At 44.4% G+C, this 57,671-nt stretch carries 40 protein-coding genes (2 of these 40 cut by a window edge); 17 read left to right on the top strand and 23 right to left on the bottom strand.

The genetic code is table 11. The features are described from left to right. From AND4_RS03475 to AND4_RS03465, 3 genes are all read left to right on the top strand, one after another. Positions 1–270, top strand: partial view of an amino acid ABC transporter ATP-binding protein gene (locus AND4_RS03475; RefSeq protein WP_009841522.1) — the final stretch only. The gene continues 480 nt to the left of window position 1, outside the view; 270 of the gene's 750 nt are visible here — the last part of the coding sequence; the start codon falls outside the window, past its left edge; its stop codon occupies positions 268–270. Between the two features lie 362 nt (positions 271–632). After that, the gene (locus tag AND4_RS03470; RefSeq protein WP_009841521.1) at positions 633–1,301 is read left to right on the top strand and encodes a Bax inhibitor-1/YccA family protein; all 669 of its coding nucleotides are present in this window, start codon (positions 633–635) and stop codon (positions 1,299–1,301) included. Positions 1,302–1,630: 329 nt separating this feature from the next. Beyond that, the gene (locus AND4_RS03465; protein WP_009841520.1) at positions 1,631–1,960 is read left to right on the top strand and encodes a TusE/DsrC/DsvC family sulfur relay protein; all 330 of its coding nucleotides are present in this window, start codon (positions 1,631–1,633) and stop codon (positions 1,958–1,960) included. Positions 1,961–2,007: 47 nt separating this feature from the next. On the opposite strand, the gene yccX is transcribed toward AND4_RS03465, so the two are convergent. Next, a complete protein-coding gene (gene yccX, locus AND4_RS03460; protein ID WP_009841519.1) occupies positions 2,008–2,280 on the bottom strand; it encodes an acylphosphatase in 273 nt (90 codons plus the stop codon). 272 nt (positions 2,281–2,552) lie between these two features. On the opposite strand from yccX, the gene AND4_RS03455 reads away from it, so the two are divergent. The 7 genes from AND4_RS03455 (at position 2,553) to AND4_RS03425 (ending at position 10,909) form a co-directional block, all read left to right on the top strand. Further along, complete coding sequence (locus AND4_RS03455) at positions 2,553–3,746, top strand: class I SAM-dependent methyltransferase (RefSeq protein WP_009841518.1); 1,194 nt, start codon at positions 2,553–2,555, stop codon at positions 3,744–3,746. 498 nt (positions 3,747–4,244) lie between these two features. Further along, positions 4,245–5,561: a TolC family outer membrane protein gene (locus tag AND4_RS03450; RefSeq protein ID WP_009841517.1), complete on the top strand. Its 1,317-nt coding sequence runs from the start codon at positions 4,245–4,247 to the stop codon at positions 5,559–5,561. A 1-nt stretch (position 5,562) separates the two neighbouring features. Continuing rightward, positions 5,563–6,201 (top strand): OmpA family protein, encoded by a 639-nt coding sequence (locus tag AND4_RS03445; RefSeq protein WP_009841516.1) that lies wholly within the window; start codon positions 5,563–5,565, stop codon positions 6,199–6,201. A 153-nt stretch (positions 6,202–6,354) separates the two neighbouring features. Beyond that, positions 6,355–7,665 (top strand): TolC family outer membrane protein, encoded by a 1,311-nt coding sequence (locus AND4_RS03440; RefSeq protein ID WP_009841515.1) that lies wholly within the window; start codon positions 6,355–6,357, stop codon positions 7,663–7,665. Positions 7,666–7,668: 3 nt separating this feature from the next. Beyond that, on the top strand, positions 7,669–8,283 hold the full coding sequence (locus AND4_RS03435) for an OmpA family protein (RefSeq protein ID WP_009841514.1): 615 nt from the start codon (positions 7,669–7,671) through the stop codon (positions 8,281–8,283). Positions 8,284–8,395: 112 nt separating this feature from the next. Next, a complete protein-coding gene (locus tag AND4_RS03430) occupies positions 8,396–8,752 on the top strand; it encodes a DUF2750 domain-containing protein (RefSeq protein WP_009841513.1) in 357 nt (118 codons plus the stop codon). Between the two features lie 189 nt (positions 8,753–8,941). Then, the gene (locus tag AND4_RS03425; RefSeq protein WP_009841512.1) at positions 8,942–10,909 is read left to right on the top strand and encodes a diguanylate cyclase; all 1,968 of its coding nucleotides are present in this window, start codon (positions 8,942–8,944) and stop codon (positions 10,907–10,909) included. On the opposite strand, the gene queC is transcribed toward AND4_RS03425, so the two are convergent. Together queC and queE are read right to left on the bottom strand one after the other, a co-directional pair. Continuing rightward, positions 10,866–11,564, bottom strand: coding sequence for a 7-cyano-7-deazaguanine synthase QueC (gene queC / locus AND4_RS03420; RefSeq protein WP_009841511.1), 699 nt, complete (start codon positions 11,562–11,564; stop codon positions 10,866–10,868). The genes AND4_RS03425 and queC overlap by 44 nt on opposite strands. Positions 11,565–11,578: 14 nt before the next feature. Further along, positions 11,579–12,229, bottom strand: coding sequence for a 7-carboxy-7-deazaguanine synthase QueE (queE, locus tag AND4_RS03415; protein WP_009841510.1), 651 nt, complete (start codon positions 12,227–12,229; stop codon positions 11,579–11,581). 163 nt (positions 12,230–12,392) lie between these two features. On the opposite strand from queE, the gene AND4_RS03410 reads away from it, so the two are divergent. Beyond that, positions 12,393–13,205, top strand: coding sequence for a Cof-type HAD-IIB family hydrolase (locus tag AND4_RS03410; RefSeq protein WP_009841509.1), 813 nt, complete (start codon positions 12,393–12,395; stop codon positions 13,203–13,205). Between the two features lie 44 nt (positions 13,206–13,249). Here the strand turns inward: AND4_RS03410 and AND4_RS03405 are convergent, their stop codons facing one another. From AND4_RS03405 to zwf, 17 genes are all read right to left on the bottom strand, one after another. Then, on the bottom strand, positions 13,250–13,765 hold the full coding sequence (locus AND4_RS03405) for a hypothetical protein (RefSeq protein WP_009841508.1): 516 nt from the start codon (positions 13,763–13,765) through the stop codon (positions 13,250–13,252). 12 nt (positions 13,766–13,777) lie between these two features. After that, positions 13,778–15,829: an LruC domain-containing protein gene (locus tag AND4_RS03400; RefSeq protein WP_241210243.1), complete on the bottom strand. Its 2,052-nt coding sequence runs from the start codon at positions 15,827–15,829 to the stop codon at positions 13,778–13,780. 425 nt (positions 15,830–16,254) lie between these two features. Beyond that, complete coding sequence (locus AND4_RS03395) at positions 16,255–17,700, bottom strand: bifunctional NUDIX hydrolase/phosphatase PAP2 family protein (RefSeq protein ID WP_043991438.1); 1,446 nt, start codon at positions 17,698–17,700, stop codon at positions 16,255–16,257. A 362-nt stretch (positions 17,701–18,062) separates the two neighbouring features. After that, a complete protein-coding gene (locus tag AND4_RS03390; RefSeq protein ID WP_009841503.1) occupies positions 18,063–18,545 on the bottom strand; it encodes a GNAT family N-acetyltransferase in 483 nt (160 codons plus the stop codon). Between the two features lie 155 nt (positions 18,546–18,700). Next, on the bottom strand, positions 18,701–19,888 hold the full coding sequence (gene prpF / locus AND4_RS03385) for a 2-methylaconitate cis-trans isomerase PrpF (protein WP_009841502.1): 1,188 nt from the start codon (positions 19,886–19,888) through the stop codon (positions 18,701–18,703). A gap of 43 nt (positions 19,889–19,931) precedes the next feature. Continuing rightward, positions 19,932–22,541 (bottom strand): Fe/S-dependent 2-methylisocitrate dehydratase AcnD, encoded by a 2,610-nt coding sequence (acnD, locus tag AND4_RS03380; RefSeq protein WP_009841501.1) that lies wholly within the window; start codon positions 22,539–22,541, stop codon positions 19,932–19,934. Positions 22,542–22,673: 132 nt separating this feature from the next. Then, entirely contained in the window at positions 22,674–23,816 is a 1,143-nt protein-coding gene (gene prpC / locus AND4_RS03375; RefSeq protein ID WP_009841500.1) for a 2-methylcitrate synthase, read from the bottom strand. 130 nt (positions 23,817–23,946) lie between these two features. After that, positions 23,947–24,843, bottom strand: coding sequence for a methylisocitrate lyase (prpB, locus tag AND4_RS03370; RefSeq protein WP_009841499.1), 897 nt, complete (start codon positions 24,841–24,843; stop codon positions 23,947–23,949). Positions 24,844–24,855: 12 nt separating this feature from the next. Then, positions 24,856–25,575 carry a GntR family transcriptional regulator gene (locus tag AND4_RS03365; RefSeq protein ID WP_009841498.1) on the bottom strand — a complete coding sequence of 240 codons (720 nt, stop codon included), beginning with the start codon at positions 25,573–25,575 and terminating at the stop codon, positions 24,856–24,858. Between the two features lie 102 nt (positions 25,576–25,677). Continuing rightward, positions 25,678–28,851 carry an HD domain-containing phosphohydrolase gene (locus AND4_RS03360; protein ID WP_086026779.1) on the bottom strand — a complete coding sequence of 1,058 codons (3,174 nt, stop codon included), beginning with the start codon at positions 28,849–28,851 and terminating at the stop codon, positions 25,678–25,680. 287 nt (positions 28,852–29,138) lie between these two features. After that, on the bottom strand, positions 29,139–32,312 hold the full coding sequence (locus tag AND4_RS03355) for an HD domain-containing phosphohydrolase (RefSeq protein ID WP_009841496.1): 3,174 nt from the start codon (positions 32,310–32,312) through the stop codon (positions 29,139–29,141). Positions 32,313–32,592: 280 nt separating this feature from the next. Further along, a complete protein-coding gene (locus AND4_RS03350) occupies positions 32,593–35,739 on the bottom strand; it encodes an HD domain-containing phosphohydrolase (RefSeq protein ID WP_009841495.1) in 3,147 nt (1,048 codons plus the stop codon). Positions 35,740–36,022: 283 nt separating this feature from the next. Next, positions 36,023–36,994 carry a TAXI family TRAP transporter solute-binding subunit gene (locus AND4_RS03345; RefSeq protein WP_009841494.1) on the bottom strand — a complete coding sequence of 324 codons (972 nt, stop codon included), beginning with the start codon at positions 36,992–36,994 and terminating at the stop codon, positions 36,023–36,025. Between the two features lie 329 nt (positions 36,995–37,323). Next, a complete protein-coding gene (locus AND4_RS03340; protein ID WP_009841493.1) occupies positions 37,324–38,844 on the bottom strand; it encodes a DUF1254 domain-containing protein in 1,521 nt (506 codons plus the stop codon). A 358-nt stretch (positions 38,845–39,202) separates the two neighbouring features. Beyond that, complete coding sequence (gene gnd, locus AND4_RS03335; RefSeq protein WP_009841492.1) at positions 39,203–40,651, bottom strand: decarboxylating NADP(+)-dependent phosphogluconate dehydrogenase; 1,449 nt, start codon at positions 40,649–40,651, stop codon at positions 39,203–39,205. A 41-nt stretch (positions 40,652–40,692) separates the two neighbouring features. Beyond that, positions 40,693–41,409: a 6-phosphogluconolactonase gene (gene pgl, locus AND4_RS03330; protein WP_009841491.1), complete on the bottom strand. Its 717-nt coding sequence runs from the start codon at positions 41,407–41,409 to the stop codon at positions 40,693–40,695. Next, positions 41,406–42,908, bottom strand: a complete 1,503-nt coding sequence (gene zwf / locus AND4_RS03325) for a glucose-6-phosphate dehydrogenase (RefSeq protein ID WP_009841490.1) — start codon at positions 42,906–42,908, stop codon at positions 41,406–41,408. The genes pgl and zwf overlap by 4 nt, the downstream gene beginning before the upstream one ends. A gap of 928 nt (positions 42,909–43,836) precedes the next feature. On the opposite strand from zwf, the gene AND4_RS03320 reads away from it, so the two are divergent. From AND4_RS03320 to AND4_RS03305, 4 genes are read left to right on the top strand one after another with little or no spacing between them, the layout of a single operon-like run. Beyond that, positions 43,837–45,252: a TolC family protein gene (locus AND4_RS03320; RefSeq protein ID WP_009841488.1), complete on the top strand. Its 1,416-nt coding sequence runs from the start codon at positions 43,837–43,839 to the stop codon at positions 45,250–45,252. Between the two features lie 3 nt (positions 45,253–45,255). Next, on the top strand, positions 45,256–46,236 hold the full coding sequence (locus tag AND4_RS03315) for a biotin/lipoyl-binding protein (RefSeq protein ID WP_009841487.1): 981 nt from the start codon (positions 45,256–45,258) through the stop codon (positions 46,234–46,236). 16 nt (positions 46,237–46,252) lie between these two features. Then, positions 46,253–47,455: an ABC transporter permease gene (locus AND4_RS03310; RefSeq protein ID WP_009841486.1), complete on the top strand. Its 1,203-nt coding sequence runs from the start codon at positions 46,253–46,255 to the stop codon at positions 47,453–47,455. Then, a complete protein-coding gene (locus tag AND4_RS03305) occupies positions 47,452–48,603 on the top strand; it encodes an ABC transporter permease (RefSeq protein WP_009841485.1) in 1,152 nt (383 codons plus the stop codon). Before AND4_RS03310 ends, AND4_RS03305 begins: the two co-directional genes overlap by 4 nt. Positions 48,604–49,132: 529 nt before the next feature. On the opposite strand, the gene AND4_RS03295 is transcribed toward AND4_RS03305, so the two are convergent. The 3 genes from AND4_RS03295 to AND4_RS03285 form a co-directional block, all read right to left on the bottom strand. Continuing rightward, the gene (locus tag AND4_RS03295) at positions 49,133–50,050 is read right to left on the bottom strand and encodes a hypothetical protein (RefSeq protein ID WP_241210238.1); all 918 of its coding nucleotides are present in this window, start codon (positions 50,048–50,050) and stop codon (positions 49,133–49,135) included. A gap of 92 nt (positions 50,051–50,142) precedes the next feature. Next, a complete protein-coding gene (locus tag AND4_RS03290; protein WP_009841482.1) occupies positions 50,143–54,531 on the bottom strand; it encodes a PAAR-like domain-containing protein in 4,389 nt (1,462 codons plus the stop codon). 18 nt (positions 54,532–54,549) lie between these two features. After that, the gene (locus tag AND4_RS03285) at positions 54,550–55,005 is read right to left on the bottom strand and encodes a hypothetical protein (RefSeq protein ID WP_009841481.1); all 456 of its coding nucleotides are present in this window, start codon (positions 55,003–55,005) and stop codon (positions 54,550–54,552) included. Positions 55,006–55,321: 316 nt separating this feature from the next. On the opposite strand from AND4_RS03285, the gene AND4_RS03280 reads away from it, so the two are divergent. Together AND4_RS03280 and AND4_RS03275 are read left to right on the top strand one after the other, a co-directional pair. Next, entirely contained in the window at positions 55,322–56,038 is a 717-nt protein-coding gene (locus tag AND4_RS03280) for a sugar isomerase domain-containing protein (protein ID WP_009841480.1), read from the top strand. A 165-nt stretch (positions 56,039–56,203) separates the two neighbouring features. Then, positions 56,204–57,671: the 5' portion of a hypothetical protein gene (locus tag AND4_RS03275; protein WP_009841479.1), read on the top strand. It continues 59 nt past the right edge of the window; 1,468 of the gene's 1,527 nt are visible here — the first part of the coding sequence; it begins with the start codon at positions 56,204–56,206; its stop codon lies beyond the right edge, outside the window.

Raw genomic sequence — 57,671 nt, 5'->3', positions numbered from 1 at the left:
AATCCGAAGGTGATGTTGTTTGATGAGCCAACATCAGCACTCGATCCAGAAATGGTACGTGAGGTTCTTGATGTCATGGTAGAACTAGCTGAAGAAGGCATGACCATGCTATGCGTAACGCACGAGATGGGTTTTGCAAAGGAAGTCGCTGATCGCGTTATCTTTATGGATGCAGGTGAGATCATAGAAGAAAACAACCCAGTCGACTTCTTTGAGAACCCGCAATCGGATCGAACTCAGAATTTCTTGGCTCAAATTCTTCATCATTAGTGACGGCTAAAAAACAGGCGTATACTCAAACAAACACTCGTATCCAGTTTAAAGCACTGACCTCCAATCAGTGCTTTTTATTTTCGCCAACATGAGCGAGTCTTTCTCAGAACAAGAATCTCATTGATTCAATGGGTTGTGAATTTGCACACAATTTGCGAAGCAATCATCATGGCTTTGAATATTAAGGTTTTGTTCGCTTTGCAAGCTGGTAACATTGTGTTACAAGTTGCAAGATACATAACGCACTATTTCTATTATTATTTTGTCCTAGATATACTTGTGACGGCCTTGATTTTTTGAACTATCAGGCCCATATATGTCTATATAATTAAGTAAGACAGCCCTTATTAAGGAAAATTATGAACAGTCCAATGTTTTCTCGCTCTACAAGTGCCCCTAGCACACTTGAAACAAACAAAGTATTGAAAAACACTTATTTCTTGCTTTCAATGACGCTGGTTACAAGTGCAATCGCAGCTATGGCAACAATGGCAATGCAGATTTCATCAATCGTGGCTATCGTTATGCAGTTAGCAGCTATCGGTATTTTGTTTTTCGTTATGCCTAAAGCGATTAATTCATCGACAGGCATTGTATGGACGTTTGTGTTTACAACGCTTATGGGTGGTGCGCTTGGTCCTATGCTTAACCACTATGTGGCAATCCCTAATGGACCGAGCATCATTGCGCAAGCTCTCGGCTTGACAGGTATGGTATTTCTGGGTCTATCTGCATACACTATTTCAAGTAAGAAAGACTTTTCTTTCATGCGCAATTTCCTGATGGCTGGCCTGATCATCGTTATCGTGGCGGCGCTCATCAACATTTTTGTTGGTTCAACACTTGCTCATCTTGTGATCAGTAGTGTGTCTGCACTTGTGTTTTCTGGTTTCATTCTTTACGACACAAGCCGCATTGTTCGTGGTGAAGAAACAAACTACGTGAGCGCAACCATCTCGATGTACCTAAACATCCTGAACCTATTCACTAGCCTTCTTAGCATTCTAGGTATTATGAACGACGATTAATCCGTTATTATCATAAATTCAAAGGCCTGAAGTTTACCTTCAGGCCTTTTTCTTTTCTGCTTTCTTCAAACGAAGTTTCTAGGGCAGAGATTGAATGCTCATGCAAAAACAGAAATGCCCACCCCGCAAAACCTCTCACTCAACGCATAAATAAACAATTTAATGAATAAAAACTGTTTTATACAAACCGTCTTCCTCGTTTTATTAATTGCCCATTTCATTGCTCATATTTACATCGCTCAGATAACTCAAAAGATTCTTTTGTTGAGAACACGTCAGCCTCTACGCTACCCTGTATATATCAAAAGTTACTTAGCGGAAATAAAGCTATGTTTGTTTACAACGGCAAAGAAATTGAAACTGATGCTCAAGGTTACCTACTTGACCACACTCAGTGGGAACAAGGCATGATTGAGCTTTTAGCAAAAGAAGAAGACATTGAGTTGACTGAAGCACATCTAGAAGTCGTTCACTTCGTTCGCGACTTTTATGAAGAATTCAACACGTCACCAGCAGTAAGAATGCTGGTAAAAGCAATGGAAAAAGCACATGGCCCGGAAAAAGGTAACAGTAAGTACCTATTCAAACTGTTTAAAAAAGGCCCTGCCAAGCAAGCAACCAAACTGGCTGGCTTGCCAAAGCCTGCAAAATGTTTGTAGGTCTTTTGTTTTCGGAATAATTACTTGAAATATTATTGATGGTAATTCTATAAAATCTTGAACCCGCGGAAAGGCTTATAAGACACTGTCTCCTGCGTAACACTGTCTACCCTCGCCGACCGCGGTCCTTCCTCTAGCCAAGCGGAAAACACAGCAATTTGTTCCTCTGTGCCACAGGCAATCACTTCAACACTCCCGCTATTTAGATTTTTGGCGTACCCCGTTAGACCCAACTTCAATCCATGATGTGAGGTGTGGTAACGAAATCCTACCCCCTGCACATGACCCACTATAAGAAACTTCTCACACTTTAGAATCATCCGTATACCGCTCCCTAAACTTGGGTGATATATTTATTTGCGTCTATTTACCCCACTAAGGATAGTGGGTTTTTATATGGTTATAATAATTATGAAAGAAATTTCTTTCCACCTCTGAACGAGCAAACTTACTTGCGCAAGATGGTGCAATAGAAGCCGCTCGTGCTGGCGAACAGAGTCGAGTCTTTTGCTGTCATAGCCGATGGATATTGCTTTTGCAGGTAACTTCCCTGACAATACGCCCCTTTAAAAACTCAACAAGAGCTAAAGAAATGATAGCTGCTATTTACTTGGTTAAAGGTCGTGAGAAATCGGTTAAGCGCAAGCACCCTTGGATCTTCTCTCGAGGCATCAGTAAAGTTGAGGGCGAACCAGCTCTTGGCGAAACCGTTGATGTGTTCACTCACGACGGAAAATGGCTAGCTAAGGCTGCATATTCTCCAGTTTCTCAAATTCGTGCTCGTATTTGGAGCTTTGAAAAGGAAGCGATCAACAAAGCCTTCTTTGTTAAACGCTTCAAAGATGCTCAGTTTCTTCGTGAAGATATTATCGAACGTGATGGCCTCACGGGTTACCGCCTTGTCGCGGCGGAGTCTGATGGTATGCCTGGCGTAACGATCGACCGTTACAAGAATTTCTTTGTATGCCAACTTTTAAGTGCGGGCGCAGAATACAACAAACAAGCGATTGTAGAAGCTCTGGTTGAATGCTTTCCCGATTGTAACGTTTACGAACGCTCTGATGTTTCGGTACGCAAAAAAGAAGGCCTAGAAGAAACCACAGGCGTATTGCATGGTGAAGAGCCACCAAAGTCAGTCGTCATCGAAGAAAACGGCGTGAAAATCAGCGTGGACATTGTTAGTGGTCATAAAACAGGTTTCTACCTAGACCAGCGTGATAGCCGCCAGCAAGCGATGAAATACGTAAAAGACAAAACAGTTTTGAACTGTTTCTCTTATACCGGTGGCTTTGGTCTTTATGCACTAAAAGGTGGTGCGAAGCGTGTTATCAACGCTGACGTATCGCAACCTGCTCTGGATACAGCCAAATTTAACGCGGAACTGAACGAATTCGATATTTCAAAGAAGCGTGCAGTATTCCTAAATGCAGATGTGTTTAAACTTTTACGCGAGTACCGTGACCAAGGCACCAAGTTCGACGTGGTGATCATGGATCCACCGAAATTTGCGGAAAGCAAAGCGCAGTTAAACGGCGCATGTCGTGGCTACAAAGACATCAACATGCTGGCGATGCAAATTCTAACCCCTGGTGGGACGCTACTAACTTACTCTTGCTCAGGCTTAATGGATCAAGTTCTGTTCCAAAAAATCATCGCCGATGCAGCAGTCGATGCAAACCGCCAAGTTAAATTTATAGAGCGTTTTGAGCAAGCAGCCGATCACCCGACTGATACCGCATACCCTGAAGGTTTCTACCTTAAAGGTTTTGCTTGTAAAGTTCTTTAATTACAGATTAAAGTCAATGCGTGGAAGCGGTTTTTTGCTCCGTTTCCATGCTTTCTTTGTTCTAATTTGTTAGTCGGATTGTTGGCAATATCCTCCGCTGAAGCACTTCAAAGTGTTTACAAAGTTAAGGCATTACCAATTTAAATCTGTAATCGGCATCCATCGTACTACATCTCACCCAACTACATATCACCCTCCTCCCCGGTATGCTGGAACTCAGAAGCCAAACTTCATTTTAGTCAAATGTGAAAATACACCAATGGGTTCTATACTTTTAGAGCATGTTCTTTTCTTTTGAAATGAAGCTCCCACCACATATGCAATTGCACGCAAATGTACTAAAGTTTAATAAGGCAGTCCTCACTGAGTTTTTATCCATAAAAGACAGAGTGTGCAACAGCTTGGCGCTTCAATCGACAAACCGATGCTGTTTGTTTTGCTTCATCTAGCGAACAAGGCAACGATAAATAACATTATTAATTTTCTAGGAGAGCCACCGTGAAATGGAATCGACTAAAAGTCGCTTGTTGCTGTAGTGTGATGTTATCTCCGTCCGTTTTCGGTCAAACTTTAGAGCAAGCGGTCGCACTCACCTTAAAAAATAACCCTGACATAAAAAGTGCATTCAACGAATTCAACAGCCGAAAATATATGAACAGAGCGGCCTCTGGTGCATACCTGCCTTCGCTCGATCTCGATGCTGGAATTGGCTACGAAGGACTTAACCCATCAGACGAAGGCGGCAGAGAAGATACGGATTACACCAGAAAAGAAGCGTCAGTTACCTTGAGCCAATTAATTTGGGATGGTAGTGCTACGCTAAACGATATAGATAGAACAGCGGCGGACGCAGAATCTGTGAGGTTTCAACTCTTGGCAGATGCATCAGATACTGCACTTGAGGTATCAAACGTCTACTTAGACGCTATCAAGGCATATGAGGTTCTGACCCTCTCAGAAAACAATCTAGCCGTTCATGAGAAGATTTATGCGGACATTAAAAAACGAGTGAATTCAGGAATAGGCTCAACCGCAGACCTAACGCAAGTAGAAGCTCGTCTAGCAAAAGCACAAAGTAACCTAGCGGCTGCACAAAATAATCTATCCGATACTCACACCATGTTCACGCGGCTGGTTGGACAAACACCACAGGGATTGATATTCCCGAGAGCAGATGAGAACTTTCTTCCATACACAATTGACGACGCTATTAATCTAGCCTTCGAGGTGCACCCTGTCATTCAGGTTGCGCTTGCGGATGTAGACTCTGCAAAGTTCCAATATAAACAATCAAAAGGGGTAAACTACCCGACACTCTCAATCGAAGCTTCACAAACCTGGCGCGACGATGCCGATGGTTTGAAGGGCCGAAGCGACGAAACACTCGCCATGCTCAGACTCCGTTACAATTTATACAACGGTGGCAGTGATGCAGCCAACTCTCAAAACTTCGCCTATCAGCTTAATAAAGCGAAAGATCTGCGTGAAGGGGCTTATCAAAATGTAGAGGAAGGCTTGAGGCTGTCTTGGAGTGCGTTGGACTTAACTTTACGACAAAAAGAATTCTTATCAAAACATGTTGATTCCGCATCAAAAACGGTTATTGCTTACGAAAAGCAATACCGTATCGGTAAGCGAACATTATTAGATTTACTCAATACAGAAAACGAACTATTTGAAGCTCGTAAAGATTATTTAGATACGAAGTATGCTGAACAGTATGGCAAATACCGCGTGTTGAACGCAACTGGCCAGCTTCTTAATGCATTGCGCATCGACACCCCGCAAGAATGGTTAGAAAAGGTGGAGTATTAATATGAAGATAATACCTATTTTGTTCATGGGTGGCTTGATTTCAGCATGCAGCGTTTCTCATTCGAACAGAGCAACGGGCGATGAATATGAATACATGGAAACACCAAATGCAAATCAAATTGCTGATTTGATCGATGATGACAACGATGGTGTCATCAATGCGCGAGATCTCTGTCCAGAAACGCCTGTGGGTTCAGAGATCGATAATGATGGTTGCGGTAAATACTCTGAGTCTTCACAGCAGATGCAAATTCGAATCTTATTTGCTAACGACTCCTCAAGGATTGATCCAGTTTTTGCCGGCCAGATCAGTGAACTTTCCGATTTCCTAAAAGAGTACCCAACGACATCAATTGAGTTAAAAGGTTATACAAGTATCACTGGCACAAATGAATATAATCTCGCCCTTTCAAAGCGACGAGCGGAAAGTGTGAGGCAGGAATTGGTCAATAACGGTATTGCTCCAGAGCGCCTAGAAATTGTTGGATTCGGGGAGAATAACCCTGCGTCTCAAGGAACAGACGAAACCAGCCAAGCTCTTAACCGCCGTGTTACCGCTTCTGTAATCGGCTACAAGGGAGAAATAGAGAAGGAATGGACGATTTTCACTACGTTACCTAATACCAGTAATAGTAGATAAAAAATCATATCCATTTCACATCGATCATTTCGAAACGGGATGTGTTATTGATTCTTCATGTCAATGTGCGTTAAATTATTGACGCCTAAAGAGGATTTTCAATTCATAAGAATAATCTCTCCTCTCTGACATTATTGAATTAGGAGAATCACAGTGAAGTGGACTCGTGCCAACGCCTTTTACTTAAGTGTAATCGCGACTAGCCCTGTTTTTGGACAAACTTTGGAGCAAGCCGTTGAGAATGCACTTAAGACAAACCCCGACATTAAAAGTGCGTTTAATGAATTCGTAAGTAAGCAGTATGTGAACGAAGCCTCGAGCGGCGCTTATCTCCCCTCGGTCGATCTTGATGCCAGTATTGGATACGAAGCTATTGACCCAGCAGAATCCGGAAGAGAGCCAACGGAGCTCACTCGAAAAGAAGCAACCATCACACTCACACAGCTGATTTGGGATGGTTCTGCAACGCTCAATGACATCGATAGAACAGCAGCGGACGCTGAATCCTTACGATTTCAGTTACTTGCAGACGCTCAAAACACCGCACTTGAAGTTTCTAAAGTATACTTAGATGCGGTAAAAGCATACGAAATCCTAACGCTATCGGAGAGCAATCTGGAAGTACATGAAAAGATTTATCAAGATATCAAAAAGCGCGTTGATTCGGGTATTGGATCGACCGCTGACCTTACACAAGTCGAGGCTCGCCTAGCGAAAGCAAATGGCAACCTAGCTGCCGCACAGAACAACTTGTTCGATAGCCACACTATGTTCACCCGCATCGTTGGTCAAACGCCTCAAGACTTGATATTTCCTCATGCCGATCAAAACTTCATCCCTTACTCAATAGATGATGCGATTAGCTTGGCATTTCTTACTCACCCAGTCATTCAAATTTCAATGGCTGACGTAGACTCTGCAAAGTTCCAATATAAGCAATCGAAAGGTACATACTTTCCGACACTTTCTGTTGAGGCAGCGCAAACATGGCGCGATGATGCTGGAGGCATTGAAGGTAGAGGTGATGAAACCACCGCCATGCTTCGTATGCGCTACAACCTATTCAATGGGGGGAGTGACGTTGCCAACACAGAGAGCTTTGCCTATCAGTTAAATAAAGCAAAAGATCTGCGCGAGCGTGCTTACCGCAATGTTGAAGAAGGTTTAAAACTCTCTTGGAGTGCTTTGGAACTGACTCAAAAACAGAAGCAATTTTTATCCGCTCACGTCGATTCTGCATCTAAAACGGTCATCGCCTACGAAAAGCAATATCGCATCGGCAAACGTACCCTACTCGATTTGTTAAACACCGAAAACGAACTGTTCGAAGCTCGTAAAGATTATTTAGATACAAAATACGCCGAACAATACGCTAAGTATCGAGTCATGAATGCGACAGGACAACTACTCAACGCTTTGCGTGTTGATGTTCCAAACGAGTGGAACCAGAAGGTGGAGTACTAGACTATGAAAGCAACGAAAATACTGTTCGTATTAGGCACTATTTTGACGACTCAGCATGCATTAGCTGAAGATGAATACGATTACGCAGAAACACCTAAAGCCGAGCAAGTGGCAGACCTTCAAGATGATGATAATGACGGGGTAATCAACGCCCGAGATCTGTGTCCCGCCACACCTGAGTTCTCTGAGATCAATAACGATGGCTGTGAAGAGTACATAAAATCTTCTGAACGAATGGAAGTACGCATACTTTTCTCGAATGATTCGGACGACGTTGATACTGTGTATCGTCGCCAAATTGGCGAGCTGTCTGAATTTTTAAATGAATATCCCAGCACATCCATCGAATTAAGAGGCTATGCAAGCAAAGTAGGTGGTTCAGAGCACAACTTAGACTTATCAAAGCGCAGAGCAAGCAACGTCCGTACCGCTCTACTTGGGTATGGTATCGATCCTGCAAGAGTCCGTATTGTCGGCCTTGGTGATACGCACCTTGAGCAACAAGGTACAGACGAAGTAAGCCATGCTCTCAACCGACGAGTTACCGCTTCAGTGATTGGTTACAAGGGTGAAATAAAAAAAGAATGGACGATATTCACTACCCTACCTCAAAGTTAATTTAAGGGGCTTCGGCTCCTTTTCTTTTTTCACTCTCTATAGTCCGTATTATGCTTTAGGAATCGGCGCTTTAGTGTTAACCTAGCCACGTCATAACAATGAGAGTTTTGAAATGAGCAAACTTACAACAGATATCCAAGCAAACCTTGACCTTTTCGTCGCTGAAACGAAAGAGAACCAACTGGTTTGGGGTCTACGCAATAAAGAAGATGGTTGGCTATCTTGCGACTCAACTGAGTTCGAAAGTAGCGAAGTCATGCCTTTCTGGTCAGCAAAAGAAGACGCACAAGCGCATAACGTTGAAGAATGGGCAGATTTCGAAGTACTAGAAATCCCTCTCGATATCTTTGTTGAAGATTGGCTTTTAACTCTTGCAGAAGATGGCGTTCTTATTGGTACAAACTGGAACGCGCAGTTGGAAGGCAAAGAGCTTGAACCTCAAGACCTAGCTAAACTGTATTTAGATTAATTTTCTGTGGCCTCAGCAACGCGCTGAGGTCTTTATTTGTTACTTATCGTTTCTATGTGAAGCTCGACTGAGCGCATACTTTTCTTCATTCCAATCTCTGTATCCTTCGGTTTTTGTCACAATGCCCTCCTCTCATTTGGTATATCATTCTGGGAAAAGAATATAAAAATAACATAAGGTTACATCTCTATGCGTACGCTGCTTTCCTTGCTTGCGTCCCTATCTCTAGGCAGCCAAGTAAACGCGAGTGACACACAAAACATCACGCAGTGGCATGCCGTCTACCAAGCGACGATGAAAAAAAATTCAACATCCGCACTTAATATGCTCCAGGATCGATACCATACCGCAGATTCTGAGAGTGAAAAACTGTACGTTAGCGGCTTGATCTATGACTATATGTCAAACATAGACCAACCCTATTACGGCAGCAGTCAAAACTTAGAGGATCATTTTGCCAAGCTAGAATCCAAATACCTTCTTGCTCTAACTGAAAGAAGGCAAGGGAACTACGACGCCTCAGAAAATATCTTTACTTCCCTTTTAAAAAGCGCAAAAGAACGTTCGGACGAAGAGACGAAGGCACTGATGAATTATCAACTGTGCTACACGCTGAACCAGCAAGGGAGGTACCACAAGGCCAACTTTTTTTGCTCTTCATTAAACCAACACCTTACTCATCACCATAAAGAGAGCATTCCAACTGACCTCGCATTACGGATAATCGCAAATAATTTTGATTTTCGCGGCGACTATGAGACCGCGTTGAATTTGTACCGCCGTTTACTCACTGAAATCCCCCCTCAAAGCGACCCTACAGCGGTATACAATGACGTAGGAAATTTACTCAGCGAATTAGGACAATACGAACAGTCAGAGCAATACTTGATTCAAGCTCTTCTCGCTCGGCAAATAGATTCATCGCCCATAGAAGTGGCACAGGTAGAACACAGCTTAGCGTCCATGTACAATCGGTCTAAAGACTATGAAAAAGCAGTCAACCATTACAAAAATACACTAACTTTACTTGCTAAGATGGATTACCCATACGGAAAAGGACTTACCTATCTTGGCTTAGGGTCTGCTTATGTTAATTCTGGTGATTTGGAACGTGCTATTCCACACATTCAGAAGGCGCTTGAGTATGGTAAAAAAAGTAATAACGACAGGTTACAAACCGAAAGTCACCTTGCCGCAGGCTTTGCTTACTTAAAACACCATGTTTTAGATAAAGCACTTCAACATGGTGAAATTGCGTTAGAACTTGCAAACAAAAATACCACGATAGCGCTTCAGGCAGAAGCTCAGTTACTGTTATCTCAGGTACATCAAAAGCAAGGTGACGACTCCGTTGCCCTTTCCCACTATCAAGAGTATGCAAGATTAGAATTGGCGAGCCGCGACACTAATAACGTCAAAGCTATTGAAGCTTTGGATTTGACCAAAAACGAGTATGAATATGAACTGCAACTTATGAAGCTCGATAATGAGAGGAATCTAAAATTACTCGAAATTGAGAAGCTTGGTGAACAGAAGCGTGTGTACAGTTTTATTATTTTTTGCTTACTGACTGCATTACTCGTCGTGTTATTTGTGCTGCGTAAAATAAAAATCAAATCTCGATTGGACCGATTAACAGGTTCATTAAACCGCAGTGCTATTATCGATAAAATTAGCTCTCAAACTATCAGTGCCCCTGAAAACATGCGCTATGTGTTAGTGCTGATAGACATGGATCGCTTTAAATCAATTAATGATAAATACGGCCATCCAACTGGAGACCTGGTTCTGAAACACGTATGCCAGGCCGTCCAAGCAAAACTGAATAAAGGCGAGTACATAGGGCGATTAGGGGGAGAAGAGTTTATCTTACTGCTTAAGAATGTTGATGAGATTGATGTTCCATTCCGAATTCAAAGTTTACAAAAATCCATCTTGGAAAAGCAGTTTGTGAGTAAACAAAACGAATCTCTTTATGTGACTGCAAGCTTGGCCTACCTTTCCACATCAAAACCTTTGAGTAGCTTTGATAGACTGTATTCGATATTAGACCAAGCTTTGTCCCAATCGAAAAAGAATGGGCATAACGCCTTGGTTGATGCTTACAACGAACCTATTGTTCTTCCGCTTTCTGCTTTCGAATCAACGACTGCATAACCGCGTCTTTGTTACTCAAGTAATCATCTAAGCCCGCTTTGCGCAGATCGCAAGATGGGCAGTCTCCACAGCCATCCCCGATGATACCGTTGTAACAGGTTAGCGTATTTTCACGTACAAGTTGCAACGCATCGTATTGATCAGCTAATGCCCACGTTTCCGCTTTGTTCAACCACATCAGTGGAGTCTTGATTTCGAACTGACGATCCATGCCTTTAACCAACGCGCTGTTCATCGCTTTAACGAAATCATCACGGCAATCTGGGTAACCACTAAAGTCTGTTTCACAAACGCCTGTTATTACTGTTTCCGCACCAATTTGGTACGCATAGATACCAGCAAGGGTGAGGAACAAGATGTTGCGGCCGGGAACGAAGGAGTTCGGTAAACCGTTTTCCTGAAGATCATGTGACACAGGAATATCATCACGAGTTAAAGAGCTGATGGCGAGCTCATTCAGTAGACCGACATCCATGACTTTGTGCGCAGTAACACCAAGATCTTGCGCTACTTTCTCCGCGACTTCAATCTCAAGCTTATGACGCTGACCGTAGTCAAATGTAATCGCATGTACTTCATCGAACTCTTTTAACGCTTGAACAAGGCATGTTGTAGAGTCTTGTCCACCACTAAAAACAACCACAGCTTTTTTCATCTTTCTCTCCGAGCTTAAGCAATACTTAAGTATTTGTGAGTTTGGACCGACAAACGCCAGTTGCGAGCGATACAGGTATCAATACAAAGTTGGGTAGCACGCGGCTTTTGACTTATCGGTTGAAGCGCGATGACCGTGCTCTCCCCAACCTCCGCTGACGCCAATAGTACATCAAGTTGATCAATGTCTTTTTGGGTACCAACAGGATGCTTAATCTCGTTTGCCCGACCTAGTGCACTCTTCAGTATTGGTAACTTGCCTTTCATTGCCACCTTTGGTGACACTGTCACCCATGTGCTTTCTGAAGCCACCACTTCTGAAGTACCACTGGTTTCGATTTGGCATTGGCAATCCATTTCTTCAAATGCAGCCGTCAACTCACGCAAATCATAAATGCATGGTTCACCACCAGTGATCACAATGTGCTTTGCGTTAAAGCCCTGCTTTTTGTATTCCACTACGATGTCTTGTGCAGATGCGAAGCACCACGTTGGAGAGTCCTCGGTTTTCACCAAGATATCGCCGATCTGGCGCTGGTCTTCTTCTTTAGCATACCAAGTCTGTTTAGTATCGCACCAAGAACATCCAACCGGACACTCTTGCAAACGCACGAAAACCGCTGGCACGCCAGTGAAAACCCCTTCCCCTTGGATGGTCTCAAACATCTCATTTAGCTTATACAACGTAGAACTCACTCACTCATTATACTTCGAGGCGAAGACCTTAAAGGAGAGGCGCACTCAGGTCAATTCAAACCCAAAATAATTTGTTAAAATAGGGCGATTTATAGTTTCATAAGCAGGTTCCCAATTTTTAAGGTAAGTAAAGATGTACAAACTGATCGCCCTAGACATGGACGGTACACTGTTAAACAGTGACAAAGTAATCTCTGAAGAAAACAAACAAGCGATTGCTAAAGCAAGAGAGGCTGGCGTGACTGTCGTGCTCGCCTCAGGCCGCCCTCTTGAAGGAATGCAAAATAAACTAGATGATTTGAACATCGATTCAGACAAAGACTTTGTTCTTTACTACAACGGCTCTATGGTCAAAAACATTGGCACTGGCGACATCATCCATGAACAAATTATCGATGGAAAGGCAGCAAAAAAAATAGCACGTAAGGCACGAGAACTCGGCGCGTATGTCCACGCCTTCAGCAAAGTGCATGGCCTAATCACGGAAGAAAACAACCCTTACACAGACATCGAAGCAAAAATCAATGGTCTTGAAGTTACCGTAATGAACTTCGACGCTCTAGAAGATGACCACGGGATCATTAAAGCGATGATGGTTGCAGAGCCAAGTAAACTGACTGAAGTTATCGCGGCGTTACCTGCGGAATTAAAAGCAGAGTTTACGGTAGTGCAAAGCGCACCTTTCTTCTTAGAGTTTTTAAACCCGTCAAGCAACAAGGGCATTGGTGTTTCGGCGATCGCTGAATATTTGGGCATCAAAGCTGAGGAAGTGATTTGTATGGGCGATGCAGAAAACGATCACCACATGCTTGAGTACGCAGGCCTTGGTATTGCCATGGCAAATGCGATGGAAGAAACCAAACGGATCGCAGATTACATTACCGAAAGCAACGATGATCATGGTGTGGCAAAAGCCATTGAGAAGTTTATTTTTAACGCCAAATAAAAAAGGGCCGAGCATAAATCGCTCGGCCTCTCTTTACATTGATATCACAGCTGAGCACTAGCTACACCATCAATAACATCAACTTGTTGCTTTATTACTGCGCCAATGTCTTCTGGATACCAAACTTCAACCCAGATAGCCTGTTTATGGTTAGGTAACATCAACACCCCCTCATAGGGCTTACCGCTGGTTACCGGGGCTCTGATTACTTGAGAGTTGTAATCTACTTCACCATCGACGATATCAGTATAAACCGATAAAAACCCCCGTGTGTACTGACTATTAGCGACAGACAACTCAACTTTCACCTCTCTTTCGGATTTGAAGTCAAAGTCTTCAGGCACCACCAAGTTTGCAGTTATCCCGGTTGGAGCGACATCCTCATCCTGTGCTTGGTCTTCATCCCCGGTTTGCTGCTCACCGTTTTCAGCTTGCTCCTCATCATCTTGAGTGACGCTCACAGGCGGTGTAGACGAGTCAGAACCTGAGTCATCCCCTCCTCCACACCCAAAGACGAAGAGAATTGCCAGGACGCTTACTATCCAGTTACGTATTTTCATAAATCCTCCTCATTAATCCGTTGTTGTCCAAGTTTGGCTGGCATCGGGGTTGTTGTACCAAGTCGGTTTCGATGAACCACCTGATACCGCCCACTCCGCAAAGTCTGGATAAGCAACACTGACATCAATGAACTCCGAAGGATGGTTCCAACTTGAAGGAATGATGATCCCCCACGGAAGGTTACCACTGGTACGGTAGTATTTGCTGGTTGCTGCATCCGAATCATCATCTGCAGAACCGTAAAATCCACTAACCGAAGTACCCCTTGATGTAGGTGCGAAGTCCGCTGTATGAATCTCGATATCTTTACCCGGAGGTGTGGTGAAACTATCACCATGGTATCCACCACCTGCGAAGATAAACGGGTCGAAGCCACTTAATGTAGGGAAAGAGGATAGCGATGGCTCAGAGCCTGCTTTGAAAGGTAGAGAAATACTGAACGTCATCTCTGTTGATTCAAGACTAATACTACAGCTCGGGTTGGTTCTGTGGAAACCACACTCGGGGTTGATCGGAATATCACCTTTCAAGTTAGCAGATGCAACCACAACAAGGTCTCCTCCCGGTGATGCAATTGATTTGTCTTGGCCGGTAAAGGGAGAGATATTGCTTCGTGTTACGCCATTCTTGGTCACTCTCGCAGTCTGAGCGTTAACGTCACTCTCAGAGAAACCAGACAATTTCCACGCTAGACCATTCCTGTAGTAAGCTCCATAGGCGGTTACTGTCCCGTCTATGTCAAATCGCAAAACGTTGCCATCTTTGATAATCAGCTTAGATCGGTAGTAAGTCACCACGTCGTTGAGGTCAAAATCGCCCATTTCTGGCCAGTTGTCTTCAAACGCGGCGGTATAATAGTCTGATGTTTGTACCGTTGTTCCAGGATCGGTTACATCGAAAACGTGGTCCTCTACTTCCCCATCACCAGCGTAACCGTCGCTTGGAAGATTCAACAAACTAGAAACTCTGAAGCGCGTCTGAACATTACCAATCAATGCATCATCATTTACCCGAACTGGGACGGCATTTATACCGGTCGTCACTGCGTGGTTCTTGATTATCTGCTCATCAGCATCAAAACTGCCATTCATATCCCAATCAGCCCAAGCTTGAAGATAACCAGTGCCGACGACGGTTACGTTAACCACAGAATCAAGGCCTTTCTCAAAGTTAGTGAGAAGATTAACACCATCTTCATCATCACCAAGCGCATCAAAGTCATCGCCTGTTGAAGCCACGTTTGGTTGGCCATCACTCTCAGCATCAATACTGCTACCCATAAACAGCGTCGTTGTCACAGCGTGCTGTGCCCCATTGTTTGCGAGTAACGTGCCATAGCTATCCGGAGCATCACCAAAGTCAAACTCATCGTTTGTTGGCGTTGGATTCGTAAAACCTGATAATTCCCAATTCCCGTCAAAAGCAGAGAAAATTTGGTTTGGAAAGCTAGAATTAGCGGCGGTTACTGTCTCAAACTGGAGTGTGACTGTTGAAGAGTTTTTATAAACCAGTTTGACAGCACCTGAGGTATTTGCTTCGTCATAATTTGTGCCAGGTCCGGTAAAGAGCACCGACCCATCAGCCTCTTCTACCGCAGTCAAACTTGCTGCTGAATTACCCGTTTGATAACTGAAGAAACCTTCACTTTTGAACACACGGAGCTGCTCTGATTGGCTTGGCTCACCATCAATGTCGTATCCGATGAACTCAAACTCTGGAATAGTGTAAGGGACAGAGAACGTACCACTCAGCGCGTCCGTCCCGTCGTAGAACTCGAATTTATAGACGAGGCCGGCAGCACCCGCAGATTCGGTTTGATAGACAAAGCCAATATCACCATTTGGCTCAGATGTCGTTGTCTGCTTATAGTTGGGAGTGTGGAACAAAAAAGTGGCATCGCCAAATGTGTTGCTGGTCACTTTGGCATCAATTGTTTTGCCGTCATGCGTGCCAACATTGATAAAGTGCATGTCTGCGCCGCTGTAACTTGGCCCCAATTGTGAATCAGTACCATCAGTCGTCTCTTGATGATTAGAAAAGTCTAGGTCGACAATTTCACTCATTACGTTAGGACTGACGATGCCAAGTAGACAAGCGAGCGTAATATTAAATTTCGCTATCATAATTTGTCTCTCTTATGTGATGTAGATAGTTTTCAGCTGATCTAAATAGCGTGAAAAGGCATTAAATCCGTTTTATGACCTCTAACCACAAGCCCATATGTTCACTGCCCGAATTAATCACGAGCGCAACAGATTTACTAACAGGCGAAGCAAATATGAAGCCACTTTCAATTGAAATTTATAATCGAATATAATCAGATACTTGGAGAAAACCATAGTATAAGACCGCCATTCATATTTATCTTTGAGGCAAAACTTGAATTGAATTTTCAAAATGAGACTTTATTTAGGAATAGCCTTAAGTCATTAAACAAAAAAGCCTCGCAAGGTGCGAGGCGTTGGGGTGACAAACAGTCATCTATTATCTAAGTCGAGTGGTTAGCTCTTGTTATCTTATCGCTGGTAAGCTTTCTCGAGAGAGCGACAAAAATCGACATGAGCAGTGGATAATGGAAAGTGATGAATACCAGTGACCAGGACCCGCTGAATGAAACCATTGCTCCAAAATACAAATAAAGCTGGTTAACGAGCAAGAGGGCTAGAATCACAAAAAACATTTGCCGATGTCCAAATCGAATCTTCGTTCCTTTCGACGTCATCACCAAAAAAGAAGCAGTGATTAAAATTGCCAACCAACTGGCAAATACTGGCAATGGCCAAACGACCAAAACCACTACTGTTATCGCTGTCATCGTGAGCCAAGTGCTCTTCGAACTCAGTAATTTATCGACATCCACGTCAGGTGTGCTTTCCAAACGCAGTACGTGCCACGCAACTAACACGCCTAACACCGCCCCTGTGGACATATCCAAAATAAAAGCGGTTCCGAGAAAGAACTTACATCCCACCAAGATCATCGTGACTAAGGCGGCAAACAAAGTAGTTCGATTTAGGCCTATGCTAGCCGTTCTTTGAAACATAAACGTCATAACACAAAACCAAACTGCGATGGGTAAACTTGGGAAGCTAAAACCAAAACTGGTGGTCAACTCAGTCATCGGCACATAAACATGGGGACGAGGTAATGAGAACCCTTGCTGGACAACCAATGTAATTAATGAAGTAGCCGCTACCGCAAAAAATAGGCGATACGCGAGACGACTATCAAATTTCATCATTACAAATGGGAATAAAAACAGCAAAAAAGTTGGATTACTTAACCCCGTAATCATATCGGCAATCTCACAGGCTACCCCAAGGCTGGAAGCTGAAAATGATCCTATCCAAGTTTGAAGAGCCACCATCCAAGACAACTCAACTTGGCGATAGCTTGGGGCCGCCTCAATTAATTGTTTCACATAACCCACAGATTGATCTGTCGCGCGTGAATAAAAGCTCGTAACACTGACCCATTGAGACGGGTAACGATATGAGGATGCAACGATATTGTTCGGTTCCATTAACATAGCAGATGCAACCTCAACACCGTAATGCGGCGCAAACCAGATAGGTAGTTCGTTTCCGTCTAACAAGTTGGTCGTTGAAAATGCAATTACCTCGGAATCCGAGATACAGTCAAAAAACACGGCTGTGTCAGATCGACCCAACTCATTACCGACAGAGACGACTAATCCTGTCTCTTCCCAGGTTTCTCGCTGAGCGGCCATTTTCGGTGATTCTCCCGCGATAATCGTACCGCCGGGAAGCGAGATTTTGTTTGTAAATATCTCATGAATAAGTAACAGCTTGTTATCAGCTCGGATAACGCACAGCGCCCCTTTGGGATCTTGAGGAAAAGAATTCGCGTGAGATATGGGAGAAATAAGCAACAAAATGAAATGCAGGGTGAGAAATAAAAACGGTCTCAGCACAAAATACAACCTTAAAGAAAGAGAAGAACCACAAGCTTGTGATGATAGAAAAACCAGTAAAACCCCGATGGAAATTGAGAACCTGTCATACACTTAGCGCAAATATCAAAAAGAATCAGTAAGACTTTACCGTATAGCTCTGACAAAAATCAGACACTAACTAAGATTTTGGTCGCAATTGTGCCAGTTATATCAAGTTAATGTCAGAATACTTTACACGGATTTTACTCGATCTCATGATTGAAACAACAAGAGAGAGCATATAACTTAAGCTCAATAAACTCTCTTTATCTACTTTTGTGCAAGATGACAGCTTGAGCTATTCGTCGTTCAAATTCTGCCCGCGTAAAGAATGACACAAATTAATGTGTGGACAACGACTTTCTTAACCAGTGAATATGATGACCAAATCCTTGATTCTCATAGAGAGAAACTGCGCTTTGATTGAAGCCCCATACCTCAACAAACATCTGCTTTACCCCGTAGTCAACGAATGTGGCCTCGATTTTTTCAATCAGAGCTTTTGCCACACCTTGTTTTCGATACTCAGGTAAGACATATAGTTCATCAATACTTCCCATCATTACAGGCTTACTAACCGTTGAAATGAGCTCACAAAAATGTCCCGATACAAAGCCGATGATCTCATCGTCTAGTCTTGCTACATAAACCAAGCATTCGGGATTATCGAAATACCGAGCGATACTTTTCTCTTGCTCGATTTCTTCTGCCGTTTTAAAAAACTCTGGGGACTGGATGTGGTGCTCATCATGCAACTCAAACATCAGGTTGTTGAGCTGTTCTAGGTCTTCAAAAAGGGCTGGTTTTATTATAAAAGTACACATAAACGCATAGTCAAAATTAGGAACGGATACAGTGTGTGTTTAAACGCCCATTTAGGCAAGTAGGAATGCGATAACCTTTAACAGAGGAATAAAACAGCTTCAAATACCAGCCTATGCTTATGTAAACTTAAAACTTAATGTACTTGGTCGCTATACTATTCCAATACATTGAAGGGAACACGCACAAAGCCCTCCATCAGTATTCTCGCACTGCGACTCATGGTGACTCTTTTTACTCCCCAGCCTTGTTCTGTTCGTTTGGCTTCTGCTCCCACCTTAAGCGTTCCTGATGGGTGTCCAAAAATCACAGATTCTCTCTCGCCGCTGCCAGCGGCCAAATTAACCACAGTACCAGGAACGCATGCCGCGGAAGCAATGGCGACCGCTGCGGTTCCCATCATGGCATGGTGAAGTTTGCCCATAGATAAAGCCCGGACGAGAATATCGAGCTCACCTGCTTCTACGGTTTTACCACTCGACGATAAGTAGGATTTAGGTTGGGAAACAAACGCAATCTTAGGCGTGTGTTGACGTGTTTGAGCCTCTTCGAGAGAATCAATCAACCCCATTTTTAACGCGCCATGAGCACGAATGGACTCAAACCTCATAAGGGCAGATTCATCGTTATTGATGTCATCTTGAAGCTCAGTGCCTTGGTAGCCAAGTGCTTCTGCATTAATGAAGACTGTCGGTATGCCTGCGTTAATGAAAGTGGCGTTAAACGTCCCAACATCTGGCACGACCAAATCGTCTACTAGATTGCCGGTTGGAAACATGCTGCCTTCGCCATCAGCAGGGTCGACAAAATCAACTTGGATTTCAGCAGCAGGGAACGTCACACCATCAAGCTCAAACTCTCCTGTTTCTTGAACGAAACCATTTATGATTGGCACATGAATCAATATGGTTTTTCCAATATTTACCTGCCATACGCGAACAGTAACGATGCCGTTTTCGGGAATACGTTCTTCGTCGATCAACCCTGCATGAATGGCAAAAGGTCCGACAGCGGCAGAAAGATTGCCACAGTTACCACTCCAATCGACAAACGGCTTATCTATCGATACTTGACCAAAAAGGTAATCAACGTCGTGACCGGACCGCTCGCTGCGCGACACAATCACAGTTTTACTGGTGCTGGAAGTCGCGCCGCCCATGCCATCAATGTGTTTGGCGTACGGGTCAGGGCTACCAATCACACGAAGTAGCAGCTTGTCTCTTGCCTCGCCTGCGACTTGAGCTGGCTGTGGCAACTCTTCAAGGTTGAAGAACACGCCTTTGCTCGTACCGCCGCGCATATAAGTCGCCGGGACTTTGATTTGGCTTTGCATCTTGCTATCCATATATTGAGCTCCATTATTGCGCTATCTATTGTTATTGTGCTGTCTATTGCGAGAGGAAGTCTTGAGCAAAACGCTGTAACACACCACCTGCTTTGTACACGTGAACTTCGTCTTCGGTATCGAGTCGACAATTCACACGCACATCAACCTTCTCGCCATTTGCGCGGGTAATCAACAACGCCAAATCAGCACCAGGAGTGATATCGCCGATAACGTCATAAAGCTCAGTACCATCTAGTTCGAGCGTATTGCGGTTTACGCCATCTTTAAATTGCAGAGGGAGCACACCCATGCCAACTAGGTTGGTACGGTGAATGCGCTCAAACCCTTCCGCGACAATGGCTTCTACCCCCGCCAAGCGAACGCCTTTCGCCGCCCAATCTCGCGACGAGCCTTGACCATAATCCGCACCTGCGACCACGATAAGCGGCTGCTTGCGATTCATGTAAGTCTCTATCGCTTCCCACATGCGCGTCACTTTGCCTTCAGGTTCGACTCTCGCCAGCGATCCTTGCACGACTTCGCCATTTTCCGTGACCATTTCGTTGAACAATTTCGGGTTAGCGAAAGTGGCACGCTGTGCGGTTAAGTGGTCACCTCGGTGCGTCGCGTATGAGTTAAAGTCTTCTTCTGGCACACCCATCTTTGCGAGGTACTCACCTGCGGCGCTGCTTGCCAAAATCGCATTCGATGGCGATAAATGATCGGTCGTAATGTTATCGCCTAAAACGGCAAGAGGACGCATTGAAGACAGAGTTCGCTCACCAGCCAATGCTCCATCCCCCTCTTTTTTCCAGTAAGGGGGTCTTCTGATATACGTACTCATCGGGCGCCAATCGTAGAGCGGATTTGGGTTACGAGCCTCATCATTCAGTTTGAACATTTGAATGTAGACTTGATTAAATTGCTCAGGCTTAACGTACTCACCCACCACAGCATCAATTTCTTCATCCGTTGGCCACAAGTCATTGAGGTAAACCGGCTTGCCCTCTTTGTCTGTGCCTAAAAAATCACGTTCGATATCAAAACGAATCGTACCAGCTAACGCGTATGCAACGACCAAAGGTGGCGATGCTAAGAATGCTTGTTTTGCATAAGGATGAATTCGACCATCAAAGTTGCGATTCCCAGAAAGTACCGCCGTTGAATATAGATCTCGGTCGATGATTTCTTGTTGGATTTTCGGGTCAAGTGCGCCGCTCATACCGTTACAGGTTGTACACGCATAAGCGACGATACCAAAGCCAAGCTTCTCCAATTCAGGGAGTAAGCCAGATTCTTCAAGGTAGAGTCGAGCAACTTTAGACCCCGGAGCAAATGAAGACTTCACCCAAGGTTTGCGCACCAAGCCAAGCTCATTCGCTTTCTTAGCAACCAGACCCGCTGCCACAACGTTTCTTGGGTTACTTGTGTTGGTACAGGAGGTAATCGCTGCGATGATCACCGCGCCGTCTGGAAGCTCGCCTTCTTTCTCTTGCCACTGACCAGAAACGCCTCGCTCAGCAAGCTCTGACGTAGGCAAACGTCGATGAGGATTAGATGGACCTGCCAAGTTGCGCCCAACTTGAGACAAATCAAACTCAAGTACGCGTTCGTAAACGGCAGTATCTAAGTCATCTGCCCATAGACCGGTTTGCTTGGCGTACCTCTCGACCAAGTCGACCTGTTGATCATCACGTCCTGTCAGTTTGAGGTAATTAATGGTCTGCTCATCAATGTAGAACATCCCAGCGGTTGCGCCGTATTCTGGCGTCATGTTGGAGATGGTCGCGCGGTCACCAATGGTTAGGTCTCGCGCCCCTTCGCCAAAGAATTCGAGATAGGATGAAACCACGCGTTCATTTCGCAGAAACTCGGTAATCGCTAGTACGATATCGGTGGCGGTAATACCCGGTTGACGCTTACCAGTAAGCTTCACACCAACAATGTCTGGCAAACGCATCATCGAAGGGCGACCAAGCATAACCGTCTCCGCCTCCAAACCGCCAACACCAATCGCAATAACACCGAGTGAATCAACGTGAGGTGTGTGACTGTCTGTGCCGACACAGGTATCTGGGTAAGCAATGCCTTGCTTGGCTTGCACAACTGGAGACATCTTCTCCAAGTTGATTTGGTGCATGATGCCATTGCCCGCAGGAATAACACTGACGTTCTCAAACGCCGTCTTACACCACTCGATAAAGTGGAATCGGTCTTCGTTTCTGCGCTCTTCTATCGCGCGGTTTTTCTCAAACGCCTCTGGGTCAAAGCCAGCGTGTTCAACCGCCAGTGAATGGTCAACAATCAACTGCGTTTCAACCACAGGGTTTACTTTCGCTGGGTCACCGCCTTGTTCGGCAATCGCATCACGCAGACCAGCGAGATCGACTAGTGCGGTTTGTCCAAGGATGTCATGACAAACCACGCGCGCCGGATACCAAGGAAAATCAAGGTCACGCTTGCGTTCGATCAACTGTTTTAAGCTATCAGTGAGCGTATTTGGGTCGCAGCGACGAACCAACTGCTCAGCTAAAACACGCGAGGTGTATGGGAGCTTTTCATAGGCTCCAGGAGAAATATCGTTAACTGCTTCTCGGGTATCAAAATAATCGAGCTGGGTTCCCGGGAGCGGCTTACGATATTGAGTATTTATATTTGTGGTGATGCTCATCGGCTTGCTTCCACTTTAGTGTACATCTTGTGCCTGAACGCACCGCGATACTGTTTTTGAAATGGATTCGCGGTGAAAGAGACGCCCCTTGTGATTGCCATCAAGACAAAACTCACAAAGAGGCGTCACGCGCTAGCGTTGTTCGATTGGCACCCAGTCTTGATGATCCGGTCCGGTATAATCCGCACTTGGGCGAATGATTCGATTGTTCGCGCGTTGTTCATACACGTGCGCCGCCCAACCTGTCAGTCGACTCATCACAAAGATTGGCGTAAACAATTTGGTCGGAATATCCATGAAGTGGTAAGCCGAAGCATGGAAGAAATCGGCATTACAGAACAGACCTTTCTCACGCTTCATGACGGATTCCACACGCTCAGAAACCGCGTAAAGATGCGTGTCACCCACCTCTTTTGATAACGCTTCTGACCAACGCTTGATCAGTGCATTACGAGGGTCACTTTCGCGGTAAATCGCATGACCAAAGCCCATGATTTTGTCTTTGTTCTCTAGCATTTGCAGAATATTGGCTTCTGCTTCATCTGGCGTTTGCCAATCTTGAATCATCTCCATCGCCGCTTCGTTCGCACCGCCATGAAGTGGACCACGTAACGTACCGATAGCAGCCGTAATACAAGAATGAAGATCAGAAAGCGTAGAAGCACACACGCGCGCTGCAAATGTTGAGGCATTAAACTCATGCTCTGCATAAAGAATCAAAGAACAGTGCATCACCTTTTTGTGCGTTTCGCTTGGTGCTTTATCGGTAAGCAGTTTTAGGAAGTAGCCGCCAATGCAGTCTTCACTGTTATCGTGCGTTTTGATTCGCACACCATCGTGGCTGAATCGATACCAGTAACAGATGATGGCAGGGAAAAGCGCCAGCATTCGCTCAGTAGCATGGAGCTGTTGCTCAAAGTCCATTTCTTGCTCTAAATTACCCAGCATAGAGCAACCTGTGCGCATAACATCCATCGGGTGAGCATCAGCAGGAATCAGCTCTAACGCTTGCTTAAGCTCCGCTGGTAAGCCGCGCAAGCTCAATAGATGTGTCTTGTAGGCGTCTAGCTCTTGTTGATTAGGTAAGTGACCGCGTAACAGCAAATGCGCCACCTCTTCAAATTGAGCATGATTTGCCAAGTCCGTAATATCGTAACCACGATACGTTAGACCTGTCCCCGTTTTACCGACAGTGCATAAAGCTGTGCTTCCCGCGCTTTGACCGCGTAGACCTGCGCCGTCTATCTCAGCTTTTTTTTCTACAGAATGAGGCATTGTTGAACTCCTTTTCTGTCTGAATTGGCTCTCTTAATGGGCTCTTTTTAATCAGACAAGTTTCACGTTATTGGATCAGAGATTCTTAAATAGTATTTGTCTTGGGCTTCCGTTTGTTTCTTTATTGACCTTATTTACCCTCGGAGAACAGCTTGTCTAACTTATTCTCGTAGTCGTGGTAATTAAGGTGCTCATACAGCTCTTTTCGTGTCTGCATTGAATCAAGCAGCGCTTCTTGGTTGCCAACTTCTAGCAAGTGTTTATATACCATCTCAGCAGCTTTGTTCATCGCACGGAATGCGCTCAATGGGTACAAAACCATGTCGACGTTGGATTGGGCTAACTCTTCACAACCGTATAACGGCGTTTGTCCAAACTCAGTAATGTTGGCAAGAATCGGCACGTGCTTCCCTGTTGCGTCTTCGACCGCTGTCGAGAACTGTTGATATTGGTCTAGCTGATTCATTGCCTCTGGGAAGATCATGTCTGCGCCCGCTTCCACACATGCAATCGCTCGTTCAATCGCGCTATCCATGCCTTCCACCGCTAGCGCATCAGTGCGAGCCATAATGACAAAGCTCTCGTCATTACGTGCATCCACCGCCGCTTTCACTCGATCAACCATTTCTTGTTGGCTAACAATCGCTTTGTTTGGACGATGACCACAGCGCTTCTGCGCCACTTGGTCTTCCATATGCACAGCCGCCGCGCCCGCTTTTTCCATCGCCTTGATAGTGCGTGCGATGTTAAATGCGCCACCAAAACCGGTATCGATATCAACCAATAACGGCAAATCACACGCGTTTGTGATACGGTCGACATCCACCAAAACATCGTTCAGTGTCGTAATACCAAGATCTGGCAAACCGTATGATGCGTTAGCGATGCCGCCACCCGACAAATAGATAGCTTGGTGACCCAAGTTTTTCGCCATCATGGCGCAGTATGGGTTGATGGTGCCGACGATCTGCAGCGGATTGTTTTGCTCAATGGCGAGTCTGAACTTCGCCCCCGGAGATAAGCTCATGACAATTTCCTTCTAGTCTTGTTCTCTATCTTTACTTTCAGAATGTAGAAACTGTAATTCGATAAGTTTTCGGCTACCTGAGATGTGCCTTCTCATCAGCATTTCTGCCAGCTCTTCATCACGGTTGCGAATCGCTTGCAGAATGAATTTGTGTTCGTTGAGTGCTTCATTAGGACGAGATTGCGCGCGTGGTGATTGGTAACGATACATGCGCAACAAATGATACAGCTCGTCGCAAAGCAAAGAGATAAGCTTGCTGTTTCGGCTTGCTTGAATAATTCGATAATGGAAGTCGAAATCACCATGCTGGTGGAAGTAAGAAGCGCCTTCGACTTCGTCGATGTGTTTGGAATGTGTCAACAATAGCATTTCCAAGCTCACTAACTCTTCTTGAGTGATATAGCGAGCGGCAAGTCTTGCCGCCATGCCCTCTAATGCTTCACGGACTGAATACAATTCGATGAGTTTTTCTGGCGAGAAAGTGATAACACGAGCACCGACATGAGGAATACGTTCAATTAAGCCAAGTCCTTCAAGGCGCATCAAGGCTTCACGCAAAGGACCTCGACTTACATGATGTTTTTTGGCTAATTCAGGCTCTGATATTTTACTGCCCGGTTCAATGTCACCACTGACGATCGCCTCTACTAGAGATTCAGCCAGTGATGAAGACTTGGTATGTTCTCTGTCAGAAACACGTGCTTTATAAGGAAATTTCCAATTGGCATTCATATTCGAGGCAATCTCGGTGAGATGTTAAAGTGTCAACAACTTGTTTACCTGAATACAAAATAGACTATATATGTGTTGACAATCAAGAAAATTGTCGACAATTTAACCTACAAAATCGTGACATCGAGATTTAGATACATCTGGTGATTTCGCTTTTAAGTATTTTTCAATATCCACCTCATCAACCTGTTCCGCTGGCATGAACTTATTCACATATTTACGGTAAACCCCACTTTCTAAGAACAACAAAAACAAGTCCATATCCAGATGCTCGTCCACTGCCATCTTGTACATGATATCGATAGCAACACTGACTGGCTTCGCTTTCTTATATGGTCGGTCACCTGCGGTTAACGCCTCAAAAATATCAGCAATAACCAAAATACGTTCAGGGATCGACAAATCTTCGGCACTTAATCGACGTGGGTAGCCTGTGCCTTTCAGCGTCTCATGGTGAGTTGAAGCATAACGTGGCACATTGCTTAACTCCGGAGGAAATGGCAGTGCACCAAGCATTTTGATGCCGCTGATCATATGCTCGTTTATCTTAAAGCGGTCTTCCGGCGTTAACGTACCACGTGAAATGGTCAGGTTGTACACTTCACCCAAGTTGTATTGGTGTTCCGGTACTTGTACCTGGATCCCATGCTCTGGCGCGAATTCCATCGGGCGAACGCGCTCTATAATATGGTCAGGCTTATCCGCCAAAAGGTTTTCGACCACTGGCAACGTCATGTCTGATTTTGACTTAATCATTTCTTCAAACGGAGAAAGGCCAAGGTGATCATCATAATGACGTAGCCACGTTTGCTGGGCGATCTGTTTGATTCGTTCGATCTTATCGTCACTCATGAACTCACCACCCACATTGGCGTTTGCTACAAATCGGAAGTCCTCATCCAACTGCTTAACTCGCTGTTCGAAATTAGCCTGTGCCTCTTCTTTGGACAGCTCACCTGTTGATATCGCTTTCCACATGATGACTTCGGCATCGCGTCTTAGCACTTCGAAACGAGTGCGAATTTCATTGATACGATTGTAGTTGGCTTCTAACTTAGTGCCCTTGTCCACTATGTGCTCTGGCGTGGTGATTTTGCCACAATCGTGCAGCCAGGCAGCAATGCGAAATTCACGTCGTTCATCGTCATTATTAAATTTGAAGTCTTTGAACCTACCGGAGTCGCACCTTTCTGCTGCCTCAGCCAGCATCAAACCTATCTCTGGCACACGATTACAATGTCCTGCGGTATAAGGTGACTTGTCATCGATCGCTTGAGCAATAAGGCGTATAAAGGCTTCCACAAACTCTTCTTGTTGCCGTTCATGGTGCTGAATCTCTTGTATCATCGCGGTTACTGAGTCGGATAAATCGGATACCTCCTTGATACGTGTTTCTACCGGAACGAGCTTATCAAACTGGCGGTCTTTGATTTTGACGGTTTCTTTCTGCAACGCCAAAATTGGACGAACAATGTGCGAACCCACTTTCCATGCGAATGGAAATAAACACACCATCACGATAGAAGTAAACGCAATAGCCTCGGATAATCGACTGATGACAGCATCAGTTACTACCTGATCGGGAACGAGCACCGCAAAGTAATCAATTGTTCGACGGGTAGATTGCAACTCTGTGATGTAAAGAAAACGATGCTCACCTTCAATATCTACTTTAATCATCGTGTCGTGCTTGTCTCTTTGGCGTGCTTGCTCATAGACCTCTGGATAAGGAACGAAACTCCCTGTCCATAGGTTAGGCCTCAGCCACTTCTTCTCTAGCGCCACTTTTTGATCGGGTGAAATGCCCGCGATGGCTTGGTTAACCAACGCAACCACATCTTTGTCTTTCTCTTTCATAAACAGTGAGAATTCAAGAGGTGGCGCGTCGAGTACAGCGACATAAATATTGGTTAGCTTCACCAAACGTTTCATCTCAACCATAGTTAAATAACTGTCTACCAGATACTGAATATCCCCTTCGTGTAGCGCTCGCTTAGCTAGATCGAGATTAGGCTGTTCGACAATATTCAGTGTTGGATAGCGTTCAAGAAGCCATTCTTTCATGCCAAAACCAGACACAACGCCAACACTTTCATCACCCAATTCATTGAGTGACGACGGCAATGGGTTCGTTGTCTTAGCCGCAATCGCAAGTTGCCCGATAAACAGTGGATCACTCTTAATACCTAAACCCAAAGGTGAGCCCAGTACAGGCTGGAGGATATCAATCTCCCCTTCGCGATATTTCTTTTCTAACTCTCTCGAACTAAAGCCATTAACAAACCCAAATCTCATAGTCGTTTTCTGCGAAATCAGGTTGAGAACATCAACAGCATAACCACCGGGCTTACCGCTCTGAGTGTAATCATAGGGCCCCCAGTCGTTTTGGTTAGAAACCACAAACTCTCGGTCGCCTAATAAAGCCTTTTGTTGTTCACTCAGTTCCAATCGCGATGAATGAGGGATCTCCACGTCGTGTAAAGCATTAATACTGGATGCGATAACCTCACCACGAGAATTAAAAATAAACGCTTCGACACTGTCGTCTTTCTTCATCCCAAGCTCAGTAGCACCGATCTTTTCACTCAATGACGACAACACAGTATCTACACCAACAACCGCAACTTTACTGCTCACAGAATAAGACTGTCCTGTGATTTTTTGGTGCTGGAAGAGGTAAGGATCGGTTTTGTGAACGCTGTCCGATGATGCGTTGACAAACCAAGGTTGACGAGATGGATAAAAATTACTTTTCTGTTCTGTTTCGCGGACTAACTCTAGCGAATTCGAATAATACGTCGTTTGTCGCATTCGAGCTTTGCCTTCACCTTTGATGTTGATGATGACCCAACGCTCATTAACTTTAGCGCCTAGCTTCTCTCGAACTTCAGGGGACGATTCCAAGTTGATAACTTGGAAAAAGTGTTCTTTCTTATTGGCAAAATAGATACTGTAAAAAACAGGATTATCGAGCAGAGTTTGGATAAACACCCGCTTGATTTCGGATTCATTCAGATCAGAATCACTAAAATCAACAACGCTCCGTAAGACTTCAACGCTGCTGGTAGCACTTGCATCAATTTGGCGGATATGGGTACTGACGTCTTTAGCCTTCATGGTTAATCGAGTCAGGATATGTTCCTCCGACATCTGTTTAGCGAAGTAATACTGCATCCCAAGTCCGAGCAGTGCCGCCACTGCCGTAGTAATAACAAATAAACTTCCGATTGTGGATTTAATCGAAAATTTACGGGGGGTACCAGATTTAATCATCACGTAAAAGTGCCCTATGATAGCTGCAACAACACACAACTGCGCTGAGATATCTATCTAGCCTACAACATTTTTTAAATGTCTAAACTTCTTTTTCTCAGAGACTTGCGTCGAATATGAGAAAGGTGCACTTTACGCAACTAAAAGAGCAGTTCCTGTCTTGCTGACCATCGCTTAATTTGAATGTTAGTTACAGCACTTATGCACTTTCTAGTCTTGCGTGTACATCTCAATAGGCATTCGCGACACTCCCTCCTGACAGAAAGAACGAAGTATCCAAACTTTCTTCATCATGGTGTCTGATGTGTGTTTCGACCTTTAGAAGCATCTGACGATTTTTCTTTTAGGTATTTTTCAATATCCACCTCATCAACCTGTTCCGCTGGCATAAAAATGCTCGCATATTCACGGTAAACCCCGCTTTCTAAGAACAACAAAAACAAGTCCATATCCAGATGCTCGTCCACTGCCATCTTGTACATGATATCGATAGCAACACTGACTGGCTTCGCTTTCTTGTATGGTCGGTCACCTGCGGTTAACGCCTCAAAAATATCAGCAATAACCAAAATACGTTCAGGGATCGACAAATCTTCGGCACTTAATCGACGTGGGTAGCCTGTGCCTTTCAGCGTCTCATGGTGAGTTGAAGCATAACGTGGCACATTGCTTAACTCCGGAGGAAATGGCAGTGCACCAAGCATTTTGATGCCGCTGATCATATGCTCGTTTATCTTAAAGCGGTCTTCCGGCGTTAACGTACCACGTGAAATGGTCAGGTTGTACACTTCACCCAAGTTGTATTGGTGTTCCGGTACTTGCACCTGTATTCCATGCTCTGGCGCGAATTCCATCGGGCGAACGCGCTCTATAATATGGTCAGGCTTATCCGCCAAAAGGTTTTCGACCACTGGCAACGTCATGTCTGATTTTGGCTTAATCATTTCTTCAAACGGAGAAAGGCCAAGGCGATCATCATAATGACGTAGCCACGTTTGCTGGGCGATCTGTTTGATTCGTTCGATCTTATCGTCACTCATGAACTCACCACCCACATTGGCGTTTGCTACAAATCGGAAGTCCTCATCCAACTGCTTAACTCGCTGTTCGAAATTAGCCTGTGCCTCTTCTTTGGACAGCTCACCTGTTGATATCGCTTTCCACATGATGACTTCGGCATCGCGTCTTAGCACTTCGAAACGAGTGCGAATTTCATTGATACGATTGTAGTTGGCTTCTAACTTAGTGCCCTTGTCCACTATGTGCTCTGGCGTGGTGATTTTGCCACAATCGTGCAGCCAGGCAGCAATGCGAAATTCACGTCGTTCATCGTCATTGTTAAATTTGAAGTCTTTAAACCTACCAGTGTCACACCTCTCTGCTGCCTCAGCCAGCATCAAACCTATTTCCGGTACACGATTACAATGCCCTGCGGTATAAGGTGACTTATCATCGATCGCTTGAGCAATAAGGCGTATAAAAGCTTCCACAAACTCTTGTTGTTGCCTTTCATGATGCTGAATCTCATGTACCATTGCGGTTACTGAGTCGGATAAACCGGACACCTCCTTGATACGTGTTTCTACCGGAACGAGCTTATCAAACTGGCGGTCTTTGATTTTGATGGTTTCTTTTCGCAGGGCCACAATTGGGCGAACAATAGGTGCCCCCACTTTCCATGCGAATGGAAATAAACACACCATTACGATAGAGGTAAATGCAATAGCCTTGGATAATCGAGTGATAACGGCATCTGTAACTACTTGGTTTGGAATAAGCACCGCGAGGTAATCACTTGCTCCGCGATTAGACGGCAACTTGGTGATGTAAAGAAATCGATGCTCACCTTCAATATTTACCTCACTCATCGTGCCATGCTTGTCTTTTTGGCGTACTTGCGTATACACCTCTGGATAAGGAACAAAATTACCTCTCCATTGGTTCGGCTGCAGCCATTTTTCTCTTAATGCCGATTTTTGCTCGGGTGATATACCCGCAATAGCTTGGTTAATAAGCTCAACCACATCTTTGTCTTTCTCTTTCATAAACAGTGAGAATTCAAGAGGTGGCGCATCGAGCTCACCCACATAAATATCAGTTATCTTAACTAATCGCTTCACATCAACCATGGTTAAATAACTGTCTACTAGGTACTGAATGGCTCCCAAATAAAGTGCTCGCTTAGCAACATCAAGGTTTGGCTGTTCGACAATATTCAGCGTTGGATAACGTTCAAGTAGCCACTCCTTCATGCCAAAACCACCCACAACGCCAATACTTTCTTCACTCAACTCATTGAGTGATAACGGCAGAGGGTTCTTTGTCTTAGCCGCAATGGCAAGCTGCCCGATAAACAGTGGATCACTCTTAATACCTAATTCTGGGGGTGAGCCCAATACAGGCTGGAGGATATCAATATCACCTTTACGATATTTCTTTTCTAACTCTGTAGAGTTAAAACCATTTACGAACTCCAATACCATGCCCGTTTTCTGTGAAATCAGGTTGAGCACATCAACAACATAACCACCGGGTTTGCCGCTCTGATTATAATCATAGGGCCCCCAGTCGTTTTGATTCGAAACCACAAGCGATCGGTCGCCCAGTAAAGACCTTTGTTGTTCGCTCAGTTCCAATAGCGATGAATGAGGGATATCTACTTCGTTGAAAGCTTCTTTGCTGGATGCGATAACTTCACCATTGGACTTAAAAATAAAGGCTTCAACACTGTCGTCTTTCTTCATTCCAAGCTCAGTAGCGCTGATCTTTTCACTCAATGACGACAGCACGGTATCTACACCAATAACAGCAAGGTTACTTCGCACAGAATAGGTCTGCCCTGCGATTTTTAGATACTGGAAGAGATAAGGATCGGTTTTGTAAACATGCTCCGATGAAGCACCGACAAACCAAGGTCGCCGGGACGGGTAATAGTGACTTCTGTGTTCGGTTTGACGGATTAACTCTAGCGATTGCGAATAATACATCGTTTGTCTTATTCGCGCTTTGCCGTCACCTTTGATCCTGATGATGGCCCAACGCTCGTCTGCTCTTGCGACTATCTTCCCTCGTACCTCAGGAGACGATTCTAAATTGATAACTTGGAAGAAATATTCGTTTTCAGTGGCAAAATAGATACTGTAAAACATGGGATTATCGAGTAGAGTTTGGATAAACACTCGCCTGATTTCGGATTCATTCAGCTCAGAATCACTAAAATCAGCAACGCTTTTTAAAATACCCGCACTGCTGGTAGCTCTGGCGTCAATTTGGTAGATATAGTTACTGACGTCTTTAGCCTTCATGGTTAATCGAGTTAGAATATGTTCCTCTGACATTTGTTTACCGAAGTAATATTGCATCCCGAGCCCAAGCACTGCAACCACTGCCGTAGCAATAACAAATAAACTTCCTATAGTAAATTTAATCGAAAATTTACGAGGGGTACAAGATTCAACCTTCATGTAATAAAGCCCTCCGGTGGCTTTTATAGCAAACGCAGCGGCGCCATCTATCAAGATAGTCTATTAAACGAATTTTTTTAAATCTGTGTTAATTTTTTCAGAGACCTCCGTCGTATATCGAGCAAAAGGACACTTTCAAGCAATAAAATAGTCATGACGAAGTTGCGATCAATTCGTTACGTTCGCTTTCAAGCTTTGCTAAAGCAATTTGAAGAAACACTCCTTATGTCGAAAAAAATAAAAATATTTATTGAACCTTACCAAATTATAAAAACAAGCATCAGACCAATTCGTAACCTTTGAAATATTTTCGGATATCAACCTTATCGTTCTGGTTGTCTGGTAGAAAAATATTGGCATATTCCAAATACACCCCACTTTCTAAAAACAGCAAGAAAAGGTCTATGTCAATATTCTGGTCCAACGCCATCTTATACATAATATCGAGTGCAACACTGACAGGCTTCGCTCTCTTGTAAGGCCGATCTGCAGCGGTCAAAGCTTCGAATATATCGGCAATAGCGAGTATTCTATCGAGTATCGAAAGGTCTTCAGCTTTTAAACCACGAGGATAACCAGTCCCTCTTAAAGTCTCATGGTGTGTCGATGCGTAACTTGGAACTTTGCTTAACTCAGGAGGAAACGGTAAGGCTTCAAGCATCTTAATGCTACTTATCACATGCTCATTTATCTTATAACGTTCCTCTTCTGTCAGTGTACCTCGTGAAATAGACAGGTTGTAAATTTCACCGTGATTGTATTCATATTCCGGCACTGTCATCTTAATACCTAGATTTGGGTCAAACTCTATAGGCCTAAATCTACGAGTAATATGCTCTGGTTTATCTGCCAGTAAATGTTCCACAGCAGGCAAAGACACCTTCTCTTTTGACCTTTTGGTCTCTTCAAATGGTGAAAGACCTAAGCTGTCATCAAAATACCTTAGCCACTTTTGCTGCGCTATCTGTTTGATACGCTCTAACTGCTCCTTACTCATAGACTCACCACCGATATTCACATTGGCAATAAATTCAAAATCCTGAGTTAAGCTGAGTTTTCGTGCATTAAGTTGGCCTAACAACTCTTCTGGGTTCTTTTTTCCATCAATAATACTTTGGTAATAGTGAATCTCAGCATCTCTCCAGAGAACCTCGAAACGTGTCCTTATCTCATTGATTCGATTATAGTTTGCTCCTAGCTTAGTCCCCTTGTCGACAATATGCTCTGGCGTCGTAATCTTACCGCAATCGTGTAACCAAGCAGCGATCTTAAATTCACGTTTCTCGTCTTCATTCTTGAAGGCAAAGTTGCGAAAGGCTAATTTTTGGCTTTTTTCCGCGGCATCAGCAAGCATCATTGCAATTTCGGGAACACGGTTACAATGTCCTGCTGTATAAGGTGACTTATCATCGACAGCTTGAGCAATAAGCTGAACTATCGCATCTAAAAATTCTTCTTGCCGCTTCTCATGCAACCCTATTGCCTTCCCCATTTCGCATATTGACTGCGACAACTCAGACACCTCTGCGATACGGCTAGGGACAATCCTAACATCACTAAAATTACGAGCTTTAATCTTTGCAGTTTCTCTCTCTAGATCTTTTATTCTCCTGACAACTGGCGCGCCAAAATTCCAAACGAAAGGACACAGAGTCGCCATCAAGAACATCGTCGCTGTTATCGATTTAAACATATGATCGACCACTGCACTTGAAACAATATCTTCTGGTATAAGGACTGCAAAATAGTCGCTAGAGCTAAAGTGAGATTTTAGCTGTGAAATATATAAGTACTTTGATTCACCATTTATCTCTATTTTTACCATAGTATTATGTTTATCTCGCCGAGCAGCAAACTGATGCACTTCTTTGTAGGGTAAGACGCCTTCTTGCTGCCATTTAGCATCCAACCATTTCCTAGACAAAGCCTCTCTTTGTTTGGGGGTAATCTCACCAATAGCCTGATTGATAATTGCTAGCAAGTCAGCATTGTTCTCTCTCATGAACAGGTGAAATGAAACAGGTTCACGCTCGTTAAATGTAGAGATCTTGAGAGGTGTGTTATTGCCTAAAAAATCCGTATCGGATAACGTAAGTTCAGTATCGAGGATATATTGAATCTTACCGCTATCGAGTGCCTTTCTTGCCTCGTCTAAACCGGGAAACTCAATAGTACTGAGTGTTGGATAATATTCTGATAACCACTGTTTCATTCCAAAGCCAGCGACTATACCAATGTTCTCTGTGTCTATATCTTGTAAAACTCTCTGACTAGATTTAGTGTCCCTCTCTGCAACAGCAAGATAACTCTTGAAAATCGGTAGGCTCCGTTCCCCAAATGTTTTAGGATCACCCACAACGGAATGAATAATATCCAAGTGGCCTTTTTGATATTTGCCTGATAGCGTTTTAGAGTCAAAGCCATTAATATATTTCAACTCTATACCCGTCTGTTGTGCAATGAGCGCAAGAACGTCGATAGCATACCCCATTGGTTCACCTGATTGTGAATAGTCATAAGGCCCCCAACTATTTTGGTTCGATACAATCAATGAAGGTGACGATTGAATAATCGCTTTTTGTTCCTCTGTCAGTTTTAGTGGAACTGACTCGGGAATTAAGATGTTATCCTGAAGTTTTGTATTAGAGGCTATCACTCCTCCCCTCTGGTTAAATATAAATGTCTCCGCGCCGCTATTTGGCAACAAACCGAGCTCCAATGGAACAATCTTATTTTCAACGGAAGATAAGACAATATCGATACCAATGACGCCTCTCCCGCTGCGTACTGAGTATGTTTTGCCGGTAGTTCTCAAATTTTGGAAGAGATAAGGAGCCGTCTTAAAAACTGACTCTTGTGAAGCTTTTACAAACCAAGGTCGACGAGATGGATAATAATCACTGATCTCGTTGATTTGTCTCGTAAGCTTAAATTCTGAAGTGAAATAATAACTTTGTTTGACCCTAGAGCCGGGATCCCCCGAAATTTTTACAATCACCCATCGCTCTAGTGCAGCTGCTCCGAGCTTTTTCCTGACGATAGAAGAAGACGCCAAGTTGATAACTTGGTAAAAATCATCGTTATCTAGTCCGAAATAAAGACTGTTGAAAAGAGGGTTGTCAGTTAGGACTCGAATAAAAATATCTCTAATTTCCTGCTCTGAAAAAGTGTGGTCTGTCGATAACGCCACACTCCGGAGCAATTGTGCACTGCTGATCGCATTACTCTCAACACGCTGTAAATAATCGCTCACTTGATCCGAAGCGACAGAGAGCTTTGACAGTACATAATCTCGTGAAGTTTGTTTGCCAAAATAGTATTGTAGACTGATAGCGAAAGCAGCGGTGATAGTGGCTGTAATTAGAAACATACAACCAATGGTAGACTTTATTGAGAACTTGCGCGAAAGTGCCGAAGGTAGTTCCATCTCCTGTTGCTCTCCAATGGCATTAAATGAATGTTTGTAGACCCTTTAACCACAATTATATTATGCAACTCAACACGCATTATATCAATGACCTGTCCTGTAAAATATGACTTGGAAACGGTTTTATATTCAAAGTGTGTCATCAAAAAATCGTCACAACTTAATCAAAACTAACCACTGACTAAACTACAAAAATGCCACCGTAAATACGATGGCATTTTTGTTGCTTGAAACATATGACGCGATCTATATCAACACCTCATTTCCTATTTTTGCAACAGGATTACTTTATCAGACCCACTTCTCTGTAGTACTTCTCGGCACCTGGGTGAAGCGGTGCTGATAGACCATCTTTAACCATTTCTTCTTTCTTCAAGTTGGCGAATGCTGGGTGTAGACGACGGAAATCGTCAAAGTTTTCAAATACCGCTTTGACAACGTTGTAAACAACTTCGTTTGGCACTGCCGTTGAGGAAACGAAAGTTGCACCTACACCGAAAGTTTGCACATCGCTTTCTGATCCGCGGTACATACCACCGGGTACATTTGCAACGCGGTAGAAGCTGTTGTCAGCAACAAGTTTATCTACTTGTTTACCTGCTACCGTTACAATGTTGCTGTCACACGATGTTGTCGCTTCTTTAATCGCACCACTTGGGTGACCAACGGTGTAGATCATCGCATCAATCTTATTATCGCACAGCGCTTTTGACTGCTCAGAAGCTTTTAACTCAGACACAAGTTTGAAATCGTCATTCGTCCAACCGTACTCTTTCATCAATACTTCCATCGTACCGCGTTGACCAGAACCAGGGTTACCAATGTTAACGCGTTTACCTTTCAAATCTTCAAATGATTGAATGTTGGCATCTTTACGAGCCACAACAGTGAACGGTTCTGGGTGGACAGAGAATACAGCGCGAAGCTCTTTGAATGGCCCTGCATCTTTAAACTTGCTTGTACCATTGTAAGCATGGTACTGCCAGTCTGACTGAGCGATACCAAGGTCTAGCTCTTTTGCTCGAATGGTATTGATGTTGTAAATGGAACCACCAGTGCTTTCTACCGAACAACGAATACCATGATCAGAACGTGATTTATTCACCAAACGGCAAATTGCACCACCCGTTGGGTAGTACACACCCGTTACACCGCCCGTGCCTATGGTCACGAAGGCCTCTTTAGCAGAAACTGAAAAACTAGTACTTAGTGCAGCCAGTGAGGCCACGGCAGCAATTTGCTTGAGCTTTAACATTGAACGTCCTTATATTTCCTTTGTTTATGGCCAAATAAGTATAGCAACCGTTAACAAGCCGATAACGTGTGAGATCACATCATGAGAAGATGAATTTGAGGCTGATTAGCATGGTTTGGTAGGAAAGTATTAGGCTCATTCACTCCCACCAAGGCAACATAATTAAGAGGTCACGGATGTAAGATTTAAGCCACAAGACCATTTATCGCCAGAGCAAGAGCCTAAGAATACTAAAATTATAAAACGGTCAGAGATAAGAGAGATAAAAAGAAAACGCCGACCCATGAATAGGTCGGCTTTCATCTTAAACTTACCTATCTTACGTTACTTTATTTCACTTCACTGATATCACTTGGTTTCCATGAACCGTCGTACCACGGTTCTAGAGGACCGTATAAGCGTAAAAGACTAAACCACCCTTTGTTTGGAACCGTTTGAATCCAGTTTGCTTCTTTACCCTCGGGGGCGATTGGCCCGAAGTACAAATCAACAGAGCCATCAGGGTTTTCAATCATCTTATTACGCTTATCATTCTTACTTGGGAATGGCTGGCTGGTTTGAAGCTCTGAGCGTGTTTGCGTATCATAAACGACCACAGACCAGAAGTCCTTCGCTGGCACATTAGAAGGGAGCGTCAATTTGTAGTTCTTTCCGCCATCAAAAAACTGACCTTCCGCGGTCTTGTCAATTATGGCGTACTGAGAGCCTTTACCAACCATCTTAAGCGCCATCGCTGGTGTGTTTACCGTTGCCATATAGAAAAAGTAAGTACGCGCGTCCAAGTTACGGCCACCATTGCCCTCATCAATGAGCCATTGGTAATCTTTGCCGATAAAAGCGGTTTTCCAATTGCGATCATCCCAAATGTACGCATTTTCTGTGCGTGGGTTGAACATCAATGCACGAGCCGTTGCGTTCCCAATCGCAGCAGCATCTTTCAGAATCTTCTGCATTCGTGCATCAGGTTCAAACGGCTTACCTTTTTGAATACCAATTGCCGCAATCAAACCACGCATTTCCGGATCGATAAAATCAATCGGCTCTTTGTCGATCACCACTTTGATTTCATCATAGAAGTGCTCGTTATTGGCATGGATAGTATTGAATGCTTTACCACTAACAGAAGTAAATGCCATCTTCGGTTGATCATCCTTCTTGGACAAAGGATAAATCTTCAAGCCAGTATGGTACGAATTCACTGCTGCGTCGGTTTTACCATCTTTCAAAAAACCTCTTGCGATAAACCAGTTAACGTAAGTTGTCGATTGAGAGACATAATAGCCCTCAGGCACTGAGCCATCGTAGTTAGGGGGCAAAATAAGGTATTTGCCACCCTTCCCTTTATCTGGCCCAACCGCACCCATATCGGTCACAAAACGGAAAAATGCATCATTGATGGTGGTAGGTCCCATACCTGGAGGGATTTCAACCACCGTCGGGCCATCACGTTCCAAGTCAAGAAAAGCAGAGGCGTAGACGGTATCCGTGTTTCCCGTTAGGAATAAAGAGTTCGAATCCATCAGATTATCAAACAGCATGACCTGATTGGATTTCGTTAACCCCATCTTTTCATGTCCTATTCGTAATGCTTCTAACGACGCCATCGGGACAGCATTCATAAATACTTCTGTCGCTCTCATCCTATCGAGGTTGTCATAAAGTGTACCCATGGCTTGCTCGCTTGGCACACCATCCTTAAAGATAAGAGTTCCGATACTTGTTTCTACCGTATCAGGCGTCATGATACTGGTTGGAATGTCTGTATTGTAGTTATTGGTATTTGCTAGAAGAGGAGATGAAATCAGCATCCCCGTTAGTAAAGTGAGACGTTTAAGTGAGTCCTTTATCATAAGAGTTTCCTGTGTTAACAGTTGTGAAAAATTCAAACCACTTAAAGTTAGGGAGCTATTTGATTGCTTGCCACACACAACACTGCTTTCACATCCTTTATGCAACACCACTCACAATAAATCTTAATTAAAAACTGCCTAATAAGTTAATACAACGTATGTTCTTTTTTGCCTTTCTCACTGCCATATTGGCGGCAGGGTCGTTCATCAAAGGGCTAACTGATTTGAATCACAGACTCCTTCACTACCGGGAAATACAAAAGGACTCGCTGGCTCACTTTACGTTTACATAGAGTAGGAATTAAAAAAGGATGCCACTTGGGCATCCTTCTGTTTTTATCAGATTACTGATTGCGGATTAAACGTCGTAAGTAGTAGACGCTGTATCGCCGCCTGTACCAGTCCAGTTTGTGTGGAAGAACTCACCACGCGGACGGTCAATACGCTCGTAAGTGTGCGCACCGAAGTAGTCACGTTGAGCTTGAAGCAAGTTAGCTGGAAGACGCGCCGTTGTGTATCCATCTAGGAAAGAAAGCGCAGAAATCGTACACGGCATTGGGATGCCAGACTCTAGAGATTTTGCTGCGACTTTGCGCCATGCTGCTAGGCTGCCTTGAAGAATGTTTTTGAAGTACTCGTCAGAACCTAGGAACGCAATGTCTGGGTTCGCTTCGTAAGCATCACGGATGTTGCCTAAGAATGCTGAGCGGATGATACAACCACCGCGCCACATAAGTGCCACATTACCGTAGTTTAGGTCCCAACCATTTTCGTTCGATGCTTCGCGCATTAGCATGAAGCCTTGAGCGTAAGAGATGATCTTAGATGCAAGTAGCGCTTGACGCAGTGCATCAACCCATTCTTGCTTGTCGCCTTCTACTGGTGTGATTGTCTTACCGAATAGAGATTCAGCTTCAACACGTTGGTCTTTCAGTGCAGAGAGACAACGAGAAAATACAGACTCAGAGATAAGTGTTAGTGGAATACCTAGGTCTAGTGCATTGATACCAGTCCATTTACCAGTACCTTTTTGGCCTGCTGTGTCTAGGATTTTCTCAACCAGCGGCTCACCATCTTCATCTTTGTAGCCAAGGATGTCAGCAGTGATTTCAACAAGGTAGCTGTCTAGCTCAGTCTTGTTCCAATCAGCGAATACTGCTTGCATCTCATCAGAAGACATACCAAGACCGTCTTTCATGAACTGGTAAGCTTCAGTGATTAGCTGCATGTCACCATATTCGATACCGTTGTGTACCATTTTAACGAAGTGACCTGCACCGTCGTTACCAACCCAGTCACAACACGGTTCACCAGCATCAGTTTTTGCAGAGATACCTTGGAAGATTGGTTTAACCGCATCCCAAGCTTCTGGAGCACCACCAGGCATGATTGAAGGGCCAAAACGCGCACCTTCTTCACCACCAGATACACCAGTACCAATGAAGTGAATACCCTTGTCACGGCAGTGTGCTACGCGACGGTTTGTATCTGGGTAATTCGTGTTACCACCGTCAATGATAATATCGCCTTCGTCTAGAAGTGGGATTAGATTGTCGATAAAGGCATCAACAACATCACCAGCACGAACCATAAGCATCACTTTACGTGGCGTCTCTAGCTTCTCTACGAGTTCTTCTAGAGAGTATGCACCAACGATGTTTGTGTCTTTCGCTGGACCTTCCAAAAACTCGTCTACCTTCGCAGCAGTCCGGTTATGTGCCACAACTTTAAAGCCGTGGTCATTCATGTTAAGGATAAGGTTCTGACCCATTACAGCAAGGCCAATTACACCGATATCACCTTTCATTGTTTCTCTCCAAATTGTCTTTTATTCGACCAGCGACCGCATTAAGCGATTTTGGCCGCTGCGTCTAAATCTAAATACCATTCCGTCAGACCCGCTTTTGCTTGGATCTTTGCTGCCGGATATGGAAGTACAGGGGCTGGTGAGCTATTTATCTCTTCGATAATGTCTGCTTTACCCGCACCGAGTACTAAGTAACTGATGCGCTTCGCCGCTTCTAGCACGCGTGCCGTCTTCGATACGCGAATCTGACCAGATTCAGGATGAGAAGCCAATACGGATAGGTTCTCATCATCGTAATTTGTCTGACCAGGAAACAGTGATGCGGTATGACCATCTGCACCAACGCCAAGCAAGATCCAATCAAACACAGGGGTGCCATTTTCAGTTGGAATCACATCGCTCATCTCTTTTGCAAAGCGCTCTGCTTCTGCTTTTGGCTCCTCTTCACCACGGATGCGGTGGATGTTCTCAGCAGGGATTTTTACCTGCGTAAAAAGTAGCGCATTGGCCTCGCCATAGTTGCTTTCCGCATCATCTGGCGCAACACAGCGTTCATCACCCCACCAGAAGTGTAGGTTTTGCCACTGAATTGATGTCGCATAAGCGTCTGTTGCCAGAAGTTTAAACAGCATTTTAGGTGTGCTGCCGCCAGAAAGAGAGATGTGAACAGGTCGGCCCATTTCGCTAAACGCTTTCATATCGTTAGCAAGGCTTTCTACTACCTGCTCTGCTGTTTGGTAGATCTTGTGGTTGATCATAGTTCGCAGTAGTCCGTGTCTGTTAGGTTTTTACAAGGGAAACGCCATGCGCGGTTAGCTCGCTGTAGCAAGACGTCCGCTTCTTTTGGTCCCCAAGTGCCACAAGCGTAACCAAATAGCGCGTGTGGGTCTTGCTTGAAATCTAAAATCGGTTGCACGTATTTCCAACAAGCTTCAACCGCATCGCTACGAGCAAATAGCGTCGCATCCCCGTTTAAGGCATCGAGAAGCAGACGCTCATAAGCCGTCAGCATTTGGGTTTCTGGCAGATCAGCGTAGTGGAAGTTCATCTTCACTTCCTTCGCTTTAAAACCTGCCCCCGGCTCTTTCAGACCAAAGCTCATTTGGATGCCTTCGTCTGGTTGAATACGAATAATCAACTTGTTCTCTGGTGCGTTTTGACCAAACACCGGATGTGGCGTCTGTTTAAAATGGATAACCACTTCGGTGACGCGAGTCGGTAGACGCTTGCCTGTACGAACGTAGAACGGCACGCCATTCCAACGCCAGTTGTTGATATAAGCTTTTAGACCAATGTATGTCTCAGTGCGAGAATCATCTGCTACACCGTTTTCTTCACGGTAACCCGGGAGGTGCTGACCACGAACGTCCGATGCCGTGTACTGACCGAGTACAAGGTCGTTACGTAGAGCATTCTCATCCAGAGGTTTAAGGCACTGAAGCACCTTTACAACCTCATCACGCATGGCGTCTGCATTGATCTGCGCTGGCGGCTCCATGCCTACCATTGCTAGCACTTGCAACAGGTGATTTTGGAACATGTCACGCACTGCACCAGAGCCGTCGTAGTAACCACCACGCTCTTCTACGCCTAAGAATTCCGCGCCTGTGATTTCCACGTAATCAATGAAGTTACGGTTCCACAGCGGCTCAAACATCGCGTTAGAAAAACGAAGGACAAGCAGGTTCTGAACCGTCTCTTTACCAAGGTAATGATCGATACGGTAAATCTGATGTTCTTGGAAGTGTTCGTGGATTTCTTTGTCTAGCGTGCGCGCTGATTCAAGATCATAACCGAATGGCTTTTCAATGATCAGACGTTTCCAACCATCTTCTTCCTTATTCAGACCATGTGCTGCAAGACTCGCAGGGATCACGCTGTAAAGGCTTGGTGGCGTTGCAAGATAGAAAAGCGTATTACGCTGTTCGAATTGGTACTTATCGGCAAGTTGGTCTAATCGAGTCACCAACTTGCTGTAATCTTGTGTGTCAGAAGTATTGATTGCTTGGTAATGCAGGTGGTTGATAAATGCATTAAGCGTTTCTGGCTCGGTTTTCTCCATTTCCTGAAGCGATTTCTTCAGCTTTTCTCGGTAAGAATCGTCGCTGTATTCAGTGCGACTAACGCCAAGAATGGCAAAATTCTCTGGAAGCTGTTTGTTCGCATAGAGGTGGTATAGAGCAGGAATTAACTTACGATATGTAAGATCACCTGAAGCACCAAAAATAACGATGCTGCTGTTTTCTGGTATTACCATCATCTTTCCCTTTAAAAACGAGGTACTTATTGTGTGCCCGGATACGGCTAAAGGATTGAGCCAACCCTATCAATGGCACCCCAAAATAGAAAATTGGTCTTACCTATTACGTTGATAGGTAAGGCCTATAGACCCAAACATCGGCATTTACTCAGGCTTTAATGAGGCTAAGCTTGCAATAATGACGTCGGATTCAGGTCGCTCATGTCTTTAGAGTACCATTTCGGACTCCACGGAAAGAATGAGATTTCCGACACGGGGACGTATTGTCTACGACTATTTGATTTACATCAACACTTGGTAGTGCAAACGTTTAAATAATTTACACAAAATGACATAAGCTGTTGAATAATTGAAAATAAAGACTGCGTATCTTGACAGCAACAATTCAAGTAAAAGCTCTAGACCGAGGAATGATTGTTCGAATTTGCAATCCATTACATGAGTAATGTGTGGTAGGTTGCATTTGTGCCGTCGTGTATCCAAACAACATTGCGCTACCCTGTCACTTTTGTGCCTGTATTCTGCATTTCCGTGCGCCACACCCATTTCATCCTGACTTCACATACTTATTGCCGAGGTGAGATATCAAAAGCTCATCCTATTCTCTTTCTCGCTCAAACATGTTTTGATGTTATTCATTATCAAACACAAATTGCCACTTGAACCTTGAACAGGATCACAGCAAATTTCACCCTTATTGAGGCGCGATTAAATTTTCCAGCTTATACTATAAAAATCAATAGGACACGAGAGTTTGAACAATTAACAAACCAGTTTGCCGCCGATTTGTCATTAACACTTGTGCCGAAAATTCACAGACTAGCTATACGCAACATTTTTCCAACAATTCTTTGTTCTAACCACTTAACACCATCCGATGAATACTCTATATTAGAGTTGGTACTCTAAAAATAAAGCAACCACTATGAAAAAAACCGGAACATTCTGGATTTTGGGCCTTCTGAGCAGCTCGATATCTCTTGCTTGTCACTCGGCTCCTATCACATTTACTGATGCTTGGGATCTGTTATTACAGAACAACTATTCCCTCAAAGCACAACGAGCCAATGTCGAAAGCTATGAATACCAACAAAGTGCGACCGATAACCTCAATTTGCCACAAGTCACTCTTGGCGCAAATTACACACGTTTAGATACCGATGTGACCGTTTCTGGTCAGCAGTTGTTAGACAGTACTGGGCAGCACATTAGTGTTCCACCTGTTTTCCAACCTATTTTCAGTGCTTTGTCAAATACGACTTCAACCATTTCTGAACGTGATATCTTCTCTTCTTCCATTCGCGCCATCTGGCCGATTTTTACCGGGGGTCGAATCAACGCAGCACAAGCCGCAGCGGAAGGCAAAACTGACGAGGCCAAAAGCCAACTCGCGATGGAGCAACAAGCGCGCTTTGAAGATCTATCCAAATACTACTTCTCCGTTGTCCTAGCCAAAGAAGTATTGGCCACACGCCAAGCAGTCGAGAAAGGTTTAATCAAACACCGTGATTTTGCAATAAAGATGGAAGAACAAGGCCAAATCGCCCGTGTTGAACGCCTTCAAGCCGAGGCGTCATTAGACAAAGCTAAGGTCGATACACGCAAAGCTACGAGTGACCTAAGTATTGCTCAAGCCGCGCTTAGCAAAATCTTGGCGCAAGACGATATCGTAGAGCCATCAGAGACTTTGTTTATCAATAGTAGCTTGCCCCCCTTGAGCGCGTTTGTTGACCAAACCCTGCTGACCTACCCTGGTTTAGATTTGTTGGATGCCAAGCATAAGCAAGCATCCAACTTAATCAAGGCAGAGAAAGGCAAATACTACCCAGAAGTGTATCTATACGGTGACTATAGCCTGTACGAGGATGACTCGCTTGCCAGCCAAATGAAACCAGATTGGCTAGTGGGTGTGGGCGTAAATATCCCACTGATGGAGTCCACAGGGCGCAGCGAAAAAGTGAAAGCCGCACAGAGTATGGTCACCCAAGTCGACGCGCTGAAATCACAAGCGACACAAGACTTATCCCTTCTGGTACAAAAAACCTATTTAGAAGCACAACAAGCCGTTGATGAGGTGCAAGGTCTGGATTCCAGTATTTCACTGGCTAATGAGAACCTTCGTCTGCGTGAGAAAGCCTTCACTCAAGGCTTGTCTTCATCTTTGGATGTGGTCGACGCCCAACTCTATGTCGCAAGTGTGGAAACACAGCAATCGGCGGCACGTTTTCGTTATCTGATATCTTTAACCAAACTGTTAGCACTGAGCAGCGAAATGAACAGCTTCGCTCAGTACCAAAACACCGCTTACGTTCCAACATCAACACCCAAAGAGGCAAAATAAGACATGGCAGCAAAATCTTTAAAACCCGTTTTACTTTCACTTTGTGCTTTGGGTGTCGCTTCTTGGGTTGGCTATCAGTTTTACCGAGCGTATCAGCCGGAACCTGCTCGCTTACAAGGTTTGATTGAAGCACAGCAATACAGCATCTCTTCTAAAGTCCCTGGCCGTATCGACGAGGTCATGGTGCGTAAAGGCGACAACGTTGAAAAAGGGCAATTAATTTTTACTCTTCATAGTCCAGAAATTGAAGCAAAACTCGAGCAAGCGAAAGCCGGTGAAAAAGCCGCCGGAGCCTTGGCATTAGAAGCAGAAAAAGGCGCCCGTGAGCAACAGATCCAAGCCGCTAAAGACCAATGGTTGAAAGCAAAATCCGCTGCGAATTTAATGGAAAAAACCTACCAACGGGTCAACAACTTGTATAAAGATGGCGTGGTTGCAGAGCAAAAACGTGATGAAGCAAGGACCCAATGGCAAGCTTCTAAATACACAGAAAGCGCAGCATTTCAGATGTACGAAATGGCGAAAGAAGGCGCCCGTAGCGAAACCAAAATTGCCGCAGCAGAGAAAGCGCGTATGGCAGCAGGCGCCGTCGCCGAAGTAGAAGCGTACGCACAAGATACCAAGATCTACAGTTGGTTTGATGGTGAAGTATCTCAAGTACTACTGAAAAGTGGAGAGCTTTCTCCTCAAGGTTTTCCCGTTGTTACTGTGATCGATACACAAGACTCTTGGGCGACGCTTAACGTTCGTGAAGATTTGCTCCAGCACTTTACTAAAGGCGACACCTTCAAAGCTTACCTACCCGCATTAGACAAAGACGTTGAGTTTAAAGTGACGCATATCGCTGTCATGGGAGATTTTGCAACATGGCGGGCAACCGACGCCTCGAAAGGGTTTGACCTTCGTACTTTCGAAGTTGAAGCTCGCCCTATCCAACCAGAGCCTGAACTTCGAATGGGCATGAGCCTTGTGGTTGAGCTGTAATCACCTAGGTATAGCTATGACAATTCAAATCTCACAACGACAAATCCTGCGGCACGATAAGTGGTTGCTCTCTTGCTTAACGTGGGTGCCGATATTGTTGGCCGTTACCATGTGGGGTATTTTCTCCGCGGGCATTGCAAGAGACCTCCCGATTGGTGTGGTTGATTTGCAGCATTCCCCATTGTCGCGCAAAATGATTCAGTCCTTTGATGCCTCTTCTACCCTTTCTGTTGATTATCACTACGCCAGTGCCACAGAAGCCAAGAATGCCATGATTGAAGGCGATATCTACGCTTACGCCGTGATTCCGCCTCAGTTTGATCAAGACATTCTCGCGCACCGTCAACCGCAGTTATCGGTTTTCATCAACAGCCAATACATTTTGGTGGCGAAGTTGATCAACTCGGCAGTCGCACAATCTCAAGGGTATTTTAATGCTCAGATCGAAACAATGGGGCATCTAGCAAAAGGCAATACCACAGCGCTCGCTGCCATTGGTCAAGCAGTGCCAGTTTCAACTCAAATCACCGCCTTGTTTAACCGTAACACCAACTACGCGCAGTTCTTGGTGACAGCGGTTGTGCCTGCTATATGGCAGATCTGTATCGTGGTCGGTACCATATTGATTCTCGCTGCACATTTTCGTTTGTATGGTAATGGCGACAACAAGTTTGCATTCTTGGGCCAACGCCCCTTCTCTCGACTAAGCAAAATTCTTTGCCAATATATTCCCGTATTTATGATGCAAGGTGGGCTGTTCCTGATCTGGTTCTATGTGGTATTAGATTGGCCGATGGAAGGCAGTTACATCGTGATCTTATTGGCACAGTTGGTAACGACAATCGCTTGTATCATTATGGGGGCATTGTTCTTTTTCTTATCCATGGACCCTGCACGTGCCCTGAGTTTTGCTGGTGCATTCACAGCACCGAGTTTCGCGTTTATGGGCATAACCTTCCCGGTTTCAGACATGAATACTCTCGCCCATGCATGGAGAGGTTTACTGCCTATAACGCATTACATAGAAGTTCAAGTGGATCAGGCTGGCTACGGCGCAAGTGCTGAGCAATCTATTGCCTCACTTTGGCCTATGATTGGGTACATCCTCCCCCTAGTAATGGTGGCAATGCTCATGACAAAGCATCGCCGCACCGCTCTGCAAAATCACGTATCCAAAGCTGAGAATAATAAGGCTGACACTTCACAGGAGGCAGTATGACACTGTGGCAACTGATCAAAACAGAACTTCGCTCAGTAATGACCAACCCTGTCGTGGTACTGACCGTGTTTGGGGGCGTGGTATTTTACTCATTTTTGTACCCTCTTCCGTACGCACAACAAACCCCGAGGGAGCAGCCGATTGCGGTGGTGAATCTCGACGGTAGCCAAACCAGTTTAAAGCTTGAACGTATGGTGGATGCTACCCCCCAGGTCAAAGTAGTGACTCGCCTGTACACCATCGCCGATGCAAAACAAGCATTCTTAAACCGTGAGATTACTGGTTTCTTGGTGATCCCAGAACACTTCTATAAAGATTTGATGTTTGGTCGCAGCCCGACTTTGGCCTATGCCGGTGATGCCTCTTACTTTTTGGTGTATGGCACGATTGTCGAGGGTTTGGCCCAAGCAGGCGGTACGCTGGGTGCAGAGGTAAAAGTGAGCAAGATGGTGATTGATGGTGTACCATTAAGTCAGGCAAGCCACGATTACTCAGCGATCAAACTCAACCTGAAACCAACCTTTAACCCCACCATGGGCTACATTGAATACGTGGTACCAGCAGTATTTGTTTTGATCCTTCAACAAACATTGCTCATGGCAATAGGCTTACAAACGGGCACACAACGTCATGGCCGGGGCTACTGGTCACACGTCCCTACCAGTGCTTTGTTATTCGCAAGAACCTTGGTTTTTGTCGCTATCTACTACCTGCTGAGCGCCTACTATTTTGGCTTCAGCTTTGAGCGCTTGAACGTAAACCATGTTGCGAACGCGAGTGAACTGCTTAGTTTCTTGCTGCCTTTCTTACTTAGCAGCTGTGGTTTAGGTATATGGCTGGGTTTCTTGCTACCGAGGCGTGAGCTGGTGACATTAGTCGTGCTGGTGAGCTCAATGCCCTTAATCTTCCTAGCAGGATTTATTTGGCCTGTTGAGGCTATTCCTGCTCCATTGCTTTGGTTTGCAGATTTAAGCCCAAGCACATGGGCAATTAAAGGTTTCTTAGCGCTTAATCAAATGGGCGCAACGTGGCAGCAAGTGGCTAAATACTGGACTGCACTTTGGGTACTGACGTTACTCTGGGGCGTCGCAGCTTACTGGATTGCCAAGCGTCATACTAAGCCAGTAGTCACACAGAGCCTTGGATAGCCGCGTTATCCAAAGACACAAGGGGCCTTCGTTGCCCCTTTTTGTTTGGCTGATAAACTCTGAACTTTTGGCTGCGCAAATTTTGTGGGTCAATTTTAAGCTGGCGTTGACAGAGGGAATAACGTTATTTCAATGACTCCCCTGTAAGGGAAAAAGGTTGCCCTACCATCTTCATTGAGCATTGCTCGATGGTAAGCTTCCATCTTATCAATATCATAAAATGGCCTATCCCCTGTTCTTCGATATTCTTGCATAAGTGCTATGGTTTCATGAGCATCTTCGACTAGATAGGGAAATCTGGCCACGATTCAACAGTAACGTAAGTTGCCAGAATAGAGAGCATCAGCATCCATGGAACAATATAATAGTTGCGCCGATTATGGTAACCCGTCCTTACCTTCAACACCTTATCTTCCATTGGAATAACGGCAACCTCGGAGCGAAATTCCTGCCACCACTTGGAAAAAGGCTGGACTTTGGTATTAAAAAACCAAAATCGACGTTTCATCTTATAACTCTAGTATTAACCCTAAATTGCATGACCTTTTACCCGATTTGTTTGGTAGTGAGAAACGAGGTCATCTTGGGCTGCGAGGGCTGCTTCAACACGTTGTTCAAAGTTATCCGGCTTTTTATCTTTGCGTAAGAAGTATTTTGCTGGCTCCCTTGTAAATGACTCACCTGTAATCACCGCCTCTTTGCCATGCTCCATAAATGCTAAGATTTGAGCTAATGGGTAAGTCATATCACTCTCTCGGTGAAAAGAAAGCTTTCCGATATCAATGCCCACGATCCCCATCGGTCTATAGCCCGTTTGTTTTTTGTTCTCAAACTGCAACACGATATTTAAGCCAAGGTGATTTTCTAATATCCCCATTTTGTTAAATGACGCTGCGCCAACCCTTCCATGCCGCCACGAATAGACAATCTGCCGGTTTCTATCAAAGTAAACTTCCGCGTCTTGAGGTTTCAACAAGAAAAGCAACCACAAACCTAAAGATAAAGCGCCCATGAAAGAAAAAAGGCCGATACCGAAAAGGAAATGATCTAGTTCTCCAAGTTGTTTAAGCGCTCTCATGTGTGTAAACAATGACACATCACCGTCTTGCTCAAAATAGACACTGTAGGCTTGAATTTGTTGTTCTTCCTCTATAATCCAGTGTTTAAACTTAATCGCTTTTTCTTTATTTCCTTCTTTTTCAGCTCTCTGAGCCCACTTATCGTAATCTGTTCTCCTTTCTTGATGAAAGTCAATCATACGCGCAGCCTGAGCCTTGTGAGCTTCAAAATCATATTGGTAGCGAGAATCGTAGATAAAATACAGAGTCAATACGGTTAGCATCAGCATCCATGGGACGATAATGGTATTGCGGCGAGTATGGTAGCCAGTCCTTAACGTCAACAGGTTATCATTGACCCTCATACAAGGTTCGAGTGGGTCTTTCATCGGAACAACGATCACTTCTGCTCGAAATTGCGCCCACCACTTTGAAAAAGGTTGCGCTTTTGTTGTGAATATTCCTCTAGAGCCGCGGTTCATTATTTTCCCCAAGGTGTAGTGTTTGGTTTTTCATCAAGCATGCCTATTTGACTCGTGCTTATGTAGCCGCTGTTAGTTAAATAGCGTTTTGGCACCACAGTGTTTGGTGTCGGTTCGTAACACCAGATCAGACGAGCCGGATGCGAAAACTCGACATTAACCGTGACATGCAGACCGTCTTCTTTGGCGATACATAACGTCCTATCTTCAAATGCCGCCGCCAACGCACTCCTGAAGGTTTCGGTCATGGCCTTATCGGGCTCAGGTACTGAGTAGGCCGCGTATTTGGTATCATCCAGTTCACGATAAATCGAGCCATGCAGTTGAGATACGTTCATTTTAAAATCCGGCAAGACGAATACGTAACTGAGATTGTATCGATACGGCTCTGAGCCATAAGGACGAATACTGCTGTCCACGATAGTGAGTTTGGGTGCGTAAAAATAGTTTAAAAACTCCTGAGACTCGATGTTCAATGCCGCATCAAAGTACTTAATGTTATCAGATGTCACAGCCTTGTTGTCATTGGATGTCACAGCGGTGATAACATCCAGCCTCTCTTGAACAGTATCAATGTCTTCTTGCTTTTTAAAATCATTCCAAAACGGGTAATACTCACTTGTTCCCCAGAAAGAGCTGTAGAGCAAGTTTTCAAAACTATTTTTGCCATATCGGCCAATCTGATATGCGCTAAATAAAAGCCCTGTAAGACCAACGAAGAGCAATACGGCTCCAACAGGCCCCCCGACGGCCGAAAATGCAACCAATAGACTGGAAACGCCACCGGTCAGATAGCCCAGAGAAGCTTGTTTATTGCCTGACCTATAACTAGTAAAAACATCCCAGAAGTAAACAAATGACATTGCCACGTTTGCACCGGCAACAAGTCCTTTTATCGGCGCTGCCGATAGACGCGTATCTAAACGCTGACTGTAAGCTTGTAAACTGCGCACTCCGAGCTTTTCAGCTAACTGCTTACTCATATTCGGTAACTGCTTTTGAAGAGCAAGAAGCGCCCTCTCAGCTTCACGTGCTGCAATATTTACTCCCTTAGCACTGTACTGACTGAGAGTAATACTGTCTGCGGTGATCGCCGCGAGCGTGGACAACATTTTCACCGTACGATACGCATATTCTTTGTCATCATTGACGGGGTCGAGTGTATCGAATTGTGTTTGAGCCAAAAGATCATTGATGGTATTCACATTTGCTTGATACGACCAATAGGTCAGCCCTAAACCTGCACTTTCTTGTGCGAAATGGAGAAGTGTTTTGGTAGGGAGCCTATCGGCCAGCTTTTTGAGCCATTCAGGCGCTGATGCTGTTGGCTCTGCTTCCAGTAATTCAAAAATACGTTGCTCTGATTGGTTTGCTTTCATTTCAGTCCAATTGAGAAGCTTTTCGCCAAAGTGCACGTTTGATTTGATTGAGCTTTTTTGACCTGTTTGTTTATCGATTAAGTTTTCGATGTCATCGAGCGCCATGTTGAGTCGATTCCCCGTAAACCGAACCCCTAATAAGGCATCAAATAATGATGGTAAGGTTGCTCTATAAAAGCACTCTAACCCAGAATTTCCCAGTAACTTAGTGCCATAAGTGAACTCAGCTTGTATACGAGCCAAGTAATTACCTATCGAAGTTAATAATGGAGGAACAGCATGATGCCAATTTATTTGATCTTGGGGCTGAAGAAATACGATCTGAATGGCCTTTAGAGAAACTCCCCACACCTTATCTAATGGGGTGAGCTCTTCTGTATGAAAGGCTTCACCAACCCATCTATCCATGTTTTCAATGCCTTCTTCACTTGCGGTTACGCCTTCAAAAAGCGACCCTAGAAGGAGCAGCAATTTACCCATCTCAGCAGCAGGATCGATAATGCCTTGCTGACGAATATCAAAGTAGTGTCTTAGATAGCAAGTGAGCGAGCCAATCTCATCTTCAGCGCCTTTACCCGCTACAAAGTAGTCCATTATAGTAAGTAGTTTTTTACGTTGATTTCTTTGAGTAATTGTTTTTTCTTCATAACCTGTGAAAAACTTCTCAAGGGCTCCTAATTCAAGGTTTTCCTCTGCTGCTTTCTTAACTTCTGGAATATCGCTTTCAAGACATGACTGTGCGTACTGTCCAATCGTCAAAGGGTATTGGTTGACATTGACATAGGCTTGTTGCTCAGCGACATTTTTCGAGATAACTTTGGAGATATCGCGCTGACGGCCTACCGGATCAAACAAAGCCACCAATATGCCGTCTTTATGCTCGCTGTGGCTTTTTTGCATGGTTTCTACAATGCCTTCAGCATCAAGGTGATAACTTAGTGTGGTGGTGACAAGATCCAGCCCATGGGGCATTGGCTTCGCGCTGTCTTTGTCTGCCAACCACTTCTCATCGCTACTGCGATAATCTTCCACCAAGGCGCTGAGGTTTTCTTGTGTCGCCTCTTGGCTGAAATCTGTTTGTGATGACCCTAGCTCAACCAGCTGCATCGCCTTAGCACGCCACTCTTGATCATCGTTCATTTTATCAATGATTTCAGCGGCCCATTCGTGCTCAGAGTAAGCGATGGAGATTTTTTGAGTATTTGCGGTCACAAAAGCAAAGGGATAAAAGGTTGCCCCAGATGAAGTATCAAGCGTTAGCCCGTCTTGGGCGTTATCTTGATTGGTGAAATAGTATTTCTCAAACTTTTCAATCACGCCAGTTGGGGTCTCGGTTTGAGCATAACGGAAGATATGGACTTGTTGATTATCTGCGGTCCCTTCTTCCTCTTTGATGTAAATCCACCCTTCACGCAACAAACGTAAAAGATAACCACCTGTCTCGTTTAAACCGGATGCGGCGGCCATTTCAGGTAACGTCGGTGGTGTTTGCGCGGGCAAAATTTCATCAAAAAAGTTCGCGTAACCATAACGCACGGGATAGATTGGCAGAACATTTTCAATCACACCGGCGACCTCGTTAAGATAAGGTTCAACTAGATCGACCGTTTTGGTGGTATTGACGACTGCGGTGATGGTGCCGTTTTCTGTGGTATGAAGGCTGTCCGCCGCTTGGATGACCTTCACGTTAGATGTGTTTGCCATCAACATAGAAGCTTTGGTTTCGATTTTAACGAAAACACCAGAGATAAGCTCCGGTAAGCCTTTCATATAAGCGTTGAGCGTATCAATGTGTTTATCGAAGACCTCCTCCGACAAATAAGCGTATTGCAGTTTGCTGGCTTCATCACGCAAAAAGATAACGCGATCTTTAATCTTCGTCAGTAAGGCATCGAGCTCATCATTCACTGATTTCTTCGCAGTTTGCCAGTCATAGCCACTTAGATAGGTTTGTGGGTTGCCTTTTCCGCGTCCTCGCATGTAAGCAAGCATTCGGTCAGTATTTTCATGAGGGGCAAGCCTCAATAGCACGGAGAGGAGTTCGCCTTCTTCTAGTACATTGGGAAGAGTGTATGCCAATAGTGCTTCTGTCGTATGAGGCAGTGGCTGGTTTAGATTGCCAAGGATAACGTCACAGGTTTTACTAAAGTCATAGGTACTCTCAGGGTGAATATGAGTGAAATGCAGCTTGATTTCCGTTTCTACTATGTCCTGAAAAAATTTATCTTCGCTCAAACACTGCCCAATACTGCCCCACGGCGTACCAATGGTATCGATTCGAGTTGGCTGCCAAAAACCGCGAATTCCTTTTGTTGCCAAATCGAAAAAATCATCATCTGGCATCGATTCCTCAAAGTGGGAATTCTCTCTGCGGACTGGCGTCACGATAAAGTCATCTTGGCTTTCTTCTAGCACAACTTTGACCTTACCCGATTTGAGCTCTGCTGACCCGCTTTTTCCTTCATTATCGAGAACCGCAGAACTGAGAACTGCGCCTTGCTCGTCCTCTAAGGTAAAGGCAGCATTGGTCAAGCGCTGTCCATTTGGATAACGCACCGAGACGCCTAATACCGATGTCTCTGCTTCGGCTTCATCAACACTCACTGAAGGGTTTTGTACACCAAAACACATGGTGTTGGCCTTATTCATTGTCATTTGATCGGTTTGGCGGGCGACACCTTTCCCTTCAATAATGACATTGGCTGAAGCGGTAACAAACTTCGCCTCCGCCTCAATGGTACCTGAACTCACCCCTTTTTTATCGCCTGAGGCATCACCGGTACTTTTAGCGAAGGTACTGTCCTTGAGCGCAATACTGTTTCCACCATCAGCCGTCACCGAAGTTGAACCACCAGCCAAATCTGCGGACTTTGCATTGTTACCATAAGGAATAGGCACGACAGGTTTGCCGACTTTTGTTAAACAAACATCAGGAACAGAAGCGTTGGCCTCCCCACCCGAACCTTTGTGAACAATACTTAATCCGTTAGCGGCTATCGTTACTGCCATGTGCGTGATCTCTTATGGTTAGTTTAGGCTGATTGTGGTTGCTCGAATCTTTTGCGATTTCTCGGCGCTCGTGCTGATGTTCTTCGCTGTCGATTTAATACTGCCATTTTTGGCGGTCATTAAGACTTTCGCTTCCCCCGAAGAAATGGTGATGTTCTCTTCTCCCTCAATGCGCATTTTTTTAGCGCGAAGAACAAGGAGCTCCTCACTCAACAGAGAAGTGTAAATATCGATAAGAATGGGTAGGTTCAAATCACCAGTAAAAAACTCAACACGACAATCTAGGCGATTGTCAATGGCCAGCTCTATGTCAGACATGGTGAACGCCCTTCCAATCGACCCCCATACGGGCTGACCGGTAGGATTATTCTCAAAGTTAATTTTTACTCGGTTCAAATCCGGGTGAACTTCAGTAATCCATCCGATACGAGCGTTAATTTCGACTTTTGGGTTTTGTTCTTCTTGCTGGATCATTACCACTTCCCTTTCATATAGGTAACGTCCGATTCTAACAGCAAAAACAATAATATAGGCGTTAACAAAATGGCTATTAAGGCACTCAATGACAAGAACCGAGTAGTCATAAAACAGAAAATCACAAAAATATAAAACATTAACTAGGTATTTTCACTAAACACCAGCAGCATCACAAAACGTAAAAAAGCGACACTTTTGCCCTAATACCAAAATCAGCTGGGAGAAAACTGACCACTTTGGATAAAATGTTGCATAAAGCAAAGGGAGAACTGGTACAGTTTATCCATCGGCAAAAAATAAAGGAGAATCAACCATGTCCGAATATCTCAATCGCTTAATGCCAAGACTTACCTCTCTTGTGGGCGTTAACCAACAAGCATTATCACAGGCAACAGAGTTGTTCACACGAGCGATTATTAAAGACAAGATGATACAAGTCTTGGGCACTGGTCATTCGCATATGATTGGATTGGAGGGGTTTATTCGAGCAGGAGGCCTTGGCAACATTAATGCTATTTTAGATTCTGTACTGCTCACCAATGATGGCGCACTCAGAGGGTCGGCAATGGAAAAGTTGCCGGGGTTGGCTGAAGTCATTTGGAATGATCAGAATATTTCCCCCGATGATGTAGTGATGGTTATCTCCAATTCTGGTCGAAATGCGCTTCCAATAGAATTTGCGCAAATCGCAAAAGCCAAAGGGCATCCGGTTATCGCGATTACTTCAGTAGAGCAATCAACGAAATACCCTAGCCGACATAGTTCTGGATTAAAATTGATGGATGTTGCCGATGTCGTTATCGACAATTTAGTGCCCTCTGGTGATGGACTATGCCGTGTGAATGGCAAAGTCACGGGCGCGTTTTCCAGCATAGCAGGTATGATGATCATGAATACGCTTGTTGTCGAATCGCAGAAGGAAGCATTAAAACAAGGGGCTACTCCGCTTATCTTCTCTAGCCAGAACGTCGACGGCTTTGATAATGACTATGTGTATAAGCACTTTGGATCCCGACTAAAATCCATGTAATTGGTTGATGAATGGGTTTGGCTCCAAAACAACAGCTCGGCTATTCACGAATAAATATTGATAGAAAAAACAATGAAACATCAACTCATACGATTGATTTATAAATATATCGCACTTTGATAACATCCGCCGTTCTCATCTAAAAGAATGATATGGAGAACGGTTTTGGGGCTAGATACTGCTTACATACCTGTAAAAGAAGACGATATAAAGTGCTTTATTGAAGACGTTTATTCAAATCCTAGTTTGGTCGAACATAGGGTAAAACAGCTGACACCCTCAGTCCAAGAACAAGGTTTTATCACCAATACGTTGTATAAACACCTCTTGGCTCAGACCGAAGACGACCCATTCGACAATCATTTTGGTTTTACGTCATGCTGTATTTTGGCGTATCTGTTTCCCTATTATTTCGATAGAGGGCAGTCGTTAGCAATGCTAGCAGACGAGTTCGGAGGGGAACAATCAGAGTATTTGTTTTCATTGCTTAATTGTTTCCAGTCTCACTTTTCGACCATTCCACATTGCGGATCTTCAGGCGACATTAACTATCGATCTGGCGTCTACGTTCATCAAGAAAACATCACCCCACTACTCGAGGCGGTTACGAAGTTAGATCAAGATGTGGGTCCTTTGTTTGATCAAAACAGTGGTCTTATTCCTGCACTTAAGTACGCACAGCAGCATCAAACAGGCCTACTAGAAGCGTTTGACATACACGTTCCTTCCAGCGGTGAGTTTTTCACGAGTCGTTTCAACTTGCGCGCGTGGTATCTGGATAACCTCGACGATGAGAGGATTGAAAAAGAGTGCATCGATACATCATTCTCTATCGGTTTTCCTGTGCCATCTTCCAGTGTTATCGACATATTAGACACTGGTCCTTTGATATTTGACTGGGTTTGCACTGAAAACCTGCTTCCCATGTTTGAAAACGACTCTAAAAAACTCGAGAAAAAGCGAGCGGTAAATGGAGAGGTTGAGATCAGTCTCATTTTTGAAGAGACGACACCAATCGTGCTGGTTCAAACGACGCAAAATATCTTACTGCATAACCCAGAAACCTACGTTGAAGAAGTCAAGCTGTCTCTTGAAAAATACCTTTTAGATAAAGGGTTCAACGCAACCTTTTTTATCTCGCTTCATGAGACAGGTAACCTTCCCCAAGAGCTAAAGTCTGCGTCTGATATAAAGATTAGCTATTTTTCAAAACCAAGCTTTATCTTTAGTAAACACCACTGGGAATTTGTTTTAGATAATCAACTTTTGACCATGGAGTTTGGATATTCGGGGCGAATGACATTGTGCTTAAATAACGAACAGGTTGATGAATACCGACTATCCGACCAAGATATCCACAGAACGGTTTATTTCACTGGTGGGCATTGGTACACATTGAGCGTCGATGCCAGCCAATATCGAAAAGGCAAGTTAGAGTTGAAGATTTATAAAGGCCTTCAGCTGCATGCCGAATTTACGTGTTTTAAAGGTGCGGAGCAGTACCCACTATCTAAAAACCTAATCTTGATGGCTGGGGAGATGATGACGGTTTTTCTTAGCCTGATGACGCTCGCCGCACGAAATCCAATGCTCATCCCTCCACTGCTTTTGATTGGATTCTTGATGTATCAGT

Origin of the sequence: Vibrio sp. AND4 (assembly GCF_000171815.1) — a bacterium.
Lineage (GTDB): Bacteria > Pseudomonadota > Gammaproteobacteria > Enterobacterales > Vibrionaceae > Vibrio.
This window is presented reverse-complemented; position numbering and strand designations above follow the sequence as displayed.

What these genes read in the sequence shown, in the direction of transcription:
- AND4_RS03340 (WP_009841493.1), bottom strand. Translation starts at nt 38,844, where the DNA reads ATGATAAAGGACTCACTTAAACGTCTCACTTTACTAACGGGGATGCTG.
- AND4_RS03470 (WP_009841521.1), top strand. Translation starts at nt 633, where the DNA reads ATGAACAGTCCAATGTTTTCTCGCTCTACAAGTGCCCCTAGCACACTT.
- AND4_RS03465 (WP_009841520.1), top strand. Translation starts at nt 1,631, where the DNA reads ATGTTTGTTTACAACGGCAAAGAAATTGAAACTGATGCTCAAGGTTAC.
- AND4_RS03425 (WP_009841512.1), top strand. Translation starts at nt 8,942, where the DNA reads ATGCGTACGCTGCTTTCCTTGCTTGCGTCCCTATCTCTAGGCAGCCAA.
- AND4_RS03290 (WP_009841482.1), bottom strand. Translation starts at nt 54,531, where the DNA reads ATGGCAGTAACGATAGCCGCTAACGGATTAAGTATTGTTCACAAAGGT.
- AND4_RS03285 (WP_009841481.1), bottom strand. Translation starts at nt 55,005, where the DNA reads ATGATCCAGCAAGAAGAACAAAACCCAAAAGTCGAAATTAACGCTCGT.
- AND4_RS03295 (WP_241210238.1), bottom strand. Translation starts at nt 50,050, where the DNA reads ATGAAAGACCCACTCGAACCTTGTATGAGGGTCAATGATAACCTGTTG.
- prpB (WP_009841499.1), bottom strand. Translation starts at nt 24,843, where the DNA reads ATGAGCTTATCTCCGGGGGCGAAGTTCAGACTCGCCATTGAGCAAAAC.
- gnd (WP_009841492.1), bottom strand. Translation starts at nt 40,651, where the DNA reads ATGAAAGGTGATATCGGTGTAATTGGCCTTGCTGTAATGGGTCAGAAC.
- queC (WP_009841511.1), bottom strand. Translation starts at nt 11,564, where the DNA reads ATGAAAAAAGCTGTGGTTGTTTTTAGTGGTGGACAAGACTCTACAACA.
- acnD (WP_009841501.1), bottom strand. Translation starts at nt 22,541, where the DNA reads ATGAGCATCACCACAAATATAAATACTCAATATCGTAAGCCGCTCCCG.
- AND4_RS03280 (WP_009841480.1), top strand. Translation starts at nt 55,322, where the DNA reads ATGTCCGAATATCTCAATCGCTTAATGCCAAGACTTACCTCTCTTGTG.
- queE (WP_009841510.1), bottom strand. Translation starts at nt 12,229, where the DNA reads ATGTTTGAGACCATCCAAGGGGAAGGGGTTTTCACTGGCGTGCCAGCG.
- AND4_RS03320 (WP_009841488.1), top strand. Translation starts at nt 43,837, where the DNA reads ATGAAAAAAACCGGAACATTCTGGATTTTGGGCCTTCTGAGCAGCTCG.
- AND4_RS03410 (WP_009841509.1), top strand. Translation starts at nt 12,393, where the DNA reads ATGTACAAACTGATCGCCCTAGACATGGACGGTACACTGTTAAACAGT.
- AND4_RS03350 (WP_009841495.1), bottom strand. Translation starts at nt 35,739, where the DNA reads ATGGAACTACCTTCGGCACTTTCGCGCAAGTTCTCAATAAAGTCTACC.
- AND4_RS03430 (WP_009841513.1), top strand. Translation starts at nt 8,396, where the DNA reads ATGAGCAAACTTACAACAGATATCCAAGCAAACCTTGACCTTTTCGTC.
- pgl (WP_009841491.1), bottom strand. Translation starts at nt 41,409, where the DNA reads ATGATCAACCACAAGATCTACCAAACAGCAGAGCAGGTAGTAGAAAGC.
- AND4_RS03315 (WP_009841487.1), top strand. Translation starts at nt 45,256, where the DNA reads ATGGCAGCAAAATCTTTAAAACCCGTTTTACTTTCACTTTGTGCTTTG.
- AND4_RS03345 (WP_009841494.1), bottom strand. Translation starts at nt 36,994, where the DNA reads ATGTTAAAGCTCAAGCAAATTGCTGCCGTGGCCTCACTGGCTGCACTA.
- prpF (WP_009841502.1), bottom strand. Translation starts at nt 19,888, where the DNA reads ATGGATAGCAAGATGCAAAGCCAAATCAAAGTCCCGGCGACTTATATG.
- prpC (WP_009841500.1), bottom strand. Translation starts at nt 23,816, where the DNA reads ATGCCTCATTCTGTAGAAAAAAAAGCTGAGATAGACGGCGCAGGTCTA.
- AND4_RS03435 (WP_009841514.1), top strand. Translation starts at nt 7,669, where the DNA reads ATGAAAGCAACGAAAATACTGTTCGTATTAGGCACTATTTTGACGACT.
- AND4_RS03400 (WP_241210243.1), bottom strand. Translation starts at nt 15,829, where the DNA reads ATGAGTGAAATTGTCGACCTAGACTTTTCTAATCATCAAGAGACGACT.
- AND4_RS03445 (WP_009841516.1), top strand. Translation starts at nt 5,563, where the DNA reads ATGAAGATAATACCTATTTTGTTCATGGGTGGCTTGATTTCAGCATGC.
- AND4_RS03355 (WP_009841496.1), bottom strand. Translation starts at nt 32,312, where the DNA reads ATGAAGGTTGAATCTTGTACCCCTCGTAAATTTTCGATTAAATTTACT.
- yccX (WP_009841519.1), bottom strand. Translation starts at nt 2,280, where the DNA reads ATGATTCTAAAGTGTGAGAAGTTTCTTATAGTGGGTCATGTGCAGGGG.
- AND4_RS03390 (WP_009841503.1), bottom strand. Translation starts at nt 18,545, where the DNA reads ATGTGTACTTTTATAATAAAACCAGCCCTTTTTGAAGACCTAGAACAG.
- AND4_RS03310 (WP_009841486.1), top strand. Translation starts at nt 46,253, where the DNA reads ATGACAATTCAAATCTCACAACGACAAATCCTGCGGCACGATAAGTGG.
- AND4_RS03405 (WP_009841508.1), bottom strand. Translation starts at nt 13,765, where the DNA reads ATGAAAATACGTAACTGGATAGTAAGCGTCCTGGCAATTCTCTTCGTC.
- zwf (WP_009841490.1), bottom strand. Translation starts at nt 42,908, where the DNA reads ATGGTAATACCAGAAAACAGCAGCATCGTTATTTTTGGTGCTTCAGGT.
- AND4_RS03365 (WP_009841498.1), bottom strand. Translation starts at nt 25,575, where the DNA reads ATGAATGCCAATTGGAAATTTCCTTATAAAGCACGTGTTTCTGACAGA.
- AND4_RS03455 (WP_009841518.1), top strand. Translation starts at nt 2,553, where the DNA reads ATGATAGCTGCTATTTACTTGGTTAAAGGTCGTGAGAAATCGGTTAAG.
- AND4_RS03305 (WP_009841485.1), top strand. Translation starts at nt 47,452, where the DNA reads ATGACACTGTGGCAACTGATCAAAACAGAACTTCGCTCAGTAATGACC.